This window comes from Aquimarina rubra (assembly GCF_042684305.1).
Taxonomy (GTDB): Bacteria; Bacteroidota; Bacteroidia; order Flavobacteriales; family Flavobacteriaceae; genus Aquimarina; species Aquimarina rubra.
The window spans coordinates 531,387-589,057 of sequence record NZ_JBHULE010000002.1 but is presented as its reverse complement, the minus strand read 5'-3'; the positions used below and the strand labels follow the sequence as shown (position 1 = coordinate 589,057).

Below are 57,671 nucleotides of genomic sequence, written 5' to 3'. Positions count from 1 at the left end.
TTACTAATTTATTGGCGAGATCCCATTGTTTTTCTGAGCTAGGAGTAGTGTCACTATTAGGATCACTTTCGGTATCTATCGTTACGTAACTTATGAATCTATCAATGATGTGTTTTTTTGGAATCATAGCGATGTGTTTTTTAATCTGAAGATTTCAAAAATACACATTCATACACTTTTATTAGAACCTGTTAAGACTTATTTTTGCCAAGCAAAAGAATCTCTCATGTACAAATCTCTGATCCGACCAATTTTATTCAAGTTCGATCCTGAAAAAGTTCATCACTTTACATTTAGTTTGATAAAATTCATTTCTAAATTTTCCTTTATTTCATCATTGATACGTTCCAGATACTTGGTAAAAGGTATTGGCTTGCAGCGAGAAGTTTTTGGTTTAAAATTTAAAAATCCTGTAGGTTTAGCGGCCGGTTTTGATAAAAACGCTGTGCTGTATAATGAGTTGGCCAATTTTGGCTTTGGTTTTATTGAGATAGGTACGGTGACCCCAAAAGCTCAGGAAGGCAATCCTAAACAAAGATTATTCCGATTAAAAGAAGATTCAGGAATTATCAATAGAATGGGGTTTAATAATGAAGGTCTGGAAGCGGCGATAGCCCAATTAAAAAAGAATCAAGGTAAACTGATTATTGGAGGGAATATTGGAAAGAATACTGATACCGCACCTGAAGATTATACAAAAGATTATCTTACTTGTTTTAATGCATTACATCCGTATGTTGATTATTTTGTTTTAAATGTTAGTTGTCCTAATGTAGGAAGCCACGCAAAGCTTAATGATAAGGAATATCTGGAAGAGTTGATCGGAGCTGTGCAAGAAGCAAATAAGACATTCTCAACACAAAAACCTATTGTATTAAAAATAGCCCCGGATCTAAATACCGTTCAATTAGATGAAATCGTAGAATTGGTTCAAGAAACAAAATTAGATGGTGTGATTGCCAGCAATACTTCGATTAGCAGAGATGGATTGAAAACTTCTAAAGAAAGATTAGAGGCTATTGGAAATGGGGGATTAAGTGGTTTGCCTATAAAAGACAAGAGTACAAAAGTGATTAAGTATTTATCCGAAAAAAGTAACAAGGCATTTCCGATCATAGGAGTAGGAGGTATTCACATAGCTTCTGATGCTATAGAGAAATTAGAAGCAGGAGCAAGTCTTGTACAAATTTATACAGGGTTTATTTATGAAGGACCCAAATTGATAAAAGATATTAATAAACTAATTCTTAAGAAAGGATTGTAACTTATTTAAAGTTTTGTGAATTTTGAAATTTTATCCGCTTTTATCTTTGCTACAGCTGCCTTAGCAATTTCTCCGGGGCCTGACAATATTTATGTATTAATGCAAAGTATCGTAAACGGGAAAAAATATGGACTTGCTACGGTAGCTGGTTTGATGTCTGGATGTTTAGTACATACCACATTGGTTGCTTTTGGAGTGTCGGCAATTATTAAACAAAGTGAATTGCTGTTTTTTATCATTAAACTATTGGGGGCTTTGTATTTGTTCTTTTTAGCCTATAAAGTATGGAGAAGTGAAACATCCATACAACTATCTAATGCTGTAGAGAAAAAGAGCTTGGGGCAGTTGTTTAGACAAGGTTTTATTATGAATGTATTAAATCCTAAAGTCTCAATATTCTTTTTAGCTTTCTTCCCTGGATTTTTATTTAGTGATGAGTTAAGCAGTGTAACTCAATTTTATGTTTTAGGATTTTTATTTATCCTGATATCTTTTTTTGTTTTTGGAGGAATAGCAATTATGGCGGGTTATATTTCTGATTATATTAAAAGTAATTCTAAAGTTGGAGTTTTTTTAAAATGGTTACAAATCATAGTCTTTATTGGAATTGGAATTTTTATCCTTTTTTCTGAAAAATAATTATATTTTTATGCTCTTAATTGAATTTCTTTTAGACAGAAGCTGGTAAATGGCCGAAAAAGTAAAAATCATTGAATGTCCCAGAGATGCCATGCAAGGCATTAAGGATTTTATTCCTACTGAAAAGAAAGTCCAGTATATTCAATCGCTGCTGCGTTGTGGTTTTGATACTATAGATTTTGGAAGCTTTGTCTCTCCTAAAGCGATTCCACAAATGGTAGACACAGCAGAGGTTTTGTCTAAATTGGATTTATCGACCACAGAAAGTAAACTACTGGCGATTATAGCTAATGTTCGAGGAGCTACTGATGCAGTACAGCATAATGAGATTGATTATTTGGGATACCCTTTTTCAATTTCTGAGAATTTCCAGATGCGAAATACCCATAAGACAATTGCAGAATCTGTAGAAACATTACAAGAAATTCTCAATATTGCTGACAGATCTAATAAAGAAGTGGTAGCATATCTATCCATGGGTTTTGGTAATCCTTATGGAGATCCTTGGAGTGTGGAGATTGTAGGTGATTGGACAGAGAAATTAAGTAATTTGGGGGTGAAAATTTTATCACTATCCGATACTGTAGGTTCATCCAATCCTGAAATTATTGATTATCTGTACGCTAATTTAATTCCAAAATATCCAGAGATTGAATTCGGAGCACATTTGCATACAACGCCAACAACCTGGTATGAAAAAGTAGATGCTGCTTACAAAGCTGGTTGCAGAAGATTTGATGGTGCCATACAAGGGTTTGGAGGATGTCCTATGGCAAAAGACGAATTGACTGGTAATATGCCGACCGAACGGATGCTGTCATATTTTACAACAGCAAAAGCTGATACAAATATAAAGACTATGAGTTTTGAGGCTTCACATAATGAAGCCACTAAAATATTCTCTTTGTACCATTAAGCATAGACGTCTTAAAAAAAAATACTTTTTTTATCAATAGTAACTACCTGGGAACTAGAGTTTTGTTTCTAGGTTTATTTGTTTTTTATTTTTTAGGGGTAAGAATTCTTCAATATTAGAACATAGTAGGTGTTATCAAAACTAATATGTATATGCTTATTCTTCATCTACCAATACAATCAAATCTATTCTTAGGTAGAAATTATTTTTCTACGACAGTAATGACAAACATATTCGATTGTTTTAAGATAGATCATACGATCAAGTTCAATCAAAAAATACGTTATATAAACTCAGAAAATAATTTTTTCGGTGTTCATCATAATCATTGTAAAATATTCTTGCAAGGATAGACATAAGCTGTGAGTGTCTTTAACTGTTCATAGTATAATTAATTTTTTAAATTATTACAATCATGTTACAAAACATTTTAAAATTAGAAGGGATTCAAGAAATAAACAAAAACGAGCAACAAAGTATAGCTGGAGGATTTGGACCTGTAGGATTAGGAGAAGGCAGATGCCCAAGTGGCCCAGGTTGCGTAATAGGTTATTATAATGGTGAAGCGATATGTGGTCCTTGTCATCTATAACTGTATAAACATACTTGTAAAGTGAGCCTTAGCTCGCTTTACAAGCTTATTTGATTTCTAAAAAAAAACACCCCATAGGAATGTTTTGATTTATAAAATATTGAGATGAGTACTTTAGCTATCTTAACAATCGTATGTTTAGGTATCTTACCAATTGATTATTGATTTCTTTTTTATATAAAGAATCAATACTATAAGAATACCGCTAATACACATTGTTGATAACACAGTAATCCAGTTACTTTTTTGTAAAGAACTTGTATCACCTATAAGTACCAAAGAAGCCCAATAATAAGGAGAAGCTTCTGATCCAACATGGTTTTTTAGGTAGTTGATTTTAGCCATATGAAGTGCTTTTGATTTAGAAGCACCTTGATTTAGATTACTATAAAAATCTTTAAAAATAAATTGCGATGATTTGTCATCAACATTCCATAAAGAAGAGATTGTGGTTTGGGCTCCTCCATAAAAAAAACCTCTGGCTAAACTCATAACTCCCTCCCCAGTTTCTATTTTCCCATTAGTAGTGTTGCAAGCGCTTAAAACTACTAAAGATGCACTGTTTGGTGATATACTTAATTCATTTAAAAACATTTTTTGATCACTAAAAGCAATCCAAGGAGCGATAGAGTCATTAGCATCAGCGTGGGTGGCTAAGTGAATGATGCTTGTTTTTTCTAAAATATCTAAAAAAGACTGTTTCGTTGCTTTTTCTTCTAAGAATATTTGACCATTAAAATACTGATGTAATGAGGTTACTTCAGCTTTGCTTTCTTCTAGTTCTGGCAATACTAGATCATTAAAATATACAGGAGCAAAAGCTGCATAATTCTGATCCGATAGTTCTAAATTATTTTTATTCTGATCATGAAATGTATAGCTATACTTATAACTTATTTGATGATAATTAATGAGATAATCATTTGATTTTTTTTCTGAAACAACTAAACTTTCAAAAGGAATTGTACTCAAATAATTGTCTGGAATAATAGTGAGTTCTTTATCACGAATAATCTCTCGAATCTCTACCGGAAATAGTGTCTTGTAAATTTTGAATGATTCTGTGGTGTACTCCAATATATCTTGGTCATTTCGGAATGGTTTTAATTGTTTTTGACAAAGTTGTTGTATGGAACGTTTAAAGTTTTTAGGAGTATTAATTTCTAATAAATATTCTTTTTCTTTACTGATACAGATAAGATAGGTTTTATCAGTATTCGGATAAATACCATAACCTTCGTCTATATTTATATGATATTCGAGTATTACTTCATTAGTGTCTAGAGAAGCCTGAATTTCGGGAATTGACTTTGGGGTATATGTTTTTTTTAAACTTAAATTGTCCGGCGAGATCGTTTGGATGCTATCCAAAAGTTTTTTTAGTGTTTGTTTATATTTTAACAGAGATATCTTTTTGTCTTCAGATAATGATTTAGATTTTTCTAATATCAAAATCTTTTTTTGGAGTGTCGATTTACGATCTACAACATTTTGATTTAATTTAATATTTTGTAATTGCTGTCTTTTATTGTTCTCTTCATAAAGCAAGAGTGCCTTATTTTTTTCCATAAAAAGGTGTGCAATATCTATTCTTTTAGATAAAAAGGTTGCTTTTAAAGCCCTTCCATAAAGTTCAGTAGCCTTACGACGCCATATTAGTTTTGTGTTGGTCTCATCGGTATTTTGGTTATAAAGATCTATTATTTTATCCGCTATCCTAAAAAAGCGAATAGATTTTTCTAAAGAATATATATCTTGATCGCGCTCATATTTTAATAAATGAACTTCTGCGAGATTATTTATTATAACCCACAAATTGTTATCCTTATCAAAATACTGATTTAATACTTTTTCAATAACTTTCGTATTGTGTGTTTTAAAATCAAATTCGGTAATTAGCTCTAAAGCAATATGAAAATTGGAAATACTTTTCTCATAGTTTTTTAGCTTACTGTTGCAGAGTCCAATACTTGCATAAGAAATGGACCGAATATATTTTGATTGTGTATTGAATAGTAATGCTTTTTCATTATAAGAGATCCCTTTTTTAGGAGCTGAATGGTCATACAATGTGCCTAATAAGTTGTAGGTCCCGGATATTTCTAAAGAATCTTGTAATTGTTTCGCTATTTGTAATGTTTCCAACCCATATTTTTCTCCCAATTCAGTATTTCTGGTTTCGTAATCGACGTAATAAGATAGAAGGGATTTTTTAATTTTAAGAATTATGTTAAGAGGTATAGGTGTTACTTTGCTAATCGAATCCGCTTCAAGTAAGTTTTTGATTATTTTTTTTTGAGCAGTTTTTGTGTTAATTCTTGAGTATGTATTAGACGAGTTAATATGGTTGTTGACTAAACGATCCAGTTGTTTTTCTTTTCTAAACTTTTTTTCTGCGATCTCATAATACTGTTGAGATTTATGATAATCCCCGTTTTCAAAATATGAGTATCCAAGCAAAGTACAAGCTCTCGCTGTTCTTACAGGGTCAGCATCTATTTTAACAACCTCCTTATACGCTTTAATACTTTCTGCTTTATTTTTTAACTGAGCATAAAATTGCCCAAGTTTATAATATTTTCGTTGTAAGTACTTAGCATCTCCTTGATGATATTCTATAGAAAGTAAAAGAGCTTCTATTGAACTAGAAACTCTTTCGTTTTTATAATGCCAATTGGCATATTTATTACCAACAATGTCTACAGCTAGAAATTTTTGCTGATTGATGTTTTGGGCTAATAAACTATCTATTTTTAATGATTTGATACTATCATTAATTGGCAATGACTGTATATGTGTATAGATTTTTTCCTGAGCAACAATAATACTAGAAATAAGAAAAAATAAAGGATAAAATCTCTTCAAAAACTGGCCTGGTTTAATCATCTAAATCAATTTCTTCTTGCACTATAATTGCTTCTTTTACAACATCATTAGCACGATCACACTCATCTGTGTCCGAATTATTGGATAAAGCAGGAAGTTGAATAATACTTAAGTTAAATATCCAGGTTTCGTTTCTACCATTTGGGTCAATAGCGGTTAAGGGGTGTTTTCCATAATTTTGTTCAAAGAAAGTTCGTATGTCATTCTTTTGGGTATTGGTTAGGGGAACTCTCCAAAATATATTAATGGTTCGATTTGTTTCTTCACAAGTAGATAAATCAAGATTACTTTGATTCATTTCTTTATTTGATTCTTTAACGGTAATTAGATTCTCTTCTACTGTTAATAATTCTTTTGATTCATCGACTGAACATCCAATTACAAATAGACTAAACGCTGCAAGAATTAATTTTTTTGTTTTCATAATTTTAAAAAATTGATATTAAAATGTTATTTTGCCTCTATGTTCTATAAGAACAAAAATCTTACCCTTAGACATTAATGTTCGAAAAAAAAAAATCAAATTATCTTGAAGGATTGCGTAATGGTGATAGAGAAACCATTCAAGTTATTTATACGATCGTTTTTCCAAAAGTAAGGGATTTTGTTTTTAAAAATAAGGGAAAACATCATGATGCAGAAGAAATCTTTCACAATGCATTGTTTCAATTAACGGTTCGGTTAAAAATTAGTGAAATAGAAATAGAATCTTCTTTTGAGGCATATTTATTCACGATGTGTAGAAATTTATGGAGAAAAGAATTAAATTTTAGAAAAAAGTGGGTAAGAAAAGACGAGCTAACTACACTTAAGAGCGAAGAATATAATCATAGTGATGCTATTATAGATCAAGAACGTTGGGAACTTTTTGAAGAAAAGTTACGGTTGTTGTCCCCTAACTGTAAAAAACTATTAAAGGCATATTTTAAAAAAGTTCCTTATGACACCATTGTAAAACAGTTTAAGTATAATTCGGAGAATGTGGCATTTCAGCGTATTTTTAAATGTAAGAAACAACTAGCAGATTTGATTAAAAAGGATGGTAATTATGAAAAACTGAAAGGATGATGGAAGGAGAAACGTATAAACAAATAGAACGATTTCTTAGTGGAGCTATGTCTGATACTGAAATGGAACAATTTCAAAAAGAAATACTCAGTAATTCAGCCTTGAAAGAAGAGGTTGCACTATACCAATCTATTAACTTTCATATTAGCGAAAAAGTTGCAGATGATCACATCTCTTATGATTCGGAGTATAAAAGAAAATTAGAAGAATATATTAGAAGTGAACAAGGAAAAAAAATACAAGCTACTCTTTTAGAGGAAAAACAAAGATATCATAACAAATTATCACAAGATAAATCAAACAAAAGTATGTTGTATTATATCTTATCGACTGCGGCTGCCGTAGTTTTTGTTATCGTTTTTTTCTTTATGAAGAATTCAGATAAAGATTTATATACAGACTATTATAAAATAGAAGAGCTTCCTTCTTTCACCAGTAGATCCGGGAATTCTTCATTATTAGCAAGTGCTAAATCAAATTTTAAAAGTAAACAGTTTGATAAGTCTTTATCTAATTTTAAAGAATATGTAAAAAACGATGTAGAAGGAGTAGATCCTCTTATTTATATTTATACAGGACTAATTTATTCAGAAAAGAATCAATTAGAAAAAGCGATAGAACAATTTACATTTCTGGAAAATTCGGATGATATAGATAATTCTAGAGCTCTGTGGTATAAAGTGTTAGTGTATCTGAAATTTGATAAGAAAGTAGAAGCTAAGAAAGTACTTGCTTTTATCCTTAAGGATCCAAATAATTATAAATATAAAGAAGCAAAGGAGATTTTAGAAAAACTAAAACTTTAGTGCTATATGATTTGTTATAATGACATAAGGAAATCTAAAGGTCTAAAGAACTAACATGTAATATGCCAACAGAACGTATACTTTCTTATTTTACCAATGAAAAAGCAGCTACTAATATCGAAATGATTAATTTTGAGTTTACTTATTGTGAAACTACCAAAATATTCACGAAATATCATTAAACAGTTAGATTAATAGAAATGAAAAACGTATTAAAAAAAGTAGGCTTATTATTGTTATTAGTATTAGTAATTATGCAATTTATCAGACCGGATAAAAATGAATCGGGTTACGAATCTGTTGCTTATTTTGAAAATGAAACGAAACCAACTCCTGAAGTAAAAGAAATATTGAAAAATAACTGTTATGACTGCCATAGTAACCAAACAATATATCCTTGGTATGCAGAAATTGCACCTGTCTCTTATTGGTTAGCGGATCATGTAGATGAAGGTAAAGAACATTTTAATGTGTCTGATTGGGAACAGTATTCTGTTAAAAAGAAAGACCATAAGTTAGAAGAGCTCATAGAAGAAGTAGAGGAAGGAGAAATGCCTCTTTCATCCTATACCTGGATACACGGAAACCTGGAGAAAGAAGAGATGGAAGTTCTGATCAACTGGACAAAAGAACTTAGACAAAACTATTCTCCCGAGTAAAAATCGGAATATATGGACTTGTCGTTTTTCAATTTACTGTAAATGTGCTTTTTAAAAGAGTGCCTCTTAGAGAGTGTTAATTACAGCTCTAGTTTGCTCAATTGTTAAATTTTAAGTTTATTTAGATTTATTATAAATAAAGTTTGTAAAATATGTTTTGATACATATATTTGCAGTGTAATAATTAATTATTTATAATAAGTCTAAATAAAAATCAATGAAAATAAAAAGTCTAATCCAAGTTGTTTGCGTATCAGGAACCATTATTTTCGGTTCTTGTTCTTCTGATGATGATACTGCACCAGTTGTTCAAATCGAAACTCCAGCTACCTATGAATTCGAACGTGGAGGAGAAAGTACAGTAAGTTTTAGTGGTCAGACTACAAGAATAGCAATGGCAGAAGCTATTGTTAGCAAACTTCTAGATAATTCAAGTACAGAAGCGGTTATTGATGCTATGTTTGATCATCAAGAAAACGCCGATGATTTTGAGGATGCTGATCTAAATGCTTCTGATAAAAATGTACGAAGCAAAACCGCAGCCAGCGTAGATTATTTTTCTGCGAACGCTACAGATGCTGCAGCAATCAAAGCAGATTTTGATGGGTGGATAAAGAGTCAGGTAGATGAGGTATTTCCTAATTGGTCAATAACAGCTACCGCAGGTACTCCAGGTGTTTTACAAGAAGGAGGAGCTGATGGAGCTAACAGATATGTAAACGCTAAGGGGCTAGAATATAACCAAGCATTTGCAAAAAGTCTAATAGGTGCTCTAATGACCGATCAGGCACTAAACAATTACTTGGGAACTGCTGTTCTAGATGAAGCAGATAATATAGCAAATAATGATAACGAAGTTGTAGCTGAAGGAAAACCTTATACAACCATGGAACATAAATGGGATGAGGCTTATGGGTATTTGTACGGAGCTTCGGTAAATCCGGCTAACCCTAACGCTACTATCGGTCTTGATGATAATTTCCTTAATAAATATATAGGTAGAGTAGAAGGTGATGCAGATTTTGAAGGAATTGCCGAAGAAATTTATAATGCATTCAAGTTAGGTAGAGCAGCGATTGTGGCTAAGAATTATACCGTTCGCGATCAGCAAGCTACCATTATTAAAGAAAAGATTTCTGAAATTATCGCTATAAGAGCTGTTTATTATTTACAACAGGGTAAAACCAAATTGGAAGCAGCTACCATTGATTATGCAAGTGCATTCCATGACCTTTCTGAAGGGTTTGGGTTTATCTATAGCTTACAATTTACCAGAAGATCAGATAGTAATACTCCATATTTTACGAGAACAGAGGTTCAGAGTTTAATTGATGATTTAATGAGCGGTACTAACGGTTTATGGGATGTTACACCAGAAACATTAGAAACAATGTCCGAAACGATCGCATCTAAATTTGATTTTACAGTAGCACAAGCTGGAAGCTAAAAAATTAAACAAAGTATAAAATCATAAAAAAAGGGGAAGGAAGTTATATCAATCCCACCTCTTTTTTTACATTTGCAAAAATTTATTAAGAATAAATAAAAATAAGATGAAGAGGTTTTGGTTTTTAATGATTGTTTTGGTTCTTGTTTTAGCTGCTTGCTCGTCGAGTGATGATGGTGCAGGAACAACAGATAATTTTGATAGAAAGGCAATGTTAGAAAATATAGCAGATAATATTATCATTCCTGCATATCAAAGTTTTTCTGCTGATATGGCCGCACTGAAAACAGCGACATCTAATTTTGTAAATACTACAGACGAGGCTAACTTAGTTTCTTTAAGACAAGCTTGGTCGACAGCATACGTTTCTTGGCAGTCTGTTAGTATGTTTGAAATAGGAAAAGCTCAAGATTTATTATATAGAGATTTTTTAAACGTATATCCTGTTGATGTTACCAATATAGAGGCGAATATTTCTTCTGGAAATTATGATCTTGCTTCTGTATCTCTCCAAGACGAACAAGGGTTTGGTGCACTGGATTATTTACTCAATGGTTTATCTGATTCTGATGCAACTATCGTTAGTTTTTATACGGATGCTACCGGTGGAGATAACTATGAAAATTACCTTACCAATGTAGTAGATAGAATGAATGATCTGACTTCCGAGGTAGTGAGTGATTGGACAGGAGGTTATAGAGATACTTTTGTAAATAACAGTGGTTCCTCTGCAACAAGTTCATTAGACAAGTTGGTAAACGATTTTATATTTCACTATGAAAAGCATTTGCGTGCCGGTAAGATTGGTATTCCAGCTGGTGTTTTTTCAGGTTCTCCTTTAGATGATAGAGTAGAGGCTCGTTACAAAGGTGATTTATCCAAAACGCTTTTTAATGCAAACCTTGATGCTTTGCAGGATTTCTTTAATGGAAAGCATTTTGGAAGCAATACTAACGGCCAAAGTCTAAAGACATATTTAGATTTTCTTAATACAATTAAGGATGAAGAAGATTTAAGTGTTCTTATTAATAATCAATTCAATATTGCAAGAACAACAGCAAGTAACTTAAACGATGATTTTTCTGTGCAGGTTCGAACCAATAACAATCTAATGCTTAATACCTATGATGAACTTCAAAAGAATGTAGTTTTTCTAAAGGTAGATATGCTTCAGGCGATATCAGTAAATGTTGATTTTGTTGACGCTGATGGAGATTAAATTTAGTTTTAGCATTACATGAATTATCATCTAAACGAATATTTTAAAAAGAATACGGAGGCTGCACCACTTGCAGTCTTTCGTATTTTTTTTGGTTTGATGATGTTGATTAGTATTATTCGTTTTTGGGGCTATGGATGGATAGAAAAATTATATATTAAACCCACTTTTTTCTTTTCTTATTATGGTTTTGATTTTGTAAAACCTATTGGTGTTTACACCTATTTGATTTTTGCTTTATGTGGTATCTCTTCAGTATTTATTGCTATCGGGTATAAATACAGAATAGCTATTATAATTTTTTTTCTAAGCTTTACGTATATAGAATTAATGGATAAGACCACATATCTTAATCATTACTACTTTATAAGTATCTTGAGTTTTTTGCTTATTTTTTTACCGGCTAATGCTTATTATTCGTTGGATGCTAAGATAAAGAGCACTTCTTTTCAGAAAGTACCAAGCTGGACCATCGACGCTATAAAATTGTTATTGGGTATTGTTTATTTCTATGCAGGTTTAGCAAAATTAAATTCTGACTGGTTATTAAAAGCAATGCCTCTTAAAATTTGGCTGCCTTCAAAATATGATATACCACTAATTGGGGATTTAATGCAACAAGAGTGGATGCATTATGCATTTAGCTACACAGGTGCTATTTATGACTTAACGATTCCGTTCTTATTGTTGTTTAGAAAAACTAGAGTTTTTGCTTTTGTAATGGTGGTCGTATTCCATGTCTTAACAAGAGTGCTTTTTCCGATAGGAATGTTCCCTTATATTATGATCGTTGGAGCATTAATCTTTTTTGATCATAATATTCATCATAAGATATTGCAATTCATATCTAAAGTATTCAGAATAAATAAAGGATATTTTGATTCTAATAATGTTTTGAATTTGAGTTCGACAATGACGAAAATTACAACATCAGTGTTGGGGTTGTTTTTTGTGATTCAATTACTTTTGCCATTTCGATATCTGCTTTATCCAGGGGAGTTGTTTTGGACAGAAGAAGGATATCGTTTTTCCTGGAGAGTGATGTTAATGGAAAAAGCAGGGTATGCCAATTTTAAGATTGTAGATGAAGCAACAGGAAAGAGATTTTATGTGGATAATGATGATTTTCTAACCGCTTTTCAGCAAAAACAGATGGCTACACAGCCGGATTTCATACTAGAGTATGCACATTATCTTAAAACACATTTCGAAAATCAAGGACATAAAAATATACAGGTTTTTGTAGAAAGTTATGTAGCGCTTAATGGCAGATTAAGCAGTCAATATATTGATCCTAATATGGATCTGGGAAAACAAAAAGAGTCATTTAAACATAAAACGTGGATTATTCCATTTAAGGATGAGATTAAGGGATTGTAACGTAGTTATCTTTTTTTTATTAATAACTACCATTGTTTCAGCACAGTATACGATTAGTGGAGTTGTAAAAAATCAAAATAACCAGCCTGTAGAAGGAGCAGAAGTATATAACAGGACAACAGGAGACCAGACAATTACAAAAAGTGATGGAGTTTTTGAATTTTCTGATGTAGAGTCAGGTCAATATGTTCTTGCGGTATTTAGTTTCGATTACGAGATTTTGGAACAACAGCTTACTGTAGATGGGGATACTGATGTGAACCTTGTATTGAGTCCTTTGGGAGAGGAACTTTCAGAAGTGGTTGTAACACAACGAAGAGAAAAAGTTTTTGGACTTAAACAATTAAAACCTGTAGAAGGAACAGCAATTTATGCGGGTAAGAAAAGCGAAGTGGTATTGTTGAGTAATGTCCAGGGTAATTTGGCTTCTAACAATGCTCGGCAGATTTATGCACAAGTGGCTGGATTAAATATTTATGAGAATAGTACAGGAGGATTGCAGCTTAATATTGGTGGTAGAGGATTAGATCCGAATAGGACGGCAAATTTTAATACGCGACAAAACGGATATGATATCAGTGCGGATGTGCTAGGGTATCCTGAGAGTTACTATACGCCACCTGCAGAAGCATTGGGAGAAATTCAAGTAGTTCGAGGAGCTGCTTCTTTACAATACGGGACACAGTTTGGTGGGTTGATTAATTTCAAAATGAAACAACCGAATCCCAATAAGAAAATAGAACTGGTTTCTCGTCAGACTTTAGGTTCATATAATCTATTTAATAGTTTTAACAGCTTAGGAGGTACCGTTGGTAAGTTTAGTTATTATACCTATTTTAATTATAAAGAAGGAGATGGTTTTAGGCCAAACTCTCAGTTTGATTCCAGAAATTTTTATAGTCATCTAGGGTATCAAATTACGGAAAACACAAAACTAACAGGCGAGTTTACGTATTTGAATTATTTGGCGCAACAACCAGGTGGTCTTTCGGACGCTAGATTTGAAGAAGATCCTAGTCAGAGTAATAGAACACGTAATTGGTTTAAGGTAGATTGGAAACTATTTTCTTTGCGGTTAGATCATAAGTTTTCAGAAAAAACAGAGGTAAGCCTAAATGTATTCGGTTTAGATGCATCAAGAACAGCGCTTGGTTTTAGGACTAATAGAGTGGATCAGCCTGATCAATTAGATAGCCCGAGAGATTTAATAGAAGGAAAGTTTAGAAATTTTGGAGCAGAAGCAAGGTTTTTATCAAAGTATAATTTATTTAATGAAGAGTCAATTTTTCTGATCGGAACAAAATACTATAATGCTAGTAATGGAGAACGTCAAGGACCAGGATCAAACGGAATTGGACCAGATTTTGAATTTGCTAATGAGGAGTTCCCTACATACCCAAATCAGTCTGATTTTGACTATCCAAACGAAAATATTGCTGTTTTTGGAGAGAATATATTGAAGCTGTCTGATAAGTTCTCGATCACTCCCGGTTTTAGGTTTGAATATATTAAAACAGAAGTGGCGGGAGAGTCCAGGACAATTGTAACTGACTTGGCTGGTAATGTTATTAGAGACGAGATAGTACCGGATAATAGAACATTCGAAAGATCATTTGTGCTACTTGGCTTAGGAAGTAGTTATAAACCCTTGACTGAGTTAGAAATCTATGGAAATATATCAGAAAACTATCGATCTGTTACTTTTTCTGATATCAATATTGTTAATCCATCGTTTAGAGTGGATCCCAATATTACTGATGAATCAGGTTTTACGGCAGATATTGGATTAAGAGGCAGAGTTAATAATTTGATATCTTATGATGTGGGATTCTTTGGGTTATTTTATAATGACCGTATTGGTGTCATTCAGCAAGCGCAGGATGATGGTAGTGTCAAAAATTTTAGAACCAATGTCGGGGATGCAACAATGTATGGATTGGAGTCTTTAATCGACGTGAATTTAAATAAACTCTTACTAAAAAATAATCCAAACTTAAGCTTTAATTGGTTTGTAAATACATCTTTGGTAAGCTCAAAATACAACGGTACAGAAAGAGAAGTAGAATTTGTTCCTAATGTGAATGTAAAAACAGGAGTCAAATTCGGATGGAAAAATTTATTAGGGTCACTACAATATTCTTATTTATCAGAGCAGTTTTCTGATGCAGAGAATTCAGTAGTTCCAAGCGCTAGCGGTATTATTGGTGTAATCCCATCGTATTCGGTTCTGGATCTATCATTATCCTATACCTATAAAATGTTTAAACTAGAAACAGGAATAAACAATCTACTGGATGAAAGTTATTTTACGCAACGTGCCAGTGGATATCCAGGACCTGGAATTATACCTTCTGATCCTTTGACCTGGTATGCGACTTTACAATTTAAGTGGTAGTTTATGTAAGATTTAACGTTTGTTTACTTGTATAATTAACTTTTGTTCAATCTACAGTTTTGGTTTTAATCTATAATTTTGTAAAAAACACGCTATGAAAGAGTTTGAGGGATACGATACAATGATGGCAGAATATTACAATACTTCGCAAGCCTTAGTATTGCCACTTTCTTCTTGGGAATTTTACGGAGAGCACAATTGGTCTTTAAATAATTTTAAAAATGATCTGGATTCTTTAAATAAGATATCTAAAAAATGGGATTTTGAAAATATTTATCATAACGAATTAGTGAATAAAAAAGCAGTTATCGTTGTAACTAATCCTGATCTTAAAATAGTCTATGCCACCCATAACATAGAAAAAATGAGTGGATATACTTCTAATGAAGTTATAGGAAACACTCCTAAAATGTTCCAAGGTGAAAAGACAGATCCCAAAGTATCAAAGGTTATTAGAGAGGCAATAGACAAAAACGAGCCGTTTGAAGTATCTATTGTAAATTATAAAAAAGACAGATCTACGTACTTGTGTCATATCAAAGGTTTCCCTGTTCGAGATAAACGAGGAAGGCTTGTTAATTATATAGCTTTTGAGCAGGCTGCATAGTTTTTTGTAATTAAAAATAATTTTATATTTCTTCGTACTTTATAGTTTTAATATCTCTTCTAACTATAATCGTCTCATAATCATTTTTGACCAAATGAACTACCATTTGTTAGTTTGTTAATCTGTTGTTAAACATATTTTGGTATTGTAACAAATAACGTGTTCTGTTCGTCTTGTATATATAAATCAATAAAAACGAATAGAATGAAAAAATTAAATGTTATGCTGTTAGCAGTAGCTTTTGCAATCAGCAGTATTGCAACTGCAAGTACAAAATCAACAGAGCCACAAACTAATTTCACAAAAGAGATTAAAGAGTTATTAAAAAAACCATCATTTAAAGTTGAAGACGAAATTGAAGCTAGCGTTACGTTTACCTTAAATAGCGAAGGTGAGATCGTAGTTCTTTCAGTTGATTCTGATAGCGATATGGTTAAAGGTTTTATTAAAAGAAGATTGAACTACCAAAAAATTGAAACAAAACTCGATACTGGAATTAAGTTTTACACCATGCCAGTGCGTGTAGTTGCTTCCTAGAGTATAGTTTTGTTACAAGAATAATCCCGGCTTCATCACCCGGGATTTTTTATTAGGCTTAATTTTATTCTAAAATCTGTTAGGTAAGTTAGGTTCCGGTAATGTAATGTATACTTACGGTAGCCAAATCAGAATCAGGAAATTTGGAGAAGTACGCAGGATCACTTTTTAGTCCTATTTCTTCTATAATTTTGAGGAAGGATTCAATTTCCAAAATATACTGATCAGAAAATCCGTGAGTAGCATCGTAGGCAGTTGCGGCTGTACTTCCGATATGCTTAGCAGCAATATCCGGTGAAATCGTATGTAACTCTATAACGATTAATCCAAATTTGGCAATATGTGGAGCCCATTTTTCAAAATGATCTTTTAGGTTGCGTTCTACATCATTATTGTCCAATAGTTTTCCTCTAAAAGCAAATGCTCCGGTAGAGACGCTTGGGGCATTTAGTTTTGACATTGGTTCATGCCAGATTCTATTATGATCAAGAAAAGTACGTACCGATAATAAGTCTTTTAATTCTATATTGTAGTTTTCTTTTAAATCTTTTTCCAAAAGATTGGGATCACTAATATCACCCCATATAACTTTGGCCCATATATCGGCCTGAATTAGATTAGCTCTGGTAACTTTAAGAGCAGCTTTGTTGTAATCCGCCCCAACCAAAAACAAAGGATGATCATCCAGATGCTTTCCTCTTAATGTTTTAGATTCTATAATTTCGAAAAGATGAATCAAAAAAGCGCCATTTCCACAACCCATGTCCAATATTCCTTTAGGTTGTTCGTCTAATGGTTTATTAAATAAACTAATAATAATCTCGTCAATCTTTTTAAAGTAAGTGGAATGAGCTCCTCCGCTTCCCCAAACATTCATTTCACGATCTACATGAGTCTCATCCGTGTTTTTCTCTGTATTCCATAAAACGTTTGGATCTCCAAATAGCAATTCATTCATTTGTCTGAACATAGGGATGTAAGATACTGTTACTCCGTATGCAGTTGCTCTTTTAGCAAAAAATAACCCCTTATCAGTAAATGAATAATTGTCTTTGTTTTTGCGAAACCATCCTAAATAACTTAAAAAAGTAAGAATTGTATCAAAACTATCCGGAAAACGATGATATTCATCTGCTCTAAAAGAAGCTTCCATAAAATATTTATGAAACATGCCACCCATTCCCAGATGCACAATAGTAGGTCCTACAAGAATACCTTCAATATGTTTAAGAATTTGATGCTGTATCCCATTGGTCAACAAATCTTCAGTAGTCGTTAAATCTAATCTATTCTGGTAAGCATTTAAAAGTTTTTCTAATTTTTGAAAGGGTTCTAATTCGAATTTTCGGGGATGAAATTTACCTGAGTATTCCAAAAGATCTACAACGCCTTCGTATAAGTAAAAATGATCAAATGCTATTTTTGTACGTTCGTTTACCGAAATAAAAATCGAATTTTGTTCAATTTTATAATCTAACCATCCTTGTGAAGATAACATCCGTAATCCGACATTAAGATACCCGTCATTTCCTTTAAACTCTTTTGTGATCTCTTCTATAGTAACAGTTTTGTGAAGCAAGAGGTGATCGGTAATTTTATTTTTGAATAAAGAATATGCCACTGGAGCAATAGCAATTCCATCTAAATGCCTGAATAGATCTTCTCGGAATATCTGTTTTTCCTGTTTTGTTAACATGGATACTTGATTGATGAGTTGTTAAGAGTTTTAATAGATTCTTCTCATCCAAATTAAGCAATTATTTTTTGAAGTAGATACTTAGGTTTTTTTATTTTCCGACGGGTTAGCTTTTTTCTCGGGCATGGGACCTCTGAGGTGAATAATAAGTCCATTCAGGAAATTACGTAAAATCTGATCACCGCATTCCATATATTTTGGGTGATTTTCATTTCTGAAAATAGCGCCAAGCTCACTTTTAGTGACTTTAAAATCTACCAAAGAGCAGATTTTTACAATATCGTCATCCCGCAATTTGTGAGCTACTCGTAATTTTTTAAAAATATCATTGTTAGTTAATCCCATACGGCAAAGGTACTTTTTTAAATGACTTCAGGAAAAAAATATCGTTTGTGTTCCGTAACAAATATGTTTATATGATATTTGTATGCTTAAAATTTAATAATTGTCGATGTATAGTAAGGAAGAGAAATTAAGTTTGTTATCAGAAATGATCGAATTTGCGAAGGCTGATAAGAAAATAAAAGATGAGGAATATAATTTTATTTTGGCAGTGGCTGCTCAACTTGGAGTAACAGAAGAAGAAATTGGTCATATCGTGCGTAACGAAGCAAAGAAGAGACATTTACAACCAGAGTCGCAGAGAATATTACAATTTCATAGATTGGTTCTTCTAATGAATGTGGATCAGGAAACTAATCCATCTGAGTTGCATAAAATCAGAGAAATGGGATTGCATATGGGGTTACGACCCGAAGCAATTGATACAGTGCTAAAAGAAATGCATAACTACCCTAACAAAGTAATTCCACCACAAGAACTGATTACGATTTTTACCAGATTCTACAACTAATCTTTACAGATTATTTATAATACTAAAGGCTCTTAAGTTTTACTTAAGGGCTTTTTTTTGAACTTTTGTCATTAAAACTAATATTATTAAGACAAAATGACATTACTCTAGACTGAAAAGATGACATAATGTCTTAAAAACTGTAATGGAATCTTAATTGCTATATACTCTTTGAAATTTGAATATAGAATAACTTAAAAATATAATACAATGAGTTTAATAAAAAGAACAGACAGATTACCATTAATTTTTGAAGACATTTTTAATACTGATTGGTTTGGTGGGATTGTAAATGAGAATAAAACTAGTTTCAATACCCCGGCTGTAAATGTAAAAGAAAACGACAATGACTTCGTTATCGAGCTTGCGGCACCTGGATTGGTTAAAGAAGATTTTAATATAGAATTAGATAATGATGTATTAATGATTTCTTCTGAAGTTAAAAACGAAACTACCGAAGAAAAAGATAATTACACCAGAAAAGAATTTAGTTACAGTACGTTTAAGCGTTCATTTACCTTACCGGATACTGTAAATAGTGTTGATATCCTAGCTTCTTATGATAACGGAATTTTATCCGTTACACTTCCAAAAAAAGAAGAAGCAAAAGTACAACCAAAACGATTAATAGAGATTTCATAAGTTGATTTGAAGTTTTGAGTTAGTTAGTTAATGTTACGAGAAGCACCCTTTCTATGAGGGTGCTTTTTTTGTTTGGAAGAATCATATTTGATGTTTAATTGCAGGGTTTTAATTTTTTTTTGTATTATTGTGATATCAAAATGATATTATTATGAAAAAAGAAAAAAGTTTAAAGGCGAGTAGTGGTTATGTAATGTTACTTATATTGCTATTGGTAATAGGAGGCACAATTTTTGGCTTATTAGTTAGCAAAAACCCTTTGTTTTTAATTTCTATACTTGTTATAATCTTAATTATCAAAGGTTTCTTAATAGTAAATCCAAATAGCTCGAAGGTAATGGTCCTTTTTGGAGCTTATAAAGGAACGATAAAGGAAAATGGATTTTTTTGGGCTAATCCTTTTTATACAAAACAAAGAATTTCATTAAGAGCCAGGAATTTTTATAGTGAGCGAGTAAAAGTGAATGATAAAATTGGTAATCCGATTTTGATCAATGTAATTTTAGTTTGGAAGGTAAGTGATACATATAAAGCAGCATTCGATGTGGATCATTATGAAGATTTTGTAAGAGTACAAACGGATGCAGCTGTTAGAAAATTGGCTGGTTCTTACCCTTATGATAACTTTGCTGAAGGCGAAATAGAAGTGACATTACTATCTGGTATGGATGAAGTAAATGAAGCATTAGAAAATGAAATTACCGAACGATTGATGATAGCCGGAATAGAGGTGATGGAGGCGAGAATAGGATATTTGGCTTACGCTCCGGAAATAGCCAGTTCGATGTTAAAGAGACAACAAGCTGTGGCGATAGTAGCTGCTCGTAAGAAGATAGTTGAAGGAGCTGTTGGGATGGTAGAGGATGCTTTAATTCAATTATCAGAAGATAAGATTATTGATTTTGATGAGGATAAGAAAGCATCTATGGTAAGTAACTTGATGGTGGTTTTATGTGGTGACAAAGAGGCTACCCCTGTGATTAATACAGGAACATTACATTCATAATTTATGAGTAAGAAAAAATCATTTGTTCTTAGAATATCCCCCGAAACTTTTAAGTTAATCGAAAAATGGGCAGATGATGAGTTTCGTAGTGTTAACGGACAGTTAGAATGGATGATTCATAAAAGCCTTAAAGATGCCAAACGCCTAAAATCTAAAAATAGAGATGATGATGCGGATAAAAATAATTTATAATTTGTTTCCGTAATAACAGTCTTCAGAAAGCGCTTTAGAATAACTAGTTTTAGTTTCTAAATCCATAATAAGATATGTCTCTTTTTTTAGTTTTATTTCTATTCTACTTTGTTTCCAATGCACTTTTATATCTTTCGGTTTAATATTTTTGATATAACTGTATTTATTTGCATAATTCGTAGTTAAAGGAGGGGCATTCCCATTTTTGGTTGCTTCTTTTGGACTAATTGTGATGGATTCAGGATCGACAACAGAACAAAGAAATCCATCAAAATCAATTCCTTGTTTGTCAGAATTCAATACATATACCCATATAGAATATTCGTCTTCTTCAATCATTAGGGTTCTTCCGGATATAGGGTCTGTAGAGGTGATGAAAATACCATCTATGGTACTTTCTGATCTTGTTTTTGGTGTACCTATGGCAAATACACTAGTAAATATCGATAATAAAATTAGTTTCATTTAGGACGTACTTTATAGTATTTAAAAATCAGTTTAAGCCCTAATAATGTGATAAGAATCTAGATCAGATGAAGGATACTATCTTAAATTATGATCTAGACGAAAAGTGTGAGGATACGAAAGTAAGAAATTAATATAAAAGCTACCCCAATTGTCGCTTTAAAATTTTGTGAGATTTTCCCTTCATTTTTTTGTTAAAAATACTTTTTGTTAATGGTAAGTATTTGGTAAAGAGCTTTTTTTAAGTTAAAATTTTTATTCAACACAATGAAAGGAGTGTTTTTAGCGTTAAGTGGTATTTGCAACTTGGCTTTCTGGGGGAGTATGGACAAGGAGATATTAATGATGCTAAGAAGGAGTATATGGATAGCCAATTATACGATATTGCATATTTGATTCAGTTTAGAGACAGGGTGAATACTAAAGTTTCTAAAGTGCCAATCGCTTGGCATCTTGATCATAGTCTAAAAGTTATTAATAGAATTCACGATGTACTTAAGAGTTCTGATCCAACCGTTTATGAAAAACGTTTTAACCTGGCTCGTCGCTTTTCCTTTGCGTTTGGATACATACCGAGAGGAAAAGGCAAGTCTCCCGGATCTGTATTGCCGCCAGACGATATACAAACCGAAGATATACTATCTCAATTAGAAATTGCCAGAGAAAATATTGCAGATTTTAAGAGTTTCGATGCTGATGTGAATTTTATCCATCCTGTTTTTGGTCAGTTAAATAAAAAGCAGGCCAAGCAGTTTCTAAAAATACATACGAAACATCACTTAAAAATAATACAGGATATTTTACGTAAGGAATGAAAGTGTAATTATTAAAAATATTGAAATAATAACATAAATCTAAGTATTTATTAAGCCTTTCTGCCTTTCATTAGAATTCTTGAAGTTTTATATATATTTTTTTAGTGTAAAATGTCACACTTTGTATCTTTCAATTGTCTAACCAATAGAAGATATGAATGAAAACCTAAAAGAGTTAGTAGAAAAAGCGAATTCAGGAGATAAAAAAGCGCTGGAACGAGTAATCATTGAGATTAAGGATTTAGTATATAACCTTTCTCTTAAGATGTTACTTTATCCTGAAGATGCAAAAGATGCGACACAAGAAATCCTAATAAGAATAATAACGCATCTAAGCACTTATAAGCATAAGAGCCAGTTTACAACTTGGGTCTACAGAGTCGCTACCAATTATTTACTAACTGAAAAAGGTAAAAAAGCTAAAGAATTTGCTATGCCTTTTGAAAATTACGAAGATTTAATCGATTTAGGTCAATCAGATGTGGTTAGATATTCTAAAAACGAAGGAGTGTTGTCTTTGTTAGAAGAGGAAGTAAAAGTTAGTTGTACCCAAGGATTGTTGCTTTGTCTTAATGAAGAGGATAGAATCGTCTACATTTTGTCCGAAATACTTGATTTCAATAGTATAGAGGGTTCTGAGATTATGGAAATTACTGCAGAAAATTTTAGAAAGAAATTGTCTAGATCCAGAACAAAAATTAGAAATTTTTTGAATAAAAAATGCGGTTTGGTAAATAGCAAAAACCCTTGTCGATGTAATCGAAAAATAGACTTTCTAATTGATCAACAAATAATAAATCCAAAAAATCTAAGATTTGCTCATTTTTCTTCCAATCGAAGTATAGATTTAGTTCAGCAAATTAGTGATTTAGAAAAATCTATAGCTATATACCGGTCAACTCCAGATTTTCCTGCTCCTGATATGGTGATGAAAACCATTAGACAAATCCTTAATATAAATTAGAAATGAAGATAAATGATTTCAGAATAAAGCAATTTGTTATTATAACACTACTAACAAGTATTTGGATTAATGTTTCCGAAGTATTTAGATATTTTGTTTTGGTTATGCCTCGTGTGCAATCATTTTTTGACCATAAAAGCGGTATTGCAGAAATGAATATAACTATCTTTTCTATTTGGGGATTCTGGGATATGTTGTTATCGGCGCTTTTGGTATTTTTATTTTGGCTTTATGCCAGAGAATTTGGTAACCGTTTTCAATCTGTTTTCGTTTCCGGTACGATCGTTTGGTTATGTGTATTTGTAATCTTTTGGGTGGCAACTGCCAATATGGGTTTGTCTAATTGGAGTATTCTTTTAATTACGCTTCCATTAAGTTGGTTAGAAATGGTGGTAGCTGCTTGGATTGCTTCTAAATTATATCAGACGAGACGTTGGATGCCACAATAGATTAAAATGGATTATAATACCTTATCTTATTCGATAATAAGTCCGTTTAAACGTTATTTTTCGAAAATCTAAGATACTGTTTTTTTACGTTTTTCTATTTCGATAGCTCTTTTGTAAAACTCTCGAAACTCTTCTTTGCTATATTTTGCACGCATTGCTGATAACACATCAAACAAGGATAAACTGCACCAATCCCATAACATAGTATCAAAGTTATATTTGTACATCTGTTTTCCAACTTCTTTTCTGATAGTATTAATTTCAATTTTGCTGAAACCATTTTCCAGAAGCCTGGCTGTAACCCGTTTGTTATTTTCTTCTGTAAATTCTGTATCAAGATAGGGTTCCAGAATCCAATCCCAGTTCCAACTATGAGGTATTAGCGGAATGTTGTTTTTTTCTGCGAATGTTTTCAATGCATCTTTTTTCTCTACTGAAACAAAAACAATATCATCCTTTATTTTAATTTTTAAAGCCCCAAAATCAACACAGATAGCATCAATTTCTATAGCTTTAATTAGCTTTTCCGGATGTGCAAAGGATGGCTCAAAAGGATAATTGGATATCAATATGGTGTTTTCATGAATTTCAGAGTCCCCAATTCCACAAAGTAAATTATTGGTATTAACTTTTGTACTGAAGGATTTGAATAGGTTTTTGAAAAAAATCACGATGTACAAGAATTTAGTTTTCTGAAGATTTAAAACAAACCTGTAATTTCTCCATCATCAGTGACATCTATTCCTTCGGATGCCGGATGTGCAGGTAATCCCGGCATTCTCATAATATCACCGGTAATCGGAATTAAGAAACCTGCTCCGGCAGCAATTTCAATCTCTCTTACCGTAAGAATAAAGTCTTTGGGTCTGCCTAACAATTTTGGATTATCAGATAATGATTTTTGTGTTTTTGCAATACAAACGGGTAAGTGATCTAAGCCTAAATTAGTAATTCTCTTTAAATGAGCTTTTGCTTTGGGCGTATAGTCAACATGTTTAGCACCATAAATTTCTGTTGCAATAGTTTCTATTTTATTCATCACGGGAGATTCCCATTGATATAACGGTTTGAAATCTGAGGTGTCTGATGCTACAACATCAATAACTTGTTTAGCTAGTTCTAGACCTCCTTCTCCACCTTTTGCCCAAACTTCCGCCAGAGCAACTCTCACACCTTTTGATGCTGCAAAATTTTTGATAATATCAATTTCTGCGTCACTATCCGATGTAAATTTATTGATGGATATAACCGGTTTTACATGAAACTTAGCAATGTTTTCCAGGTGTTTTTCTAGATTAGGTAATCCCTTTATTAAGGCTTCTGTGTCCGGAATGGTTAATGATTTTAAATCGGCACCACCGTGATATTTTAAGGCACGTATGGTAGCTGTAAGTACTACGACTTTTGGTTTTAATCCGGCACTCTGGCATTTGATATCAAAGAACTTCTCAGCACCCAGATCAAACCCAAAACCTGCCTCCGTAACTGTATATTCAGAATGTGACATACCCATTAGCGTAGCCAAGACGGTATTAGTCCCTTGTGCGATATTTGCAAAAGGTCCACCGTGAATGATAGCCGGATTACCCTCTATAGTTTGTACTAAGTTTGGTTTTATAGCGTCTTTAAGCAATGCAGTCATTGCTCCTTCAGCTTTTAGATTTTTGGCATAAATAGGTTTTTTATCATACGTATAGCCTATAAAGATATTCCCTAAACGTTTTTTGAGATCACTTAAATTCTCTGCTAAACAAAGAATTGCCATAATTTCTGAAGCAGCTGTGATGTCAAATCCGGTTTCTCTGGGCACACCAGACGTGGTTCCACCCAATCCTACAATGACACGGCGTAATGCACGATCATTTAGATCAACGACACGTTTCCAACTGATAGTTCTTGGGTCCAATAATAACGTATTGGTTTTGCTTTGGATATTATTATCAATAATGGCTGCCAGTAGATTATGTGCTTTTTCTATGGCGGCAAAATCACCTGTAAAGTGAAGATTGATATCTTCCATTGGTAATACTTGCGAATAACCGCCTCCTGTTGCACCACCTTTAATTCCAAAAACAGGACCCAAAGAAGGTTCCCTTAAAACTACCGTTGTTTTTTTACCTAACCTATTTAAACCTTCTGATAATCCGATTGACATGGTAGTTTTTCCTTCTCCTGCAGGTGTAGGAGAAATAGCAGAAACCAAAATCAGATTGCTTTTTTGAGAATTTTGTTTATTGATAGCGTGTAAAGGTAATTTGGCTTTGTATTTACCATACATTTCTATTTGATCCGGATCAATACCAAACTTTTCTGCGATGGAGGAAATAGGAGTGAGGGTAACTTTTTTGGCAATTTGCAAATCATTCATAAAGAGTTGATTTTGATGGTTGGAATGTCGAGAATAGTAGCGGTTTGAACCCAAGAATATAATATGATTTCTATCAAAACTATGTAGTTTTAGCTACCACTAAAAATAGTGATTATTTATATGCTATAGCTGCAATTTTTGATTTTGATTACCTCATTCATTCTGCTTTTATTGAAATATTCGAAAATATTGACTGAAACTGATATTGTAAAGAGGAGTAGTTATATCAGTAGGAAAATACAATTTGTATGTCATTATCTTCTTATTGAAAACACTTAGACTTAATTTTCCATTTTTTTTAAATCAATTTTAAGGTTTTAATTGAATTTATAATGAATCAATAATTTTGATACACTTTTATCTATTCGTTATGGATTATTTTATATATTTAGATAGTCTGTGAAGACACTTTGTGACCTTAAAACCTAGAAACAAATGGCTGATATTTATTTATGTGGACATGGTGAGTGGCCCACAACCGGAGAAGGGTATATATATTGTCAAGTACCCGCGAATACTACGTTTAGTGTGTATACACCTGTTGGTCGATTTTTGGATTTTAGTTATACACAACAATTATTAAGTCAAGGTCCTGCCTCCTTACCGGCTGATCAGGTGTTTTCTTCTTATTCGAACACACCGAATCTTAGGTTGCTTCCAGCGCCAGGGTATAGTGCTCTTTTTCATGCTTATGATGCAAATGTTGTTATGGTAGATGTTAATACTTCTTTAGAAGAACTTTTTAGAAGATACCAAGGGAATGATATACATTGGTGTGCTTGTAGAGGTCGTTTTAGAGGGTTGGATACTACCGAAGGTGGATTTAATGATGATTACATTATTCAAAATAACTAAAAGAATAGTCAGAAACATCCCTAAAGGTTTTCCTGTGACCTTATTGGAGCGTTAGCCAAGAATCTTAATCCGATTATTTTCTATGGATTGAACTAAGTTTAATTTTGGAAGTTCTTTCGGAAAGAAGATCATTGCTTCTATAACTTTTTGATTCCTTTCTGACTATTATTGTTTTTTGTTTTTAATTGATCAACTAGAGTTTTGCTTTTTTATTTTAGAACCTTAGTTTTATTAAGTTTCTTGATCAAAATTTTTAAGGAGCCAGTTACTTCTGTTCTTCTTGTTAAGAAGAAAAAATCCGAGTATTAAAAAAGTAATGCTTATTAGTGTCCCAAAAATTCCCAGGTTTTCTTGTAAATGATTTTCCATGAGTTCTTTTCCAAAATGATCTACTAGTCCTATAAACAATCTAATAACTGACCAGGTAATCATCAAAATTGCCCAAATCTTTAGAGCTATATTCAAAGGCTTTTTTCTTCTTCTCAGAAAATAAAAAATAAAGACTATGGTTACGGATAGTATTATGGGTATATAACTACCAAGAATCGCATATTGAATACCCTTAAATAAAAATAATAGTAAAGACACTACGAGAGTGATAGAATAAATAAGGATACGTTTCTGTTGTTTTGTGTTGTTCATATTAATTCTCAGTTACTAATTGCTGTATAACTTCAAAAATCAACTCAGTTGTGGACGCTATATATTCAATATCTATAGTTTCAAACGTATCATTTTCAGTATCTTTAAATGGAGTAGTATCACCATTTGCAAATTCTTCGGTGATACCAACAGCATTGAACCCTGCCTCTCTAAATGATTGATGGTCTGTAGAATTAACTTTGGTAATATAAATGGGAATATTTAGTTTATCGGCCTGTGTTTTATATAAAGTTTCGATCTCGGGTGTTGGTAGTTCTAATTCTATCGCTTTGTCTGCATCTTTATCCCATCCAATTTGATCAAAAGTATGAACAGAGTGCACATTGAAATTGTTTTTTATTAAATATTTGGCAAATGCTCTACTACCCACAAGGTCTTCTTCTTCCTGGTCGAAAAACACAATAATCACATTTTTATTTAGGGATTGTAGATCAGATAGTTTTTTAAGAACTCCATAAAGTACAGCAATCGCCGATGCATTATCATTGGCTCCGGGACAATTACGAGCAGTATCATAATGTGCTCCTAAAACTACATATTCATTAGAGCTTGTTTTAGAGGGTACTTTAGTAAATATATTTGTTCCTTTAAATGGACCAATCAATAGGTCAATGAATGCATTTGTATTCGGTTCCTGATAGTTGTGTGTAACAGGAGTTAAATTTAATTGTTTTATGATTTGAGAAAGATATGCTCTGGCTATTCGTTTTTCCTCAACAGTTGTTCTGCTATTTATGATATCCTGTGAGTTGTTTGTTTTTTCATTTCCGCTAAGCACAGATATTATTTTGGCTTGAGCTTCCTCGGTTTTTGCAGGTAATGGTTTTATCACAATATCTTTTTCAGTGATGGAGTTACAGCCCAAAATACATATTAGTAATAGTAGTAAACAGATGGATTTCTTGATTGGGATCATTACGGTATTTAATTTATACCAGTTGAAATATAGTAACATGTAATTCATCACTCCTAAAGATAATCAATGTCGGTGAATTTTTGAAGGTATTATAGAATTACAACAAATTATTTCTTTTTAAGAAATTGTTTGGTAAGATTACTTTTTAATTACGAAATAAATCTTTAGGTTGGATCACGTCAACTCTAATTACCTTTCCTTCTTCAAAGGTAAAAATCTCTACGATGTCTTGACCTGTTTTATCTGCTTTATCCAGCCAGACTTTGTCATGTAAAATTACTTTGTTATCTATTTCTACCAAATGCTGTATTTCTGAACGTACATTTGGATGATTCTCAAAATGTTGCGACCTGTTGTTCATTAGATTCTTTTTTCCGTCTACTTTCATATCGGATTCGACAAACACTCGTACATTATCCGCAAAACCTATTACATATTTCTCGGGGTCTTTTTCGTTTACGGCATCTATCATTTCTTTGATGATTTTACTTTGGTTTCCAGCTATTTCATACTTTTTTTCCACAGCGTTGCATCCAATTGCTAAGATGGATGCTAATACTATCATCAGGATTTTTTTTCTCATTTTGTATTTATTTAAGTATTGTGTGTTTAAACATCTGGTAATGAGTTTATAGAGTTTGGTTTGTAATTTGAAAGATACATTTTTGAAAATAAAAAGCGGTTTAGTTTAACACTTAAACCGCTTGATAATCTGGTTCCTCTTAGTTCTTTTTTTCTGATCTAAAAAGAGGATAAAAAGGTTCTACTAGTTTAGTTGGATGATGATCTCCAACGTGACTAACCATAAACGATCCGCCCCAAACAACATCCGGAAATTCTATAATTTGTTTTGTAATTTCTTTAATGGATGTTACAGAGTTTTTTTCGATTGCTTCAGGGATTGGCATCCATTTGGCTTCAGCAAGACCTTCTGGGATTTTGATTTCTCCACTAACATAGCGTGCAACAAAATAATCCCTTAACGTTGCATAGGGGTGGTAGTCATATTTATAAGAAAATTTACCTCTAAGTTCTAGATCAGCAATTTTAACACCATAGGCATTCGATAAACTATCAAGCGCTTCTTTTAGATATTGCCGTTTATTGTAAATCAAAGAAGGAGTCGCCCAGACATTTTCCTCACGGGACATCAGTATTTCGTTATTGTCATTTATGATGATAAGACGTTGTACGGTAAAGTTATGAGTAGGAGGTTGATGTGAGTTTTGATTACAGCCTAAGAAACTTAGAGCGACTAAAGAAAGGATCATTAATTTTCTCATTTTGAATTAAGGGTTTGATTAAAATTCAAATTTGAAAGATTTATCGTTTCAATACCACCGAATTCATGAATTAGGCATACTAAATAGATAAAGATCAATGTTATTCGTTTGCTTTTCGGTATTCAAAAGCTGTCATTCCTGAATGTTTCTTGAATGCAGAATTAAAGGTGGAAATACTATTAAAACCGGAGTCATATGCAATTGCAGTAATGGTTATTTTCGAATAATCAGGAGCGGTTAGCAAGTGCTGAGCTTCTTTAACCCTATATTCTGAAATATATTGAGAATAGTTTTTTGATTCAATTTGATTAATAACCTGGGAGAGTTCTTTTGATGAAATACTCAGTTCAGCACTTAATTCAAACAAACTTAAGGTAGGGTTTAAGTACAGTTTTTTTTCTTCCATTAAGGTTTGTAATTTTCTCATGATCTTTGATGCTTCATTTCGTTCTATAGTAGAGTTCTGATATTTTTCTGTAAACGCTTTGAAAACATATGGCTTTTTCAATGCATAAAAGGATAGCGAAATAATAATTGTTGAAAATAGAAATGATATGCCGATGTACAATGAAGTGATGAATTCTGATATCAAAAAATAAATAACAATGAATAGCAGGTTTAGGATCAAAAAATAATTGAGCCATTTCTTTATGTCATTATTTTTCCTTCCAAACAAAGAAATTTCCTGATTCTTTAACCAGAATATGGAAAACACGGTATAACAAAACATATGGAATATCAGGAAGTTGTAATAAACACCAAATATCGGTGAGCCATTATTAGGAATTATCCAGCAAATACTGACTATGACAAAAAATAACAAAAAATGAAGCCATTCTTTTTGTCTGAATGGGAGCTTGGGATTTGAAAGGTGTTTGGTATACAACCATATCGAAGGACCAACACATAGTAAGGTTGTGAGAAAAAAAGTTCGAAGCGTAGCGTTGATCTCAAAATAGTTATGAAATAATGATTTGCCTATTCGCAGACTAAATGCGAGTAAATAAATTGCTAAAAATACGTTTGCCCTTAGCTGTTTTTGATAAGATGTAAGTAAGAGTGTTGAGAAAAAAAGCCCCAAGATAACACCAATGCTTCCTAAAATTAATTCAATATGTCTTAGTAATTCGACATTCATCAGGTAATATTGATTTTATAAGTTATTCGAATTACTCTATTACATTTTGTTTTCCTGTTCCATAAAATATAAGTCAAAACCATCTGCCCAAAAATCTTTTTCAATTTTCACGAGTTTGAACCCCATCTTTTCATAGAATTTAAAGGTAAATTGAGAAGTTCTTACAACGATCAAATCAATTTCATCGTTTTTGTTTATATGTTTAATTCTATGTTCGGTTAATTTTCTTCCGATTCCCTTTCCCTGGGTGTTTGGTGCAATTATATCCCAGGAAATTGTAGCGGTATGACCTTCTGTAGAATAGTTAATTCCACCTGCGCCTATAATTTGGTCGTTTTCTTCTACTACATAATAATCTTCTATTTCGGTCTCTAAATATTTCTGTAAATCCTCTTTCTCAGACCTATCAAAAAACTTTGGAATATTTAAATCAAGCAATTCAATCACTGCTTCTTTATCGTCTGGTATGTAAGGTCTAATTTTCAATTTGGATGAAATAGCCATGCTAATCACAGCCTGTTTCTTTTTTTTTGTTTAATATATCACTGCTCTTATGTGTCAACTATCGATGAAGCTTGAAAAGCTATTGTTTTTTAGAGGCTGGTTGTGTAAATAGTTTTATTTTGCTTTAGAATAAAATTCATTTTCGTTAACCATAATTGTTGTCAATTCAACAATATGTCCATCAGGATCATTTGTGTATATGGAATGAAAATAATGATGATCTTCTATCTCAAAGCTTAAATTCAGTTCTTTATACCGTTTTTTGGCTTTTTCAAAATTTTCATTCGTGACGTTAAAAGCAAAATGGTCAATTTTTATATTTCTTGAACTTGAATCTAATTGGGGATCATTTAGGTTAGCAGGAAACAAAGCGATTCCAGATTTTCCTGAAAGCATAAAAATAGGAAATTCTCCCCATTTTGGTAATTGGTATTTCTTTAGATCCAATACTTTTTGATACCACGCCATGGATATATCCATATCTTTTACCCTAATGGCTACATGGTCTAAAAATTCAATTGATATTTCATTATCCATTTTAGTCATTTTCTAAATTAAGAAAAATAATGGTATGAAGATGATTTGGTTGCCTTAAGTTCCATAAAACTAACTGTCGCAATTATAGTAGAGATTATATTGTATCTGTTTGATTTAAAATACTGTTAACTGATCCTATTTAGATACGCATCAACCTCCCGAATTCTCATTTCTTTTTCCTGATCGGTCAACCAGCTTGCTGTAAAACTATTTTTTACTAAGGTTGCGATTTGTTCTTTAGAAAGATCTAAAGCCTTGGCAATTCCCAGATAATTTTCGTTCATATATCCTCCAAAATAAGCCGGGTCATCAGAATTAACAGTTACCAATAGATTTTTTTTCATCATCTCAGCTATAGGATGTTCTTTCAGGTCTTGTACTACTTTTAATTCTAAATTGGATAATGGGCAAAGAGTCAATGGCATTTGCAGGTCAACAAGACGATCTACTAATTTTGCATCGTCCAGACAACGGTTACCGTGATCAATCCTTACGATTTTAAGTAAATCCAAGGCTTCCCAGATATACTCCGCGGGACCTTCTTCACCGGCATGTGCAACAGTAAGAAATCCTTCTTCGATCGATTTAGCAAAAACCCTTTCGAACTTTGATGGAGGATTACCCACTTCTGATGAATCTAATCCTACTGCACTGATCCAATCCTTATAGGGTAATGCTTGTTCTAAGGTTTTAAAAGCAGATGCTTCATCTAAATGTCTTAAGAAAGACATGATCAATTTATAAGTAATACCTAGCTTAGATTTACCGTCTTCTAGTGCAGAGCGAATTCCTTTAATCACTGTGTCAAAAGGAATACCTCGATCTGTGTGGGTTTGAGGATCAAAAAATATCTCCACGTGTACTACGTTTTGTTCGTGTACTTTTGTGAGATATGCCCAGGTAAGATCATAAAAATCTTGCTCAGTGATCAATACATTGGCTCCAGCATAATAAATATCCAAAAACTCCTGAAGGTTATTGAATTTATAAGCATTCTTTAATTCGGCGACTGAGTTATATGGAATCTTTTTCTGGTTTCTTTTGGCAATCTCAAACATTAATTCAGGCTCAAAAGTTCCTTCTATATGTAAATGAAGTTCTGTTTTAGGAATGCCTTCTATGAATTTTTCTATGGATTTCATATATTTTAATTTTAAGTTAGTCTCACTTGCAAAGTACTTCGACACATTTCTATAGGCTCCTTGTGAACAGTTCTATTTAACTATTTAAGTATGTACGTGTATATAAAACTATACTTTTTGGTCTTGTACCTTTGCTTGTAACATTTTTATTTCATCTCGCAATCTGGCAGCAGTCATAAAATCGAGCTCTTTTGCTGCTTTTTCCATTTCTTTACGGACATTACGAATTCGAGTTTCTAGCTGATCTTTTGTGAAATAGGCTGTTTCTTCTTCGGCTGCTTTTAACGTTGGAGCGGTTTCAAATTGATAAGGTTCCACTTTTTTACCAGCCAATGCATTATCCAAGGATTTTTTGATAGCCGTAGGTGTAATTCCGTGTTTGGTATTATATGCAATTTGTTTTTCGCGGCGATAATTGGTTTGATCAATGGTCTCCTGCATGCTTCGAGTGATCTTATCTGCATACAAAATTGCTAATCCGTTTACGTTTCTAGCGGCTCTACCAATGGTTTGTGTAAGAGATCTGTTATTTCGTAAAAAACCTTCTTTGTCAGCGTCCAAAATAGCAACTAATGATACTTCTGGTAAATCCAATCCTTCACGAAGTAGGTTTACACCGATTAATACATCGAAAAGACCTTTTCGTAGATCCTGCATAATTTCTACACGTTCCAGTGTGTCTACATCACTATGTATATATCGACATCTAACATCAATTCTGGTTAGGTATTTAGTAAGTTCTTCTGCCATTCTTTTGGTTAGTGTCGTTACGAGTATACGCTCATCTTTTTCGATACGCTTCTGCATTTCTTCAATCAAATCATCTATCTGATTTAGACTTGGTCGTACTTCGATGATTGGATCCAGTAATCCCGTTGGACGAATGATTTGTTCTACATAGGTTCCTTCGCTTTTCTGCAACTCGTAATCTGCAGGTGTGGCACTGATGTAGATCACTTGATTTTGAAGCGCTTCAAACTCTTCAAACTTTAAGGGTCTGTTATCCATAGCGGCCGGAAGTCTGAAACCATATTCTACCAGATTTTCTTTTCTGGAGCGGTCACCACCATACATCGCATGTGTTTGTGGGATTGTTACATGGCTTTCATCTATAATCATTAAATAATCATCAGGAAAGTAATCCAGTAAGCAGAAAGGTCTGGTTCCCGGTTCTCTACCATCCAGATATCGCGAATAATTTTCGATTCCGGAGCAGTATCCCAGTTCTTTGATCATTTCCAAGTCAAAGTTGGTACGTTCTTCTAGTCGCTTAGCTTCCAGAAATTTTCCTATTTCTTTGAAATATTCAACTTGCTTTCCTAAATCCAAGGCAATTTGATCAATCGCTCCGTGTAACACATCTGGCGAGGTTACAAACATATTGGCAGGATAAATATTCAGGCGGTCATATTTTTCTATAATTTCATTGGTTTGCACATCAAAGGCTTCTATTTCTTCTATTTCATCGCCAAAAAAATGTACTCTAAATGCATCATCAGCATAGCTTGGGTAAATATCTACCGTATCTCCTTTAATCCTAAAATTACCGTGATTAAATTCTGCTTCAGTTCTGGAATATAGACTTTGAACTAATTTATGCAGTAATGCTGTTCTGGAAACAAACTGACCTTGTTGGATAGAGATTACATTCTTTTGAAATTCAACAGGGTTTCCTATACCATAAAGACAGGAAACTGATGCTACTACTAGTACATCTCTACGCCCTGAAAGTAGGGATGAAGTAGCACTTAATCTTAATTTCTCAATCTCATCATTAATCGACAAGTCCTTTTCTATATAGGTTCCAGTTGTCGGGATATAGGCTTCTGGTTGATAATAATCGTAGTAGGAAACAAAATATTCTATCGCGTTTTCTGGGAAAAACTGTTTAAACTCAGAATATAATTGAGCTGCCAAGGTTTTGTTATGTGCTAATACTAGCGTTGGTCGTTGAACCTGTGAAATAACATTAGCGGCGGTAAACGTTTTACCAGATCCTGTTACTCCTAAAAGCGTTTGATATTTTTCTCCCGCTTCCATAGCATTTACAAGTTGCTTTATTGCTTGAGGTTGGTCTCCCGTGGGTTTGAAATCTGACTTGAGTTCGAACTTCATTGTATGCTCTTTCTTTTCTGAATAAAGATACAGAATACTGCAACGTTTTTTAATAAGCGATACAACTTTTAGGGAAAGTTTATCGTATTAAGGAAAAGCTTCCTGTACGGATTCTGCCATCACCCAGTTTTACCCGAAACCAATATTGGCTGGATGGCATTAGAGTTCCTCCATATGTTCCATCCCAACCATTACCTGAAGGTACTAATTGTTTGAGTAATTTACCGCTGCGATCAAAAATATAGATGATGGAGTTACCTAAGACTTGAGATGATATTCCTTCTACATTCCAGGTTTCGTGAAAACCATCTCCATTAGGAGTGAAATATTTGGGAAAACCTACCACAGAAATGTCTTGTGTAGTTTCAGGGCCACATCCATTTTTATCTCTAACATAAACCGTATGAAATCCAGGAGGGACATTTGTAAATGTTGGACTATCCTGATAGGTTCTGATATTACTTCCGTTATACGCTATTGCAAATTCATAATCACCAGATCCTGTATAATTGATGATAACCGTATTGTTATCAGATGCATCATTGATTTCAATAGGTTGGATGATGGTAGCTGGTGATGAGGTTGTAACGGTTACGGTTCTGTCTTTAAAACATCCTGTTAATTGATTGGTAACAGTTACGGTATAATCCATAGCTGCAGTCACCGTAATACTTTCGGTTGTTTCTCCTGTTGACCATAGATAATCAAAATCATTCGGATTACCAGATTCTAATCCTGAGTCAATAATAACACTGGCTCCTTCACATATAAATGCTTCATCCTGATCTTCAATATCGGGTAATGGATTGACAAAAAGCGCAACTTGATTGATACCAAAGCATTGATTTAGATTATCTTCTACTCTGGCATAGACTATATCTTGTCCTTGGGTTCCTGGAGTACTATTGGTATAGGTTGTTATCGGATTGGTTTCACTTAATGCATCATCAATAGATTCATAATAGACAACTGATAAGTTAGGGGTGGTAATTCCATTTAGAATATCTGCATCTGCATCACTCATTATAAATTCGGCAAAACCATCTTCTGTGCCATCATTATCACAAGTTGGCAAAGATGCGTTATTTGCTGAGGTAATACTTGCCTGAAGATCTAGAGTAGTGACCCTAAAACAACTATTAATATCATCTGTAACCCGAACAAATAATTGCTGATTAGCAATTGTGTTTTGATAGCTGTCAGTATTTATAATTGAAGGTGTTCCCGCGTTAGCAGATACTATATCTTCAAAAAACATAACAGTTCTGTCTGAAGCGCCACCTGTAATCTGATTCGTTGCTTCGTTCAGGTTAAACAATGTGATTCCATCAGTAAGGTCATTATATTCATCACACTGTATTAAGGATGAGGGATTGGCATCTGGCAGCAAATTGATAGTTACGGGAATTTCTAAAGTGTCAAAACAATCGGTGTTCAAATTATTTTCAAGTCTTGCGTATACAGCAGTCATCGTATTGGATAATATGGCATTTGTGGGATCAGCAATTGCATTAACACCGTTTTGCACATCAAGAAGTGTGGTATGATAAGTAATGGTATAATCAGCAGCACTTTGACCATTATATATATCTGTATTGGCAGTGGTTAAATCATATACAATCATGCCATTGGTATCATCACCATCATCTGCATTATCACAAGTAACTATGGGATTAGTTGCAAAAGCTGTAGGGCCATCAAAAATTTCTATTTGGAAACTAGTGGTGTCATAGCAATTGATGTTTCCCATATTTTCAATTCTAGCAGCAATAACTTGTGGATTGTTTTCAGTAGTGAAGCTTAGAGGTAATTCATTTATATCTGCATCCGCATCAGCGATCGATCTAAAATAACGTATTTGAAACTGATTAGGATCTTGGGTTCCCAAAATTGTTGCATCATATGCAGAGAGATCTAAGTCTGTAATTCCATCATTGTTATCATCACAAATAATTTGATCAGCAGGTGTGTTTTGAACAGTAGGGACTTCAAAAAAGGTTACATTGGCTACACCAATCAGAGGGCAACTGCCATCATTGAGATCTATTTCTAAACGATAATTTCCAGTAGTGGTAATATCTAGAAAAAAAGTATTGTTTGTGATCTGTACATCATCAATAAACCAAGTATAAGTTGCTGTGGAAATATCTTGATATTCTAATCTATAGGTGTCTCCTTCACAAAGCACTAAATTCACATTGTTGGGGTCTCCACTGTTAATGATATCAATTGTCTGAGCAAAAATTGATTGAATAAATGGAGGTAATCCAATCCTGGAACCTCTTCTTCCGTCGATATTTACTGATAACCCTCTATCACTATAGTTGATATTCGCAGCCAACTCTTCCGGGTTTTCTATCACTCCAAGAAAGTTTCCTGTTCCAGAGTTAAAATCATACAAAGCTCTATATATTCTTCCATCTGGTCCTAATTGCAATGCTCCGGCACTAAAATTAGAAGTGTCTTGTCCATTTTCATTTAGAATTCTTGTTCCGCTTGCAGCGATCTGATTATTCGGTAAGGTAAGATCAAATTGCATCAAAAATGCATCACCGCGACCACCAGGACCAATACCAACTGTGGTGTATAAGCGTTCACCGCTTTGCGAAAATTCAATACCATAAGGTGCATCACCATCGTATAATTCTATTTCATTACTTACAACTCCTGTACTATTATCGAAATCATAAAACAATACTTTTCCCGGTCCATCGCCACCAGTTACATTGGTTAATCCAAAATGTACTACCGCTAATTTATCTCCTTCGGGTGAAGCTTTTAGGTATCCTAAGGCGTTCCGTCTATAACCTGAAATGGGTACTGTTACTCCAACCTGTGATGTTACGGGCGTGGTATTTACACCTGTTTGATCGATACTAAATGCATAATAGGTATCAATAAAATGAGTAATTACCCAAAAAGAATCACAATCATCACTTTTTACAGCAGTAATTTTTTCAGAACATTTATAAGAACTTTCAGCATTATCTGAGGTGTCGTATGTAATCAGAGGAATATTTTTTTCACTAACGACTACATCTCCCAATCCACCATTTAAAGTCATATCTACAACAGAATAGGTAAATCCATTATTAAAACCATCATCTTCATCTACTGGGAACCCTGTGTTTTGATTAGGGTACGTAGCTGCATTTTCATGATGAGGTTCATCTACAGCGAAAATGAAATACCTATTAGAAACATTGGGTTGAGGTACGATCAATGCACTTGAGGTACTAGAAGGATCACCTAAAAGACCAGTACCTCCATTGTAATTCGCATTTGACATAGCCTGACCATTTCGATCCCATACGGTTCTTCCATCTGTGTAAAACAGTAATTGACCGGTAGCATCTGAAATAGTAGTACAACCCTCCAAAGTGTCTATATTTCCGTCTGTAAGAGGAGTAGGAGGTGTTGTGCTAAAATTTATTCCTGCATTTTGCCCAAAATACCAGTTATTAGCTTCTCCTTGTGCAAATAATGAAGAGCCTAATAATAATATAAGGACGAGTGATATGTATTTCATGAGTTGAGTTCAAAAACTCAAAGATATTATAAATCTCTCTTTTTAAGAAGATAATATGAAAGTCTCACAAATATAGCAGTCCAAACTAGTACAATCAAGATCTCATACCAGTGCACAGCATAGTCTCTTTGGAAGTTTTCCCCCAGTTGATTCGCTGCAGACTGGATTACATTTAATCTGGTAATAGGTTCATTAATTAGATTAGCCATACTGTCTAGAGGTAAAAATGGTATAATCTTATCAATAATATCTGAATCAAATTTCCATTTAATTAAGCCCGAAAACAATCTAAAAGCACCTTCGATAAGTTGCCAAAAGATCAGAAAACCAAGAGCGAAGGCTGAACGTTTTATAAGTATACCCAAAAACATACAAAAAGAAAAGAATCCAACAAGCTTTACAAAATATGCGAGAATGAACTCTAAATCAGAAAGAATTATAGAAATCTCATTATAATCAGAAAAAATAAGTCCGAGTATTAGAGAAACTAAAAATAAGAATATGGTAGATACCAATGAAAAAACGACTACAGTAAGAAATTTGGAAGCTATAAATTCTTTTTTACTCAAACCGTCTATTAGGTTCTGCTTCAATGTCCTATTGGAGTATTCGTTGGCCATCATAGAAACAATAACAATAGCTAAGAATAATTTTAACCAGGCGGCAATCCATGAATTTACATGCCATATGTATGGGAAATTGAAAATTCCCTGATCTGCCAATCTAAAATTGACTCCTCCAAAACTAAATTCATAAGAGGCAATAAGTGATATAAGAAGTATAAGTACAAAATAGGTTATCGTAAGTACTTTGGCAGATTTATTATATCGTAATTTTTGAAATTCTATATTAAGTAATCGTAACATTGCTTTAGTTTAAATTGTTGGTTAATTGTAAGAACTGTTCTTCCAGGCTTTCTTTTCGTTTTACAAGATGGGTTAGTGTAATACCAGCTTCATACAACTGCTTATTTAAACTTTCTGCATCCAATTCGCTATTTAAAAAAGCGATAAGTTTACCTTCTTCTTCTTTAATATTTCCAAAAATACTATGATCAGATAACCATTTCTTAAGTACACTGTTTTGATTACTATTTAGTTCAAAGAAACCATGACTGGCATTCATTTCATCAACGGGACCTGAATATAGTTTCACTCCTTTGCGTATGATCACGACGTGGCTGCACACTTTTTCTACTTCGTCTAACAAATGCGAAGCCAGAAGGATTGTAGTACCTTTTGAAGCAATTACTTTGATAATTTCTCTGATCTGATGAATTCCTTGAGGATCCAATCCATTGGTTGGTTCGTCTAGAATTAAAATTTCGGGATCATTTAATAAAGCAGATGCAATAGCTAATCGCTGCTTCATACCAAGAGAAAAAGTTCTGAATTTACTATCCTTTCGCTCTAAAAGACCTACCAGTTCTAATTTCTCATCGATTTTGTCTGTAGAAACACCCTTAATTTGGCATACCAACTTTAGGTTTTGAGACGCAGTCATATAAGGATAAAAATTAGGACGTTCTATAATAGCACCTACTTTTTTAAGCGCTTCGTGCGTAGAGGTACTGCCGTCAAACCAGGTAAAATCTCCTTCAGTTCGATTTACTACATTAAGGACAATACCTAGTGTTGTTGATTTACCACTTCCGTTAGGTCCTAAAATGCCATATACATTCCCTTTTTTAATAGTAAAGGAAAGATCTTTGACAGCGGTTATGGGTCCGAATCTTTTTGTAAGATTCTTCAGAGTTAGAATGGTTTCCAATTGTAATTTCTTTTGGCGGTTATATAAAACAAGACGACTAATGTGAGTTTTTGTTACAGATAAAGCTTAAGTTTCTGGTTTTGGTATTTATAAAAGATATTTTATGATTTGAAATCAGGTTTTGTAACTTGCCAACTGAAAGACGATGAATATGGAAGAAAAATTAATGTCCAAGAAGAAACCAACGTATCCAATTAATGATAGCCTGGATAGTTATTTAAAGGAATGTAATCGTAAAATTAAAATTCCGGTATTTTATGATGATTTGTTGAGGTTTTCAGGATCGATTGTGGTGTATGATAGTAATGATGAAGATACTTTGTGGGTTCGGGTATATTATGAAGAACACGAACGGCCGGAGATCGAATCTAGTTTAAAAAAAGTATATACTATATTGCATTCTGATGGTAACGAAGATGCTATAGAATTTCTAAATATAGATGCCATTGATTACTGTACCTTCGGAAATTCTAAACCGTTTAGAGTTCGAGTAAGAAATATCCTGAATGATAATTATACTTACATCTACGTAAAGAAAGCGGATGCATCCAGAATCTATGGGCTAGAGTTAGAGCATATGTTTTCTCCAAACAGGATTAACTTTTTGGTATATAAAAATACCTTGATTGAAGAACATATTGCCGGGATTCCGGGAGACGTATTTATCAAGGATTTTTTACCGGATTTAAGCGATCAGGCTAAATCTCAGATAGCAAAAGAATTTGTAAAATTCAATGAACGTTGTCAGATGCGTTTGTTGGGCGATATGCGATCTTATAATTATGTTATTATTCCCATTCATGATTTTGACCACGTAGAGTATAAAATCAGAGCTATAGATTTTGATCAGCAATGTTTTGAGGGGAAGTTAAAAGTATATCAACCACAATTTTTTAAAGAGAATTTTGATATGGTTGATATTGTGATGAAGAAACTACAGCCTAGCTCAATCGAACAATATAAAAAAGAAGAACGTTCTGTATTAGCAAAACGAATTTTAAACTCCAGATCTCGTTATGAAACATTGGTGAAATGTATGTGCAAGGATACTATTTCTACAGAAGAAAACCTTAAAGAATTAAGGGAACACTTGTATAATTTTACCTTAGATTTAAAATTTAGAAGAAGTAAATCTATGGGTGAAGTTTTAAAAACTGCTTTGGATTTTGTGAGAAGAAACTACGAAAATGTGAATATGAAACGATTGTTGGAGGGGTAATTTTAGTAAATAAATATCAATAATCAAAGTAATCTTAATTTCCTAGGGCTGTAACTTTAGTTGCATATTTGATACCTATAAATAAAGTTTTAATTCATGAAAATTAATCCTTGGGCTTTTGGTGGTTTATTTTTATTGATATCCGGTATTTGGATGTGGAATAATTTTGAACTTCCAAAATTTTACCCTTTTGAAAGAGTCGGAAAGGTTGAAGCTTTAGTGTTTCAGACAAAATTGGTTGTACCCAGACTACCAGGTTTGGGAGTGGATAAATTAGATGAAATAGTATACTTTTTATATGAAATTGATGATGTAATTTACGTTTCAAAATATAGAGCTTATAAGACTGGGCAATTTCAACGTACAGGAGATTCACTATTGGTCGAATACAGTTTGAATAACCCTCAAAGAACAGATCCCATTATTTATTATCATAATGTATCCAGTAAAAATCGTTCGGTCGATTTTTCGAAAAGTTTTTTACATACTAAATCAAACGGATACAAAGCGCTAGACTTAAGAGAAAATATATTTACTTATCAGGATTATAGTGAATACGGTGAACGTCTCATCAAAACTACAGGAACATATGTCATGGAAGATAATATGATTAAACTATCTCCATTAATTTATTATCTAAACAGGATGGTTGGAGATTCTTTAATAGAAGAACCAAAACCAATTAATAAAGATGAGCAGAAAATCTTCTTAAACGATTTTATTGTAAACCCTAATGGATCAATCACAGAAGTAAACACAAATCTGATTTTTGATATAACAGGTAAAAAAGTAAAGTAAGGATCTAAGTTGAAAAACTAATCCTTCTGTTCCTTGTTAAAATATACCAGATAGTAGTACATCTGTTTTTCTTCGTCCCAACCTTTTTCTACAAATTTCTCTGCAGATTCAGGATTGATAAAATCCATCTTGATCTGGATATTAGTATCCAGGTTAATGGTGTTTTTCATTTTTTTTCTTGCGGCAGATACAGCAGTATTGGCAATAGGAAACTCAGTAAGATCTTCAATATGATATTTTGGAGCTTTCTCTGTTTTGTAATGTTTAAATTCAGGTATAAGATCAGGATTATCAATAACTTCGTTTATAAAAGCAGATTCTTCAAACGTATCATTTTTTGCAAAGTGATTTACAGCTCTATTCATAAACATCACTTCTTCCTTTTTGTCTTCTGCCGGTAATACTACATCTTTAGCAAAGTCCTGGCAGAACTTCATATACTTTTTCGTATAAAAGTTTTCATCTTCAAAAGCTTCTACACCCAGGAAATGTTCTAGCCAATATTTAGTGTCATAACGGTTAGAGTCTACAGAAAGAATTTTGTAGCCTTCTTCTTTTTTATGATTAAAGATCAAACATCCTTTATCGAGTTTATTAAGGTTTACTCCTTGCTGGTGCAATAATTCGATGTCACTTCCCTTTTCTTCAAACTGGAGGTAATCATATTTTAATTCAGATTTAAAAATCCCAATAGCAGCTGTTTTTTCGTTATCAATGGTTAGGTTTTCTAAGTAGGTAACATATACTTCACCGCTTTTAATATGAGGATGTTGTGACTGCTCATATAGTAGAGAAGCAATTCTTTTTGATTTTTCGTGAGCAGAAGAAGGATTGTTGAAAATTTCAGTAACAATCTTATATAGTGGATTGAATTCGACATCCACTTCATTAACAAACTGAAAATAGTTTTCTTCTTTTTCTCTAAAAGGCTTGAAGAAGTATTCTTTTAATAAAGCCGTTAACTCATCGTTAAGTGTATAAGGAGAATCAGAAAGAAAGATATTTTCGTTTCTACTTTTATTTCCTATTCTGTGAATCGAAAGTGATTCTATTTGGGTACTATATAAGTTGATCATAACATGCATGTCATCCCAGCGTAGGCTGGGATCTATTTAAATTCAGTTATAAGTATGTTCTTTGATTCTTTGCAACTTAGATTCTTTAAAATCAATTCCAATTTTCATCAAACCCTAATTCATCGTAATCATCAAGATCCAGAAAACCGTCATCTTCGTCATTTTCATCTAGATCGTCTGCTTTAAATTCTTTATCAGGAGCATTATCCGGTATTTGACCGTGTACGAACATCACATTAGGATATTCTCTTCCGTTTTCATATTCTGCAATTTCTGCAAGCTCTACCAGAAAAGTCCACATGCTAAGAAAGTCATATATGTAAATCAATCTTGGAGAGGCTTCATGGACTACATCAATCAAAGATGTTTCATTCATCAATCTTACCGGTTGATTACCATCACTCATGTCAAAAAGAGAAATTTCTTCTCCCTGATTCCATTGCTCATCACTTGTGTAAAAAGAAGCCATTTCCATACCATCAAATCCAAAAGATTGGTTAATCACGTTGTGGAATTGCTCTAAAGTAGCATCTTGTTCTATTTCGATATCTCTAAATACATCTTCTTCGGTATCCAGGATAATTCTGAAACGGTAAATCATTCTTGATTAATTTGGATGGGCAAAGATACGAACTTGTTCTTGACTATTTTAAATTTTCAGGCTTCAATAGTTTTATTTTTAAACACCTCGAGCATCATATAAAACTGCACCCCGAATAATAAAGAAGATAACACTAAATGTAATGGTTGTGACAAAAAAGGAAAATCAAAATAGTACATTAAGATACCGGTAAGTGCCTCTAATCCTATTAGTATTAAAACCCAATTTAGTTTAGATAAACCGAATTGCATTTTTTTACTGTACCAAATAAGCCAAGTGTTAATAACAACCACTAAAATTGAAAATGATCTATGGATGTAGAAGGTCATGGTTGGTGGTTGTAACCATTCTGATTTTGCAAGTTCCCCTACCGTTTTTATTTGTTCATCAACATATTGGCGTACTTGTGTGCCTAATCCAACCTGAATTAGCGTAAGGACAACCGAGAAAAGTAAAATGCTTTTAAAAGTAGTATTAAACTCAATAGATTTAATTTTGTCTTTCGTTAAAAAAAGCACATATAGCAGTATTGCTAAAATGATGAATGCCACCATCATATGAACAGTAATTCTAAGAGGTAATAAATTAGAGTCCACCACAATTTTACCTAACCAAGCCTGAAATGCCATTGCTATAATGGTAAGACCTGCAAATAATGTAATTTTTCGTTTTTCTTTCCAAAACCATAGTGATAGAATAAACATCAATAATATGGGGATTCCAGATAAAACAGTCACTAACCTATTAATATATTCAATCCAGGTATGCCATACGTTAAATTTGGCGTAATCGTGTTTAGCATAAGGTTCCCAGTTAGAAGCGTTATATATTGATGACGAAGTAAAATCTTTGGTAGCGATTCTTAATTCTTCATCTAGAATAACAATGAAACCTTTCTGATATTCGTGATCGGGTTTCCATTGAATCTGAGTCTCTTCAGTAGGCGGGATATAATACCCAAAACATTTAGGCCAATCCGGGCATCCCATTCCGGATCCAGTCATTCTCACCACAGCTCCAGCAATAATGATCAAATAAATCAATATTATGGATGTGATAACGAGTGGTCTGAAGTATTTTTTCATAAATTAAGAATCTAAGTTTAAAAGTATCTAAGTACCTAAGTATTTAAGATATTTTGATTTTCCTTATATAACTAGCTAACATACGCTCAATTTCTCTTGTGTTTTCAAAGATAACCTCAAATTTTTCTTTGTTGAGAAAATTTAAATTTTTAGAAATTTCTAACTGGGTTTGTAGTTCAAAAAGAGAACTCATAGCAATATTTAAGAATCGTAAATAGTCATTTTTACCTGATCTTCCATACCCTTCTGCAATATTACTTGGAATAGATATACTTGCTCTTCTAATTTGCGATGTCAATCCATATTGTTCTTCAGCAGGAAAGTCTTTAGTCTCAGAATAAATTTGAGTAACTAATTCAATAGATTTCTGCCAAATTAATAAATCTTTAAACGTTCCCATAAGCTTTATAAATTGCTAAGCCAGCAAAACTAAATCACTCAATTTCTTTATGTCTTAGATACTTTGCTACTCTTCAACCCCAGTTCTTCCCCTTTATTGATCATGAATTGGTACGCCGCTTCGTGTTCATTAGGTATTTCTCCTTCCAGAATAGCTTCCTTAATGGCTTCTTTGATAATTCCAATTTCACGCGAGGGTTTTATATTGAAAGTCTTCATGATTTCTTCTCCGCTTACCGGAGGTTGGAAATTACGGATATGGTCACGTTCTTCTACTTCAACCATTTTCTGACGAACAATCTTGAAGTTATTGTGATATTTCTTGAAGCGTTTTGGGTTTTTTGTTGTGATATCTGCTTCGCAAAGAGTCATCAACTCTTCAATGTAATCACCTGCGTCAAATACTAATCTCCTCACTGCAGAATCCGAGACATCAGATGCGATGACTATAGGACGAGAGCTCATTAATACCATTTTCTGAACAAATTTCATTTTTTCATTTAATGGCATTTTTAAGCGTTTAAACAGCTTATATACCATTTTAGAACCTACGAATTCGTGACCATGAAATGTCCATCCAACTTTTTTACTAAATCTTTTAGTAGGAGCTTTTCCAATATCGTGTAACAACGCAGCCCAACGCAACCATAGATCATCTGTATTTTCTGAAATATTATCTACAACTTCTAAGGTGTGATAAAAGTTATCTTTATGTTTCTGACCTTCGACTTCGTCTATACCTTTTAACGCCACCAATTCCGGCAGGATGTATGGTAATAATCCAGTTTTTTCTAACAGTAAAAATCCAACAGAAGGTTTCTCGCTTAACAAGATTTTATTCAGTTCATCAACAATACGTTCTTTGGTAATGATCTTAATACGATCTTTATTTTTAGTAATGGCTTTTAGAGACTTCTCTTCAATTTTAAAATTCAATTGCGTAGCAAAACGAATCGCCCGCATCATTCTAAGCGGATCGTCAGAATACGTAATATCCGGATCCAAAGGTGTACGGATGATTTTGGATCTTAGATCTTCAAGACCATTAAATGGATCTAAAATGTCACCAAAATTATCTTTAGAAAGATTTAATGCTAATGCATTTATGGTAAAATCTCTTCGATTCTGATCATCTTGTAAAGTACCGTTCTCAACAATGGGATTTCTACTATCTTCTTGATAAGACTCTTTTCGTGCTCCTACAAACTCTACTTCGATATCATCGGCTTTTAGCATAGCCGTCCCGTAGGTTTTGAATATCTGAATTTTAGGATTTCCGGGAAGTAATTTTGACACTTCTTTTGCTAATTCGATACCACTACCAACTGCTACGATATCAATATCCTTGGCAGTACCTCTTTGCAAAATATGATCCCTTACAAAACCTCCAATAACGAAGCTTTCTAATTGTAGATTTGCTGCCGCTTGGGTTATGGTATTAAAAACAGAATGTTGTAAGGCTTCTTTGTAATTCTTAGCTTCCGACATGAATCAATTTACTTCCTAATAATTTTCACAGTACTATCGCCTCCTATTTTGATGATCGAGGAAGGTTTAGCGTCTTTGTTTTTCAAAGGCAAATTTACAACATAGTCCACGCCTTCCAAAATCTCCTTGCTTATTTCTTTTAAGTTACGTGGTGTGGATTTTCCACTAATATTGGCAGAAGTGGAAACGATAGGTTTTTTAAATTTTCTAATAAGTTTTCCGCAAAAGGGATCGCGTGCTACTCTAATTCCTAAAGTATTATCTGCCGCTATTAGGTTCTCTGCCACTCGCAAGGGTCTATCATAAATGATGGTCGTAGCCTTTGTAGCATACTTTAATATATCATAAGCTACTTCCGGCACTTCTTCCACGTATTGCTGAAGCATTTTAAAATCGCTTACCAGGCATAGCATTGCTTTGCTGTCGGCTCTTTGTTTTAAAGCATATATTTTATCTACTGCTTCTGCATTAGTAGCATCACAACCAATCCCCCAAACGGTATCGGTAGGATAGAGTATAAGTCCTCCTTTTTTAAGAACGTCTATTGTTTTTTCTATTTCTTCTCTTTGATCTTCCATTAGCTAAATTTTGGTACTACATTCTCTGCTTCTTTATATTCAGGGACTTCTTTATTGATTGTTTCTCCGGAAATTACCTTTTCATATAATTTTAGATATGATCCTGTCATTACTTTAGAATTGAAGTGTTTTACAGCATATTCGTGGCATTTTCTTGGGTTGTAGTCAAAGTTTCTTATCGCTTTGGCAATCTCATTAGCATTAGTACCCGTGAAACCAACTTCTGGTGTTATCAATTCAGGTAATGAACCATTTTTAGTTCCGAAAACAGCACAACCTGCATATAAACTTTCAATAATGGCCAATCCGAATGGTTCATGCCATTTTACCGGAAATAGAAGTCCTTTTGAATACTGAAGGATCTCCATTTTGGTTTCATTATTTACCATACCTCTAAAAATTATTTTAGGGTTTAAAACATATTTTAGACCTCTTTTAAAATTTCGAAAGTTCCATCTTTCTCCTCCTAAAATATGTAGGTTATTATTTGATTCGAGGGCAATTTTGGCTGCACCAAATACATTTTTCACTTTCCAGGCTGCTTTTCCCAAAAAATGTAAATATGTTCTTTCCTGATCCAAATCGGGTTCAGGATAGTCGTCCCAATCTAAACCGTTGTATACAAAGGTCGATGATCCAAATCGTTTGGCTTGATTTTTTGATATAAAAACTGTGTTAATGTCAATAGTTTGGTTTGGGGATGGGTTCCCATGCATTGTAACGATAAAAGGCTTCTCTATTTTTTCAGTGATCGTATGATTAAAATGTATTACATCAATGTTTTCGGGAATTTGATCTTTAATTGTTTTTTGTATGTCAAAAGGTATGATTTTACCAAAATCACAACTAGAACCTTCTTTAACTAAAAAATAAATTTCATGTCCCAATTTAGAGAGTTCTTTTCCCAACCCCCATATTACCCTTTCTGTACCTCCATATTTCTCAACCGGTATGACAGCTGATTTATCTACAATAAGTATTTTCATTTATTTTCGATACTAAAGTTTTATCTTTTTACAACGGTAGCATATTGCAAATATCGCATATCCATTGCTGTAAAAAATAATGGCAAATTATAAAGGTAAGGTTTAATAGATTTTGTTTTATTGATTCCTTTGTGTGTTATGATTTTGTATCCTAATCGGGTATACATATTAGCGATACTTTTTCCGGTGAAGAACCTGAGATGAGTTTTATCCATAATCCCGTGATCTTCATATTCCCAATTTTTATTTAGAACAAGATTTTTTAAGGCACTGTGATATCTCATATTAGGAATGGAACTTATAATTACTCCATCTTTGGATAACTTACTCTTTATCTTCTCCAAAACCATATATGGATCCACAAGATGTTCTAAAACATCATTGAAATAAATAGCATCAAAATAATTATCAGGGAGTTCATCGATAAAACCTTCTACTTCTCCAATAAAAACTTTGTCGAGTAGCTTCTCTGCTTTTTCTCCCTCTTCTTTCATTAGCTCAATACCCCAGGTTTCGGTTTGATATTTTTCTTTAATGAAAGAAGCAAAAGCTCCTTCTCCGCATCCAACATCTAATAACGTTTTAGTGTTTTCGGGTAGGAAATCCAACATTTCATGACGTGCGTTATTAAAATAATTATCGGGTTTATTATCGTAATCCATCGATCTGCTTATTTTTTTGTGTTAGAGAAAATTATTATTAGTCAGTTTTAAACCAAAACTACACTGTTGTTTTATTATAATTCTTAATATTGTACAATATTTATGTATATGAAAGTTACACTAATCAGCCTGGATAATTGGGGCTTTAATCAATTCATTGCTAAAGAATTAGAGCGTCGAGGAATAAAGGTGAGTCAAATCAATTTTTATCAGCTACGCTATAAGTATCCTTCATTTTTCCATAAGGTTTTTAATTTCTTTGCAAAACTATTTTTTAAATATAACATAAAAAAGAAGTTTTTAGAGAAAAAAATTCTTGAGGAACTAAACAAGAACGGGCATCAAGATAAAATATTGATTATTAAAGGTGATTTTTTGAATCCTGATTTTATAAAAAAGATACGTCCTTACACCGATAATTTGCTGGGTTTTTTTAACGATAATTATAAAAGATCTCCTAAGATAGCAAAGATTTATAACGAATTTGATAAAGCTTTTTCTTTCGAAAAGGATGATGTAGAGCGTTTCAATTTTTCTTTTATTACTAATTTTATTTATAAAGGAGAGTTATCTAATAAAGAAACTCTTAAGCATGAGGTTTTTAATATTAGTTCTTCTGGTAATAGAGATGCTGTAATTCAGAATATAGCAAGGGCTTTGGACAAAATTGATATTAAGTACAAAATTGTCATTGTAGGCAAAAACGAAGGATATACAGATGATACTCAGATAGTGTATACCAAGAAAACCATGGATCTTCAGCAGGTAGAAGGTTTGATAGCTCAATCTAATGTTTTGTTAGATGTGCATCGAGAGAATCAGTCAGGTTTAACGTTTAGGGTTTTTGAGAGTATGGGGTTTTCTAAAAAACTTATTACCACAAATAAGGATATTGCTACATATGATTTTTATAATCCTAACAATATTTTAGTAGTAGATAAACAGCATATAGAGATTCCCAAATCCTTTTTCGAAACTTCTTATGAACCTATTCCAAAAGAAATCTATGATCGATATACCTTACCTTTATGGGTAGATGAAGTCTTTGGATTTTAGAAATTTTAAAATATGAAAAACCACCCAAGCGTAGCGTTATTGGTTTCTACGTATAATTGGCCAGAAGCATTGGATTTAGTACTTGGTAGTGTGCTAAAGCAATCTGTTTTACCAACAGAAGTTATCATAGCAGATGATGGTTCTAAAGAGGACACAAGATCTCTGATAAATGATTATAAAAAGATTTTTCCTTTACCACTTCACCATATATGGCACGAGGATAATGGTTTTACTAAGACTATAATTCTTAATAAAGCGATAGCTAAAATTACATCTGATTACATTATACAAATTGATGGGGATATTATTCTGCATCAGCATTTTGTGAAAGACCATTTGAATGCTTGTAGAGACGAAATGTTTCTTTATGGAACAAGAGTTACCATTACCAAAGAAAAGTCTGTACAGTTAATGGCTAAAAAGAAAGCAAATTTGAATATTCTTTCGGGTGGACTCAAAAAACGTATGCGAATGTTGTATTTGCCTTTTGTATATAAAAACAGAAAACCGGATGAAGCTATCTCTACAAAGTTAAGAGGAGCTAATATGTCATATTGGCGAAAAGACGCAATCGAGATCAATGGGTATAATGAAGATTTTTTAGGTTGGGGTTTTGAAGATTATGATTTTGGACAACGGTTAACCTTTTTGGGAGTAATGCCTAAAAGGTTGAAATTTGCAGGAATTTGTTTTCATATCTACCATAAAAAAGCAGTGTTAGAAAACCCAGATAAAGGGAATGAAATTCAAAATAAAACCATAGAAGGTAGAGTGAAAAGGTGCGAAAACGGAATCGATAAGTATTTGAAAGACAAGTAGGTTTTTCTAATTTTATAAAAGTATGCCATACAGATTTGAAGTACATAATTCTAAAATGAACTTAAAACCACTTGTGAAAGAGGCGATTGGTAATTTTGAGAATTATAAGGAAATATTAGGCGATGCAGAACGTAATGTGATTAAAATCGTAGATCTAGAGGATCAGAAATACACTATTAAGTCATTCAAAATTCCTAATATAGTTAATCAGATTGCATATCGTTTTTTTAGGAAATCTAAAGCAGAGCGTTCTTATATGTATGCTAATAAATTGTTGGATTTAGGAATTAAAACACCTTTTCCTATTGCATACGAAATAAAAACTACCGCATTTTTATTTAAAAAGAGCTTTTACGTTAGTGAATTGGTGGAATGTGATTTGACATATCGAGAATTGACTACCGATTTTAGTATTGCGGATCATGAGGATATACTTAGAGCTTTTACTAGATTCACCTATGAATTACATAAGAATGGAGTGAATTTTTTAGACCATTCTCCGGGAAATACTTTAATTGAGAGAACAGGAAATGGATATGAATTTTATTTGGTTGACCTAAATCGAATGGAGTTTGGTGAAATGAGTTTTGAAACCAGAATAAAAAACTTTGCTCGTTTAACGATTCATGAATCAATGATTAAAGTAATGAGCAATGAATATGCAAAATGTACCGGAGAAGAGGAATCAGAAATATTTAAACTTATGTGGCAATACACACAAGAGTTTCAGAATCGCTATCACGGCAAACGCAAATTGAAACGAAAGATCTTCTTCTGGAAAAAGAAGTATAGAGAGGAGGCCTAATTTGAAGGTTTATTGTTCTTTATCAATTCTCTGAGTTTTGAATATTTTAGAAATGTAATATTGGCAGTTTGCACACAAATTACAAAGCCATTAAACCCGTCTAGAAACCCTAACCTTAGAAAATACGCCTTAAAAAAAGCCCAGGTTGGGTTAAGGATGATCTTCCAGATAGGCGCTTTTTTACCAAGCTCGTAATACGAGTGTGCAGAGATAGTGGAGAATTTATCAGTTTTAAGATTGAACTCTTGGTAGGTAGCGTAATTCCAATGTAGGATATCACCTTGTAGTTTTGAAGCGGTTTTTGGATTGGTCAGTTTAAAAGAATCATGTGGATTAATGCCTTGCCATTCTCCTTTCCCTTTTATAAATGCTCTAAGTTTCTTGTCAGGATACCAATCTGAGTGTTTTATCCATTGTCCACAAAAATTATTATATCGATTCATATAATATCCGTCATACTTCCAATTGGATTTTAGTTGAATCAAAGAATCCTGAAGTTCGCAAGATAAGGCTTCATCACCATCTAAAGAGATGATATGATCATAGGAGGCCTGGGTAATGGCAAAGTTCTTTTGTTCGATATATCCTAGAAATTGTTGCTTTATAAATTTGACGTCAAACTGTTTGCATATTTCCTCTGTTTTATCTGTAGAAAAAGAATCTATAACCACAATCTCATCTACAACACCAACCAAAGAAGACAAGCATCGCTCTATTTTTTTTTCTTCATTATACGTGATAATAACAGCTGATAGTTTAACCATTCGGGTTTTTTGTGATGATTGATGTTAAAATTATTTCAAGAATATCCCGTCACATTGAGCGGAGTCGAAATGTATTCCCTATAACAATACTATTTCTCGACTCCGCTCGAAATGACAGTAAATTTTATTTTTGAATAACTTACTCGCAAAAATAACTATTTTTACGGCAATGCAATTACCAGTAATAACAGTCATTATAAGTACGTATAATCAACCACAATGGTTGCAAAAAGTTTTATTAGGTTATGAGTATCAGAGTATCAATAACTTTGAGGTGATTATTGCTGATGACGGTTCAGGAGAAGATACCGAAAAAGTGATCTTAGAATTTTCTAAAAAAGCGAAATTTCCAATAGAACATATCTGGCATGAAGATAAGGGATTTAGGAAGACTGAAATTTTAAATAAGGCAATTCTGGTTGCCAAAGCAGATTATTTGTTGTTTACGGATGGCGATTGCATTCCTAGGCAAGATTTCATTGAAACACATTTGCGATTGAGAAAACCAAATTGGTTCTTATCGGGAGGCTATTTTAAGTTGCCAAAGGATATATCAGAACAAATTTCTAAAGAGGATATAGAAAGTCAAAGATGTTTTGATGTAAATTGGTTAAAACAGCAAGGACTTGCATCTTCATTTAAACTGAATAAATTAACTTCTAAAGGGTTTAAGGAACGTTTTCTTAATTTTATCACTCCTACTAAAGCCACTTGGGACGGTATGAACGTTTCCGGTTGGAAAAAAGATGTTTTGCTAGTTAATGGTTTTGATGAACGTATGCAATATGGGGGAGAGGATAGAGAAATAGGAGAGCGGTTATTTAATTTAGGAATCAAAGCAAAGCAGATAAGATATAGTGCCATCTGTTTACATCTCCACCACGATAGAGGATATGTTCAGCCTGAAATGATCACCAAAAATAACGCGATAAGAAAGGTTACCAAAAAAGATAAAGTAATTAGAACTCCTTTCGGAATTGAAAAAGACTAAAGCAGATTAGAGTTTTAAGTTTTGAAGATAGGATCTTACACTAGGAATAATAAACTCTGTCGAAAAGTTTTTGTATAATTCCAATGCTTTGTCCTTCATTTCTTTTGGAGTTTTATCTCCATATAATTCAGGTTTAAAATCATAAAGATGTACTGAGTCGTGTTTTGCACCATCTTCAAACATATTCCAATCTTTTTTAATAATCCAAGGGGAGAAAATTGTAAAAGTGGGTTTATCAAGAGCTTTGGCCATATTAACTGCTCCACCTTCATTTCCGATTAAGGCATCACAGTGAGAAAGAATCGTAATGAATTCGCGTAAGCTTTTTCCGAATACATTAAAATGAATTTGTTTCTGGGTGTTTCCGGTTGTCAGGTCATAAATAGCTTTAGCATCATTTTCCTGACTTGGAATGTAATTAAATAGAATATTCGCGTTCGTTGTTTCAACAATCTCATCAATAACCTTTGCCATATAGTCAAAAGGTAATGTTTTTCTGATCTCACTACCCAGCACACTAATCATGATAAGAGGTTTCTCAGAGGTAATCTTATTATTTTTTAAATATGATTCTGCTTTATTCTTTTCTTCTTCTGTCAAGAATATTTTTGGTCGAATGATATTAGAGGTGATCTTATCTTCAGGGTATACCAATCTCAATCTATTTTCAATTGCTATAGAAGCATTGGTAACAGGTTCTGGTTTTCTGTAAATAACTTTAGAGTATAAAAATCTAGTGTACCATTTGTAAAAAGATACTTTTTCCGGAGCTTTAGAAAAATAGGAGATGAGGTTACTTTCTAATTTTCCATATGCATCAACAACCAAATCATATTTTGACTTTTTGATTTCTATTAAAAAAGCATAAAACTTTTTTTTGCTATTACGATATTCGTTCTTGAATTCGACAATATGATCGAAAAACGGATTTTCCTGGATAACAGGTTTTGTGCTAGAATTTACGAGATAATCAATAGTAGCATTTGGATGTTCTTTCCTAAGTGCTTCACAAATAATAGTACTGGTAAGCACATCACCGATCATTTTTTGTTGAATGACTAATATTTTCATTTGCAGACCTATTGATTAAAACAATGAGCTTGCCTAAAAAAAAGACAAGCTCACAAGTATACATATTTTATATGTAATTAAACAGCCACATCGTGCTCTCTAAGCGCATCATTAAGCGAAGTCTTTTTGTTGGTACTTTCTTTTCGTTTACCAATAATTAGTGCACAAGGAACGTTATACTCACCTGCAGCGAATTTCTTTGTGTAACTACCAGGAATAACCACCGATCTGGCAGGTACGACTCCTTTGCGTTCTACAGGAGTGTCGCCGGTAACATCAATAATCTTAGTAGAAGCAGTTAATACAACATTTGCACCAAGTACTGCTTCAGTTTCTACACGAACACCTTCAACAACAATACATCTGGATCCTATAAAGGCATTGTCTTCAATAATAACTGGAGCAGCTTGTAATGGTTCCAAAACGCCACCAATTCCAACACCACCACTAAGATGTACATTTTTACCAATTTGTGCACAGCTACCAACAGTTGCCCAAGTATCTACCATGGTTCCTTCATCTACATATGCACCGATATTAACATAACTAGGCATTAAAATGGTACCGGGAGAAATGTAGGAACCGTGACGCGCAACTGCATTAGGAACCACTCGAATTCCCTTTGCTTTATATCCTTTTTTTAGAGGAATCTTGTCATGGTATTCAAAAATACCTGCTTCCAATGTTTCCATTTTCTGGATTGGGAAATAGAGTACCACTCCTTTTTTTACCCATTCATTTACTTGCCATCCACCTTCTATTGGTTCTGCTACACGAAGTTCTCCAGCATCTAATAAGTCTACAACTTTTCTGATAGCATCCTGAGTACTTGATTCTTTTAAAAGCTCTCTATTATCCCAAGCTTTTTCTATGGTTTCTTTTAGTTGGTTCATTTATTAAAAAATTTTCGTAAAGATAACAGCTTCATCGGAAAAACATAGGCTCAATAGATATTTTAGGATACTCTTAATAATTCGTACTATTTTATAATAATGTTATACTTTTGCACAAAATAAAGTATGGCAAGGATTTTGGCAATAGATTATGGAGGAAAGCGATGTGGGATTGCAGTTACAGACGAATCCAAGATCATTGCTTCTGGATTGACAACAGTAGATACTAAGGAGCTATTGAATTGGTTGAAAGAGTATGTCTCAAAAGAAGAAGTAGAATTGTTTGTAGTTGGCGAGCCAAAACGATTGCATGGCGAAGCTTCAGAAAGTGAAAAGCTGATTCAACCGTTTTTAGAAAAATTAGCAAAATTATTGCCTGATATTCCTGTAAAAAGAATGGATGAGCGATTTACGTCTAAAATGGCTTTTGATACTATGATCGCAAGTGGAATATCAAAGAAGAAACGAAGAGATAAAGCATTAGTAGATCAGATTAGCGCAACCATTATACTTCAGGATTATCTTTATAATTTATAAGGAATGTTGTATAATGAATAATATATCCTCAGGATGGATTTAAAGATTAGATCAAAAAACTTTGCGCATCAATGTGTTAAATTAGCATGTAGTCTTCCAGCTAATAAGTTAGGAAAGCACATAGAAGGTCAATTGATAAGATGCTCTACATCAGTTGCTGCAAATTATAGAGCAGTTTGTTTAGCACAGACTAAGAAAGGTTTTGTTTCTAAGTTAAGTATTGTTATTGAAGAGGCAGATGAATGTATTTTTTGGACTGAATTTCTTAGAGATGAAAAATTAATGAATGGAAATGAACTAGAAGAAGTATTAAATGAAGCTAAAGAATTGACTGCAATTTTTATTTCAAGTAGAATAACAGCTTCGAAAAACCTTTAATTATAAATTAATAAATTTGGATTATTCATTATCCAATAAAAAGTATACATTTTAAATGATTTTACCAATTGTAGCATACGGTGATCCGGTATTGAAGAAAAAAGCAAAGGAGATTACAAAAGACTATCCTAAGTTATCAGAATTACTCGAAAATATGTTTGAAACCATGTATAATGCACATGGTGTTGGACTGGCTGCTCCGCAAATTGGAATTCCGATACGCTTGTTTTTAGTAGACGCAGAACCTTTTGCCGATGATGAAGAACTTTCTGAAGAAGAAAGAGAGTTGCTGAAAGGGTTTAAAAAAGTCTTTATTAATGCTACAATCGTTGAGGAAAATGGAGAAGAGTGGTCTTTTTGTGAAGGATGTTTAAGTATTCCTGAGGTTAGAGAAGATGTATTTAGAAAAGAAACGATCAAGATCAATTATTTTGATGAGAATTTCGTAGAATACACAGAAACCTATAGTGGACTTGTAGCAAGGGTTATTCAGCACGAGTATGATCATATTGAAGGAATTTTATTTACAGATAAACTATCCAGCCTTAAAAAACGTTTAATTAAAGGAAAACTTACCAATATTTCTAAGGGTAAGATTACTCCGGAATATAGAATGAGGTTTCCATTAGCTAGAAAAGGGCGTTAATCAAATTTACAAATACCGTTTTAATACGAAGAATTCAATAATAATATATATTGGTGAATGTTTGATTTTTTAAAATGAACTGCGGATATTTGCCAACTTTGAAAAGAAATTTATGAGCTTAGACAAAATATTATCAATTTCTGGTAAACCAGGTTTGTTCGAATTAAAAGCACAAACTCGTAGTGGATTTGTTGCAGAGTCATTGGCTGATGGAAAAAAACTATCAGTGAGTATCCAAAACAATGTAAGTATTCTTAGTGAAATTGCTATCTACACTTTTACAGAAGAAGTTCCTTTAAGAGAGATTTTTAAAAGAATTCAGGATAAGGAAAATGGAGAGCAAGCTATTAGTCATAAGGAATCTAAGAATAAATTAGAAGCATATTTTAGTGAAATATTACCTGATTATGATGAGGATCGAGTGTATGTGAGTGATATGAAAAAAGTGATTCAATGGTATAATATTCTTCAGGCGAAAGGAATTACTGATTTCACCGAGCCA

General features: G+C 33.0%; 62 protein-coding genes (2 of these 62 cut by a window edge). 31 read left to right on the top strand and 31 right to left on the bottom strand.

All coding sequences use genetic code 11. The features are described from left to right. Window positions 1-127, bottom strand: partial view of a peptidase T gene (gene pepT, locus ACFSR1_RS03120; protein ID WP_378289527.1) — the beginning only. Its footprint begins 1,109 nt before the window's first position; only the first 127 of its 1,236 coding nucleotides appear in the window; it begins with the start codon at window positions 125-127; the stop codon falls past the left edge of the window. Between the two features lie 99 nt (window positions 128-226). Between pepT and ACFSR1_RS03115 the strand changes: the two genes are divergently transcribed. The 4 genes from ACFSR1_RS03115 (at window position 227) to ACFSR1_RS03100 (ending at window position 3,411) form a co-directional block, all read left to right on the top strand. After that, window positions 227-1,264, top strand: a complete 1,038-nt coding sequence (locus tag ACFSR1_RS03115) for a quinone-dependent dihydroorotate dehydrogenase (RefSeq protein ID WP_378289525.1) — start codon at window positions 227-229, stop codon at window positions 1,262-1,264. A gap of 15 nt (window positions 1,265-1,279) precedes the next feature. After that, complete coding sequence (locus ACFSR1_RS03110) at window positions 1,280-1,903, top strand: LysE family translocator (protein WP_378289523.1); 624 nt, start codon at window positions 1,280-1,282, stop codon at window positions 1,901-1,903. Between the two features lie 49 nt (window positions 1,904-1,952). Then, window positions 1,953-2,819 carry a hydroxymethylglutaryl-CoA lyase gene (locus ACFSR1_RS03105; RefSeq protein ID WP_378289521.1) on the top strand — a complete coding sequence of 289 codons (867 nt, stop codon included), beginning with the start codon at window positions 1,953-1,955 and terminating at the stop codon, window positions 2,817-2,819. A gap of 415 nt (window positions 2,820-3,234) precedes the next feature. After that, window positions 3,235-3,411 carry a hypothetical protein gene (locus ACFSR1_RS03100; protein WP_378289519.1) on the top strand — a complete coding sequence of 59 codons (177 nt, stop codon included), beginning with the start codon at window positions 3,235-3,237 and terminating at the stop codon, window positions 3,409-3,411. A 147-nt stretch (window positions 3,412-3,558) separates the two neighbouring features. Here the strand turns inward: ACFSR1_RS03100 and ACFSR1_RS03095 are convergent, their stop codons facing one another. Together ACFSR1_RS03095 and ACFSR1_RS03090 are read right to left on the bottom strand one after the other, a co-directional pair. Further along, on the bottom strand, window positions 3,559-6,276 hold the full coding sequence (locus tag ACFSR1_RS03095) for a CHAT domain-containing protein (protein WP_378289517.1): 2,718 nt from the start codon (window positions 6,274-6,276) through the stop codon (window positions 3,559-3,561). A gap of 13 nt (window positions 6,277-6,289) precedes the next feature. After that, on the bottom strand, window positions 6,290-6,721 hold the full coding sequence (locus tag ACFSR1_RS03090) for a hypothetical protein (protein WP_378289515.1): 432 nt from the start codon (window positions 6,719-6,721) through the stop codon (window positions 6,290-6,292). 77 nt (window positions 6,722-6,798) lie between these two features. On the opposite strand from ACFSR1_RS03090, the gene ACFSR1_RS03085 reads away from it, so the two are divergent. The 9 genes from ACFSR1_RS03085 to ACFSR1_RS03045 all read left to right on the top strand — a co-directional run bounded on the left by ACFSR1_RS03085 (window position 6,799) and on the right by ACFSR1_RS03045 (window position 16,415). Beyond that, the gene (locus ACFSR1_RS03085; protein WP_378289514.1) at window positions 6,799-7,365 is read left to right on the top strand and encodes an RNA polymerase sigma factor; all 567 of its coding nucleotides are present in this window, start codon (window positions 6,799-6,801) and stop codon (window positions 7,363-7,365) included. Further along, the gene (locus ACFSR1_RS03080) at window positions 7,362-8,171 is read left to right on the top strand and encodes a tetratricopeptide repeat protein (RefSeq protein ID WP_378289512.1); all 810 of its coding nucleotides are present in this window, start codon (window positions 7,362-7,364) and stop codon (window positions 8,169-8,171) included. The genes ACFSR1_RS03085 and ACFSR1_RS03080 overlap by 4 nt, the downstream gene beginning before the upstream one ends. A 200-nt stretch (window positions 8,172-8,371) precedes the next feature. Further along, window positions 8,372-8,830 (top strand): heme-binding domain-containing protein, encoded by a 459-nt coding sequence (locus tag ACFSR1_RS03075; protein WP_378289510.1) that lies wholly within the window; start codon window positions 8,372-8,374, stop codon window positions 8,828-8,830. 217 nt (window positions 8,831-9,047) lie between these two features. Then, the gene (locus ACFSR1_RS03070) at window positions 9,048-10,277 is read left to right on the top strand and encodes a DUF4856 domain-containing protein (protein ID WP_378289508.1); all 1,230 of its coding nucleotides are present in this window, start codon (window positions 9,048-9,050) and stop codon (window positions 10,275-10,277) included. A 106-nt stretch (window positions 10,278-10,383) separates the two neighbouring features. Then, window positions 10,384-11,496: an imelysin family protein gene (locus ACFSR1_RS03065; RefSeq protein WP_378289506.1), complete on the top strand. Its 1,113-nt coding sequence runs from the start codon at window positions 10,384-10,386 to the stop codon at window positions 11,494-11,496. Between the two features lie 18 nt (window positions 11,497-11,514). Beyond that, window positions 11,515-12,876, top strand: coding sequence for an HTTM domain-containing protein (locus ACFSR1_RS03060; protein ID WP_378289504.1), 1,362 nt, complete (start codon window positions 11,515-11,517; stop codon window positions 12,874-12,876). Further along, window positions 12,857-15,271: a TonB-dependent receptor domain-containing protein gene (locus ACFSR1_RS03055; protein WP_378289502.1), complete on the top strand. Its 2,415-nt coding sequence runs from the start codon at window positions 12,857-12,859 to the stop codon at window positions 15,269-15,271. The genes ACFSR1_RS03060 and ACFSR1_RS03055 overlap by 20 nt, the downstream gene beginning before the upstream one ends. Before the next feature lie 94 nt (window positions 15,272-15,365). Then, complete coding sequence (locus ACFSR1_RS03050) at window positions 15,366-15,878, top strand: PAS domain-containing protein (protein WP_378289500.1); 513 nt, start codon at window positions 15,366-15,368, stop codon at window positions 15,876-15,878. Window positions 15,879-16,082: 204 nt separating this feature from the next. After that, a complete protein-coding gene (locus tag ACFSR1_RS03045; RefSeq protein ID WP_378289498.1) occupies window positions 16,083-16,415 on the top strand; it encodes a hypothetical protein in 333 nt (110 codons plus the stop codon). A gap of 88 nt (window positions 16,416-16,503) precedes the next feature. On the opposite strand, the gene ACFSR1_RS03040 is transcribed toward ACFSR1_RS03045, so the two are convergent. Further along, window positions 16,504-18,111, bottom strand: coding sequence for a class I SAM-dependent methyltransferase (locus ACFSR1_RS03040; RefSeq protein WP_378289496.1), 1,608 nt, complete (start codon window positions 18,109-18,111; stop codon window positions 16,504-16,506). Between the two features lie 81 nt (window positions 18,112-18,192). Then, complete coding sequence (locus ACFSR1_RS03035; protein WP_378289494.1) at window positions 18,193-18,456, bottom strand: DUF1456 family protein; 264 nt, start codon at window positions 18,454-18,456, stop codon at window positions 18,193-18,195. Window positions 18,457-18,562: 106 nt separating this feature from the next. Between ACFSR1_RS03035 and ACFSR1_RS03030 the strand changes: the two genes are divergently transcribed. The 4 genes from ACFSR1_RS03030 to ACFSR1_RS03015 all read left to right on the top strand — a co-directional run bounded on the left by ACFSR1_RS03030 (window position 18,563) and on the right by ACFSR1_RS03015 (window position 20,804). Next, a complete protein-coding gene (locus ACFSR1_RS03030; protein WP_378289492.1) occupies window positions 18,563-18,964 on the top strand; it encodes a TerB family tellurite resistance protein in 402 nt (133 codons plus the stop codon). A gap of 210 nt (window positions 18,965-19,174) precedes the next feature. Further along, window positions 19,175-19,606 carry an Hsp20/alpha crystallin family protein gene (locus ACFSR1_RS03025; protein ID WP_378289490.1) on the top strand — a complete coding sequence of 144 codons (432 nt, stop codon included), beginning with the start codon at window positions 19,175-19,177 and terminating at the stop codon, window positions 19,604-19,606. Between the two features lie 151 nt (window positions 19,607-19,757). After that, the gene (locus ACFSR1_RS03020) at window positions 19,758-20,612 is read left to right on the top strand and encodes an SPFH domain-containing protein (protein WP_378289488.1); all 855 of its coding nucleotides are present in this window, start codon (window positions 19,758-19,760) and stop codon (window positions 20,610-20,612) included. Window positions 20,613-20,615: 3 nt separating this feature from the next. Then, window positions 20,616-20,804, top strand: a complete 189-nt coding sequence (locus ACFSR1_RS03015) for an Arc family DNA binding domain-containing protein (protein WP_378289486.1) — start codon at window positions 20,616-20,618, stop codon at window positions 20,802-20,804. Here the strand turns inward: ACFSR1_RS03015 and ACFSR1_RS03010 are convergent. After that, on the bottom strand, window positions 20,799-21,269 hold the full coding sequence (locus ACFSR1_RS03010; RefSeq protein WP_378289484.1) for a hypothetical protein: 471 nt from the start codon (window positions 21,267-21,269) through the stop codon (window positions 20,799-20,801). The genes ACFSR1_RS03015 and ACFSR1_RS03010 overlap by 6 nt on opposite strands. Before the next feature lie 299 nt (window positions 21,270-21,568). On the opposite strand from ACFSR1_RS03010, the gene ACFSR1_RS03005 reads away from it, so the two are divergent. From ACFSR1_RS03005 to ACFSR1_RS02995, 3 genes are all read left to right on the top strand, one after another. Further along, entirely contained in the window at window positions 21,569-22,084 is a 516-nt protein-coding gene (locus ACFSR1_RS03005) for a DUF1569 domain-containing protein (RefSeq protein WP_378289482.1), read from the top strand. A 154-nt stretch (window positions 22,085-22,238) separates the two neighbouring features. After that, window positions 22,239-23,048: an RNA polymerase sigma factor gene (locus tag ACFSR1_RS03000; protein WP_378289480.1), complete on the top strand. Its 810-nt coding sequence runs from the start codon at window positions 22,239-22,241 to the stop codon at window positions 23,046-23,048. A 2-nt stretch (window positions 23,049-23,050) separates the two neighbouring features. After that, window positions 23,051-23,497 (top strand): hypothetical protein, encoded by a 447-nt coding sequence (locus tag ACFSR1_RS02995; protein ID WP_378289478.1) that lies wholly within the window; start codon window positions 23,051-23,053, stop codon window positions 23,495-23,497. Window positions 23,498-23,565: 68 nt separating this feature from the next. On the opposite strand, the gene ACFSR1_RS02990 is transcribed toward ACFSR1_RS02995, so the two are convergent. Together ACFSR1_RS02990 and ACFSR1_RS02985 are read right to left on the bottom strand one after the other, a co-directional pair. Continuing rightward, on the bottom strand, window positions 23,566-24,168 hold the full coding sequence (locus tag ACFSR1_RS02990; RefSeq protein ID WP_378289476.1) for a hypothetical protein: 603 nt from the start codon (window positions 24,166-24,168) through the stop codon (window positions 23,566-23,568). A gap of 29 nt (window positions 24,169-24,197) precedes the next feature. Beyond that, on the bottom strand, window positions 24,198-25,865 hold the full coding sequence (locus ACFSR1_RS02985) for a formate--tetrahydrofolate ligase (RefSeq protein ID WP_378289474.1): 1,668 nt from the start codon (window positions 25,863-25,865) through the stop codon (window positions 24,198-24,200). A gap of 435 nt (window positions 25,866-26,300) precedes the next feature. Here ACFSR1_RS02985 and ACFSR1_RS02980 point away from each other — a divergent pair, with 435 nt between their 5' ends. Beyond that, window positions 26,301-26,720 (top strand): putative adhesin, encoded by a 420-nt coding sequence (locus ACFSR1_RS02980; RefSeq protein ID WP_378289472.1) that lies wholly within the window; start codon window positions 26,301-26,303, stop codon window positions 26,718-26,720. Between the two features lie 231 nt (window positions 26,721-26,951). Here ACFSR1_RS02980 and ACFSR1_RS02975 read toward each other — a convergent pair whose 3' ends face one another. From ACFSR1_RS02975 to ACFSR1_RS02920, 12 genes are all read right to left on the bottom strand, one after another. After that, window positions 26,952-27,362, bottom strand: coding sequence for a hypothetical protein (locus tag ACFSR1_RS02975; RefSeq protein WP_378289470.1), 411 nt, complete (start codon window positions 27,360-27,362; stop codon window positions 26,952-26,954). 1 nt (window position 27,363) lies between these two features. Then, window positions 27,364-28,299, bottom strand: a complete 936-nt coding sequence (locus ACFSR1_RS02970; protein WP_378289468.1) for a M28 family metallopeptidase — start codon at window positions 28,297-28,299, stop codon at window positions 27,364-27,366. Between the two features lie 145 nt (window positions 28,300-28,444). Next, complete coding sequence (locus tag ACFSR1_RS02965) at window positions 28,445-28,882, bottom strand: nuclear transport factor 2 family protein (RefSeq protein WP_378289466.1); 438 nt, start codon at window positions 28,880-28,882, stop codon at window positions 28,445-28,447. A gap of 139 nt (window positions 28,883-29,021) precedes the next feature. Continuing rightward, on the bottom strand, window positions 29,022-29,582 hold the full coding sequence (locus ACFSR1_RS02960; RefSeq protein WP_378289465.1) for an NUDIX hydrolase: 561 nt from the start codon (window positions 29,580-29,582) through the stop codon (window positions 29,022-29,024). Between the two features lie 100 nt (window positions 29,583-29,682). Next, window positions 29,683-30,090 (bottom strand): helix-turn-helix domain-containing protein, encoded by a 408-nt coding sequence (locus ACFSR1_RS02955; protein ID WP_378289463.1) that lies wholly within the window; start codon window positions 30,088-30,090, stop codon window positions 29,683-29,685. Window positions 30,091-30,759: 669 nt separating this feature from the next. Next, window positions 30,760-31,224, bottom strand: a complete 465-nt coding sequence (locus ACFSR1_RS02950; RefSeq protein WP_378289461.1) for a GNAT family N-acetyltransferase — start codon at window positions 31,222-31,224, stop codon at window positions 30,760-30,762. A gap of 114 nt (window positions 31,225-31,338) precedes the next feature. Next, complete coding sequence (locus ACFSR1_RS02945) at window positions 31,339-31,761, bottom strand: VOC family protein (RefSeq protein ID WP_378289459.1); 423 nt, start codon at window positions 31,759-31,761, stop codon at window positions 31,339-31,341. 125 nt (window positions 31,762-31,886) lie between these two features. Further along, window positions 31,887-32,903, bottom strand: coding sequence for an adenosine deaminase (locus tag ACFSR1_RS02940; RefSeq protein WP_378289457.1), 1,017 nt, complete (start codon window positions 32,901-32,903; stop codon window positions 31,887-31,889). A gap of 108 nt (window positions 32,904-33,011) precedes the next feature. Next, entirely contained in the window at window positions 33,012-35,018 is a 2,007-nt protein-coding gene (gene uvrB / locus ACFSR1_RS02935) for an excinuclease ABC subunit UvrB (protein ID WP_378289455.1), read from the bottom strand. A gap of 79 nt (window positions 35,019-35,097) precedes the next feature. Beyond that, window positions 35,098-38,547 carry a T9SS type B sorting domain-containing protein gene (locus ACFSR1_RS02930; RefSeq protein ID WP_378289453.1) on the bottom strand — a complete coding sequence of 1,150 codons (3,450 nt, stop codon included), beginning with the start codon at window positions 38,545-38,547 and terminating at the stop codon, window positions 35,098-35,100. Window positions 38,548-38,573: 26 nt separating this feature from the next. Further along, window positions 38,574-39,413 (bottom strand): ABC transporter permease, encoded by an 840-nt coding sequence (locus tag ACFSR1_RS02925; protein WP_378289451.1) that lies wholly within the window; start codon window positions 39,411-39,413, stop codon window positions 38,574-38,576. Between the two features lie 4 nt (window positions 39,414-39,417). Then, the gene (locus ACFSR1_RS02920; RefSeq protein WP_378289449.1) at window positions 39,418-40,317 is read right to left on the bottom strand and encodes an ABC transporter ATP-binding protein; all 900 of its coding nucleotides are present in this window, start codon (window positions 40,315-40,317) and stop codon (window positions 39,418-39,420) included. A gap of 151 nt (window positions 40,318-40,468) precedes the next feature. On the opposite strand from ACFSR1_RS02920, the gene ACFSR1_RS02915 reads away from it, so the two are divergent. Beyond that, window positions 40,469-41,536, top strand: a complete 1,068-nt coding sequence (locus ACFSR1_RS02915; RefSeq protein WP_378289447.1) for a hypothetical protein — start codon at window positions 40,469-40,471, stop codon at window positions 41,534-41,536. Between the two features lie 96 nt (window positions 41,537-41,632). After that, window positions 41,633-42,334, top strand: coding sequence for a hypothetical protein (locus ACFSR1_RS02910; RefSeq protein WP_378289445.1), 702 nt, complete (start codon window positions 41,633-41,635; stop codon window positions 42,332-42,334). A 17-nt stretch (window positions 42,335-42,351) separates the two neighbouring features. Here the strand turns inward: ACFSR1_RS02910 and ACFSR1_RS02905 are convergent, their stop codons facing one another. The 8 genes from ACFSR1_RS02905 to ACFSR1_RS02870 form a co-directional block, all read right to left on the bottom strand. After that, on the bottom strand, window positions 42,352-43,410 hold the full coding sequence (locus ACFSR1_RS02905) for a nucleoid-associated protein (RefSeq protein WP_378289443.1): 1,059 nt from the start codon (window positions 43,408-43,410) through the stop codon (window positions 42,352-42,354). 91 nt (window positions 43,411-43,501) lie between these two features. Then, window positions 43,502-44,011 (bottom strand): IS1096 element passenger TnpR family protein, encoded by a 510-nt coding sequence (locus ACFSR1_RS02900; protein WP_378289441.1) that lies wholly within the window; start codon window positions 44,009-44,011, stop codon window positions 43,502-43,504. A gap of 56 nt (window positions 44,012-44,067) precedes the next feature. Continuing rightward, complete coding sequence (locus ACFSR1_RS02895) at window positions 44,068-45,096, bottom strand: COX15/CtaA family protein (RefSeq protein ID WP_378289439.1); 1,029 nt, start codon at window positions 45,094-45,096, stop codon at window positions 44,068-44,070. A gap of 43 nt (window positions 45,097-45,139) precedes the next feature. Beyond that, window positions 45,140-45,496, bottom strand: coding sequence for a four helix bundle protein (locus ACFSR1_RS02890; protein WP_378289437.1), 357 nt, complete (start codon window positions 45,494-45,496; stop codon window positions 45,140-45,142). 47 nt (window positions 45,497-45,543) lie between these two features. Then, on the bottom strand, window positions 45,544-46,983 hold the full coding sequence (locus ACFSR1_RS02885; RefSeq protein WP_378289435.1) for a CCA tRNA nucleotidyltransferase: 1,440 nt from the start codon (window positions 46,981-46,983) through the stop codon (window positions 45,544-45,546). Window positions 46,984-46,991: 8 nt separating this feature from the next. Next, on the bottom strand, window positions 46,992-47,561 hold the full coding sequence (locus ACFSR1_RS02880; protein ID WP_378289433.1) for an L-threonylcarbamoyladenylate synthase: 570 nt from the start codon (window positions 47,559-47,561) through the stop codon (window positions 46,992-46,994). After that, on the bottom strand, window positions 47,561-48,547 hold the full coding sequence (locus tag ACFSR1_RS02875) for a glycosyltransferase (RefSeq protein ID WP_378289431.1): 987 nt from the start codon (window positions 48,545-48,547) through the stop codon (window positions 47,561-47,563). Before ACFSR1_RS02875 ends, ACFSR1_RS02880 begins: the two co-directional genes overlap by 1 nt. Before the next feature lie 20 nt (window positions 48,548-48,567). Next, window positions 48,568-49,209 carry a class I SAM-dependent methyltransferase gene (locus ACFSR1_RS02870; RefSeq protein WP_378289429.1) on the bottom strand — a complete coding sequence of 214 codons (642 nt, stop codon included), beginning with the start codon at window positions 49,207-49,209 and terminating at the stop codon, window positions 48,568-48,570. A gap of 108 nt (window positions 49,210-49,317) precedes the next feature. Between ACFSR1_RS02870 and ACFSR1_RS02865 the strand changes: the two genes are divergently transcribed. The 3 genes from ACFSR1_RS02865 to ACFSR1_RS02855 are packed head-to-tail and all read left to right on the top strand — an operon-like array spanning window position 49,318 to window position 51,889. Then, a complete protein-coding gene (locus ACFSR1_RS02865) occupies window positions 49,318-50,265 on the top strand; it encodes a hypothetical protein (protein WP_378289427.1) in 948 nt (315 codons plus the stop codon). Window positions 50,266-50,277: 12 nt separating this feature from the next. Further along, window positions 50,278-51,084, top strand: a complete 807-nt coding sequence (locus ACFSR1_RS02860) for a glycosyltransferase family 2 protein (RefSeq protein WP_378289425.1) — start codon at window positions 50,278-50,280, stop codon at window positions 51,082-51,084. A gap of 22 nt (window positions 51,085-51,106) precedes the next feature. Continuing rightward, complete coding sequence (locus ACFSR1_RS02855; RefSeq protein ID WP_378289423.1) at window positions 51,107-51,889, top strand: lipopolysaccharide kinase InaA family protein; 783 nt, start codon at window positions 51,107-51,109, stop codon at window positions 51,887-51,889. On the opposite strand, the gene ACFSR1_RS02850 is transcribed toward ACFSR1_RS02855, so the two are convergent. Then, a complete protein-coding gene (locus tag ACFSR1_RS02850; protein WP_378289421.1) occupies window positions 51,886-52,653 on the bottom strand; it encodes a glycosyltransferase family 2 protein in 768 nt (255 codons plus the stop codon). The genes ACFSR1_RS02855 and ACFSR1_RS02850 overlap by 4 nt on opposite strands. Before the next feature lie 169 nt (window positions 52,654-52,822). Here ACFSR1_RS02850 and ACFSR1_RS02845 point away from each other — a divergent pair, with 169 nt between their 5' ends. Next, window positions 52,823-53,644 carry a glycosyltransferase family 2 protein gene (locus tag ACFSR1_RS02845; protein WP_378289683.1) on the top strand — a complete coding sequence of 274 codons (822 nt, stop codon included), beginning with the start codon at window positions 52,823-52,825 and terminating at the stop codon, window positions 53,642-53,644. Window positions 53,645-53,650: 6 nt separating this feature from the next. Here the strand turns inward: ACFSR1_RS02845 and ACFSR1_RS02840 are convergent, their stop codons facing one another. Together ACFSR1_RS02840 and ACFSR1_RS02835 are read right to left on the bottom strand one after the other, a co-directional pair. Next, complete coding sequence (locus tag ACFSR1_RS02840) at window positions 53,651-54,715, bottom strand: glycosyltransferase family 9 protein (protein ID WP_378289419.1); 1,065 nt, start codon at window positions 54,713-54,715, stop codon at window positions 53,651-53,653. A 77-nt stretch (window positions 54,716-54,792) separates the two neighbouring features. Further along, on the bottom strand, window positions 54,793-55,608 hold the full coding sequence (locus ACFSR1_RS02835; protein WP_378289417.1) for a 2,3,4,5-tetrahydropyridine-2,6-dicarboxylate N-succinyltransferase: 816 nt from the start codon (window positions 55,606-55,608) through the stop codon (window positions 54,793-54,795). Window positions 55,609-55,734: 126 nt separating this feature from the next. Between ACFSR1_RS02835 and ruvX the strand changes: the two genes are divergently transcribed. The 4 genes from ruvX to ACFSR1_RS02815 all read left to right on the top strand — a co-directional run. Next, window positions 55,735-56,145 (top strand): Holliday junction resolvase RuvX, encoded by a 411-nt coding sequence (ruvX, locus tag ACFSR1_RS02830; RefSeq protein ID WP_378289415.1) that lies wholly within the window; start codon window positions 55,735-55,737, stop codon window positions 56,143-56,145. A 33-nt stretch (window positions 56,146-56,178) separates the two neighbouring features. Further along, complete coding sequence (locus ACFSR1_RS02825) at window positions 56,179-56,523, top strand: four helix bundle protein (protein ID WP_378289413.1); 345 nt, start codon at window positions 56,179-56,181, stop codon at window positions 56,521-56,523. 55 nt (window positions 56,524-56,578) lie between these two features. Next, window positions 56,579-57,169 (top strand): peptide deformylase, encoded by a 591-nt coding sequence (def, locus tag ACFSR1_RS02820; protein WP_378289411.1) that lies wholly within the window; start codon window positions 56,579-56,581, stop codon window positions 57,167-57,169. Window positions 57,170-57,281: 112 nt separating this feature from the next. Continuing rightward, window positions 57,282-57,671: the 5' portion of a DUF5606 family protein gene (locus ACFSR1_RS02815; protein ID WP_378289409.1), read on the top strand. Its footprint extends 30 nt past the window's final position; the window shows 390 of its 420 coding nt (coding positions 1-390); it begins with the start codon at window positions 57,282-57,284; its stop codon lies off the right edge, out of view.

Coding starts and splice junctions, on each gene's coding strand:
- ACFSR1_RS02890 (WP_378289437.1), bottom strand. CDS start 45,496: ATGGGAACGTTTAAAGATTTATTAATTTGGCAGAAATCTATTGAATTA.
- ACFSR1_RS02855 (WP_378289423.1), top strand. CDS start 51,107: ATGCCATACAGATTTGAAGTACATAATTCTAAAATGAACTTAAAACCA.
- ACFSR1_RS02880 (WP_378289433.1), bottom strand. CDS start 47,561: ATGGAAGATCAAAGAGAAGAAATAGAAAAAACAATAGACGTTCTTAAA.
- ACFSR1_RS02865 (WP_378289427.1), top strand. CDS start 49,318: ATGAAAGTTACACTAATCAGCCTGGATAATTGGGGCTTTAATCAATTC.
- ACFSR1_RS02950 (WP_378289461.1), bottom strand. CDS start 31,224: ATGGCTATTTCATCCAAATTGAAAATTAGACCTTACATACCAGACGAT.
- ruvX (WP_378289415.1), top strand. CDS start 55,735: ATGGCAAGGATTTTGGCAATAGATTATGGAGGAAAGCGATGTGGGATT.
- ACFSR1_RS02940 (WP_378289457.1), bottom strand. CDS start 32,903: ATGAAATCCATAGAAAAATTCATAGAAGGCATTCCTAAAACAGAACTT.
- ACFSR1_RS02905 (WP_378289443.1), bottom strand. CDS start 43,410: ATGATCAACTTATATAGTACCCAAATAGAATCACTTTCGATTCACAGA.
- ACFSR1_RS03080 (WP_378289512.1), top strand. CDS start 7,362: ATGATGGAAGGAGAAACGTATAAACAAATAGAACGATTTCTTAGTGGA.
- ACFSR1_RS02945 (WP_378289459.1), bottom strand. CDS start 31,761: ATGGATAATGAAATATCAATTGAATTTTTAGACCATGTAGCCATTAGG.
- ACFSR1_RS02875 (WP_378289431.1), bottom strand. CDS start 48,547: ATGAAAATACTTATTGTAGATAAATCAGCTGTCATACCGGTTGAGAAA.
- ACFSR1_RS03055 (WP_378289502.1), top strand. CDS start 12,857: ATGAGATTAAGGGATTGTAACGTAGTTATCTTTTTTTTATTAATAACT.
- ACFSR1_RS03045 (WP_378289498.1), top strand. CDS start 16,083: ATGAAAAAATTAAATGTTATGCTGTTAGCAGTAGCTTTTGCAATCAGC.
- ACFSR1_RS03070 (WP_378289508.1), top strand. CDS start 9,048: ATGAAAATAAAAAGTCTAATCCAAGTTGTTTGCGTATCAGGAACCATT.
- ACFSR1_RS02980 (WP_378289472.1), top strand. CDS start 26,301: ATGGCTGATATTTATTTATGTGGACATGGTGAGTGGCCCACAACCGGA.
- ACFSR1_RS02835 (WP_378289417.1), bottom strand. CDS start 55,608: ATGAACCAACTAAAAGAAACCATAGAAAAAGCTTGGGATAATAGAGAG.
- ACFSR1_RS02895 (WP_378289439.1), bottom strand. CDS start 45,096: ATGAAAAAATACTTCAGACCACTCGTTATCACATCCATAATATTGATT.
- ACFSR1_RS03010 (WP_378289484.1), bottom strand. CDS start 21,269: ATGAAACTAATTTTATTATCGATATTTACTAGTGTATTTGCCATAGGT.
- ACFSR1_RS02845 (WP_378289683.1), top strand. CDS start 52,823: ATGCAATTACCAGTAATAACAGTCATTATAAGTACGTATAATCAACCA.
- ACFSR1_RS03075 (WP_378289510.1), top strand. CDS start 8,372: ATGAAAAACGTATTAAAAAAAGTAGGCTTATTATTGTTATTAGTATTA.
- ACFSR1_RS02970 (WP_378289468.1), bottom strand. CDS start 28,299: ATGATCCCAATCAAGAAATCCATCTGTTTACTACTATTACTAATATGT.
- ACFSR1_RS03000 (WP_378289480.1), top strand. CDS start 22,239: ATGAATGAAAACCTAAAAGAGTTAGTAGAAAAAGCGAATTCAGGAGAT.
- ACFSR1_RS02910 (WP_378289445.1), top strand. CDS start 41,633: ATGAAAATTAATCCTTGGGCTTTTGGTGGTTTATTTTTATTGATATCC.
- ACFSR1_RS02870 (WP_378289429.1), bottom strand. CDS start 49,209: ATGGATTACGATAATAAACCCGATAATTATTTTAATAACGCACGTCAT.
- ACFSR1_RS02850 (WP_378289421.1), bottom strand. CDS start 52,653: ATGGTTAAACTATCAGCTGTTATTATCACGTATAATGAAGAAAAAAAA.
- ACFSR1_RS02915 (WP_378289447.1), top strand. CDS start 40,469: ATGGAAGAAAAATTAATGTCCAAGAAGAAACCAACGTATCCAATTAAT.
- ACFSR1_RS03025 (WP_378289490.1), top strand. CDS start 19,175: ATGAGTTTAATAAAAAGAACAGACAGATTACCATTAATTTTTGAAGAC.
- ACFSR1_RS02900 (WP_378289441.1), bottom strand. CDS start 44,011: ATGATTTACCGTTTCAGAATTATCCTGGATACCGAAGAAGATGTATTT.
- ACFSR1_RS03020 (WP_378289488.1), top strand. CDS start 19,758: ATGAAAAAAGAAAAAAGTTTAAAGGCGAGTAGTGGTTATGTAATGTTA.
- ACFSR1_RS02860 (WP_378289425.1), top strand. CDS start 50,278: ATGAAAAACCACCCAAGCGTAGCGTTATTGGTTTCTACGTATAATTGG.
- ACFSR1_RS03065 (WP_378289506.1), top strand. CDS start 10,384: ATGAAGAGGTTTTGGTTTTTAATGATTGTTTTGGTTCTTGTTTTAGCT.
- ACFSR1_RS03060 (WP_378289504.1), top strand. CDS start 11,515: ATGAATTATCATCTAAACGAATATTTTAAAAAGAATACGGAGGCTGCA.
- ACFSR1_RS02995 (WP_378289478.1), top strand. CDS start 23,051: ATGAAGATAAATGATTTCAGAATAAAGCAATTTGTTATTATAACACTA.
- ACFSR1_RS03035 (WP_378289494.1), bottom strand. CDS start 18,456: ATGGGATTAACTAACAATGATATTTTTAAAAAATTACGAGTAGCTCAC.
- ACFSR1_RS02840 (WP_378289419.1), bottom strand. CDS start 54,715: ATGAAAATATTAGTCATTCAACAAAAAATGATCGGTGATGTGCTTACC.
- def (WP_378289411.1), top strand. CDS start 56,579: ATGATTTTACCAATTGTAGCATACGGTGATCCGGTATTGAAGAAAAAA.
- ACFSR1_RS03115 (WP_378289525.1), top strand. CDS start 227: ATGTACAAATCTCTGATCCGACCAATTTTATTCAAGTTCGATCCTGAA.
- ACFSR1_RS02960 (WP_378289465.1), bottom strand. CDS start 29,582: ATGAGAAAATTAATGATCCTTTCTTTAGTCGCTCTAAGTTTCTTAGGC.
- ACFSR1_RS03085 (WP_378289514.1), top strand. CDS start 6,799: ATGTTCGAAAAAAAAAAATCAAATTATCTTGAAGGATTGCGTAATGGT.
- ACFSR1_RS03100 (WP_378289519.1), top strand. CDS start 3,235: ATGTTACAAAACATTTTAAAATTAGAAGGGATTCAAGAAATAAACAAA.
- ACFSR1_RS03105 (WP_378289521.1), top strand. CDS start 1,953: ATGGCCGAAAAAGTAAAAATCATTGAATGTCCCAGAGATGCCATGCAA.
- ACFSR1_RS02975 (WP_378289470.1), bottom strand. CDS start 27,362: ATGAACAACACAAAACAACAGAAACGTATCCTTATTTATTCTATCACT.
- ACFSR1_RS02985 (WP_378289474.1), bottom strand. CDS start 25,865: ATGAATGATTTGCAAATTGCCAAAAAAGTTACCCTCACTCCTATTTCC.
- ACFSR1_RS02930 (WP_378289453.1), bottom strand. CDS start 38,547: ATGAAATACATATCACTCGTCCTTATATTATTATTAGGCTCTTCATTA.
- ACFSR1_RS03015 (WP_378289486.1), top strand. CDS start 20,616: ATGAGTAAGAAAAAATCATTTGTTCTTAGAATATCCCCCGAAACTTTT.
- ACFSR1_RS03050 (WP_378289500.1), top strand. CDS start 15,366: ATGAAAGAGTTTGAGGGATACGATACAATGATGGCAGAATATTACAAT.
- ACFSR1_RS02925 (WP_378289451.1), bottom strand. CDS start 39,413: ATGTTACGATTACTTAATATAGAATTTCAAAAATTACGATATAATAAA.
- ACFSR1_RS03030 (WP_378289492.1), top strand. CDS start 18,563: ATGTATAGTAAGGAAGAGAAATTAAGTTTGTTATCAGAAATGATCGAA.
- ACFSR1_RS02885 (WP_378289435.1), bottom strand. CDS start 46,983: ATGTCGGAAGCTAAGAATTACAAAGAAGCCTTACAACATTCTGTTTTT.
- ACFSR1_RS02825 (WP_378289413.1), top strand. CDS start 56,179: ATGGATTTAAAGATTAGATCAAAAAACTTTGCGCATCAATGTGTTAAA.
- uvrB (WP_378289455.1), bottom strand. CDS start 35,018: ATGAAGTTCGAACTCAAGTCAGATTTCAAACCCACGGGAGACCAACCT.
- ACFSR1_RS03040 (WP_378289496.1), bottom strand. CDS start 18,111: ATGTTAACAAAACAGGAAAAACAGATATTCCGAGAAGATCTATTCAGG.
- ACFSR1_RS02965 (WP_378289466.1), bottom strand. CDS start 28,882: ATGAGAAAAAAAATCCTGATGATAGTATTAGCATCCATCTTAGCAATT.
- ACFSR1_RS03090 (WP_378289515.1), bottom strand. CDS start 6,721: ATGAAAACAAAAAAATTAATTCTTGCAGCGTTTAGTCTATTTGTAATT.